The organism is uncultured Nonlabens sp. (assembly GCF_947495285.1).
GTDB lineage: Bacteria > Bacteroidota > Bacteroidia > Flavobacteriales > Flavobacteriaceae > Nonlabens.
Genome location: NZ_CANLXZ010000004.1, coordinates 1 through 57,671, shown reverse-complemented (window position 1 = coordinate 57,671; position 57,671 = coordinate 1). Strand labels below are relative to the sequence as shown.

At 35.9% G+C, this 57,671-nt stretch carries 37 protein-coding genes, 1 tRNA gene and 1 pseudogene (1 of these 39 running past the window's edge); 9 read left to right on the top strand and 30 right to left on the bottom strand.

Annotated features, from left to right (window positions below; all coding sequences use genetic code 11):
- The 18 genes from Q0838_RS02365 to Q0838_RS02280 all read right to left on the bottom strand — a co-directional run.
- Positions 1–1,912: the 5' portion of a hypothetical protein gene (locus Q0838_RS02365; protein ID WP_298950799.1), read on the bottom strand. It extends 203 nt beyond the left edge of the window; 1,912 of the gene's 2,115 nt are visible here — the first part of the coding sequence; its start codon is at positions 1,910–1,912; its stop codon lies off the left edge, out of view.
- 103 nt (positions 1,913–2,015) lie between these two features.
- A complete protein-coding gene (locus Q0838_RS02360) occupies positions 2,016–2,843 on the bottom strand; it encodes an energy transducer TonB (protein WP_298950797.1) in 828 nt (275 codons plus the stop codon).
- 103 nt (positions 2,844–2,946) lie between these two features.
- Positions 2,947–3,675, bottom strand: a complete 729-nt coding sequence (locus Q0838_RS02355) for an energy transducer TonB (protein WP_298950795.1) — start codon at positions 3,673–3,675, stop codon at positions 2,947–2,949.
- A 55-nt stretch (positions 3,676–3,730) separates the two neighbouring features.
- Positions 3,731–4,156 (bottom strand): VanZ family protein, encoded by a 426-nt coding sequence (locus tag Q0838_RS02350; protein ID WP_298950793.1) that lies wholly within the window; start codon positions 4,154–4,156, stop codon positions 3,731–3,733.
- Positions 4,156–4,533, bottom strand: coding sequence for a glycine cleavage system protein GcvH (gene gcvH, locus Q0838_RS02345; RefSeq protein ID WP_298950792.1), 378 nt, complete (start codon positions 4,531–4,533; stop codon positions 4,156–4,158). The genes Q0838_RS02350 and gcvH overlap by 1 nt, the downstream gene beginning before the upstream one ends.
- A gap of 86 nt (positions 4,534–4,619) precedes the next feature.
- Entirely contained in the window at positions 4,620–11,846 is a 7,227-nt protein-coding gene (sprA, locus tag Q0838_RS02340; protein WP_298950790.1) for a cell surface protein SprA, read from the bottom strand.
- Positions 11,847–11,891: 45 nt separating this feature from the next.
- Positions 11,892–12,473: a Holliday junction branch migration protein RuvA gene (gene ruvA / locus Q0838_RS02335; protein WP_298950789.1), complete on the bottom strand. Its 582-nt coding sequence runs from the start codon at positions 12,471–12,473 to the stop codon at positions 11,892–11,894.
- A 57-nt stretch (positions 12,474–12,530) separates the two neighbouring features.
- Positions 12,531–14,819, bottom strand: coding sequence for an NADP-dependent malic enzyme (locus Q0838_RS02330; protein ID WP_298950787.1), 2,289 nt, complete (start codon positions 14,817–14,819; stop codon positions 12,531–12,533).
- A gap of 165 nt (positions 14,820–14,984) precedes the next feature.
- Positions 14,985–16,337 (bottom strand): cytochrome P450, encoded by a 1,353-nt coding sequence (locus Q0838_RS02325; protein WP_298950785.1) that lies wholly within the window; start codon positions 16,335–16,337, stop codon positions 14,985–14,987.
- 3 nt (positions 16,338–16,340) lie between these two features.
- The gene (gene ruvB, locus Q0838_RS02320; RefSeq protein WP_298950784.1) at positions 16,341–17,366 is read right to left on the bottom strand and encodes a Holliday junction branch migration DNA helicase RuvB; all 1,026 of its coding nucleotides are present in this window, start codon (positions 17,364–17,366) and stop codon (positions 16,341–16,343) included.
- A gap of 592 nt (positions 17,367–17,958) precedes the next feature.
- Positions 17,959–19,779 carry a cbb3-type cytochrome c oxidase subunit I gene (locus Q0838_RS02315; RefSeq protein ID WP_298950782.1) on the bottom strand — a complete coding sequence of 607 codons (1,821 nt, stop codon included), beginning with the start codon at positions 19,777–19,779 and terminating at the stop codon, positions 17,959–17,961.
- Between the two features lie 4 nt (positions 19,780–19,783).
- Positions 19,784–20,860, bottom strand: a complete 1,077-nt coding sequence (locus Q0838_RS02310) for a cytochrome c oxidase subunit II (protein ID WP_298950780.1) — start codon at positions 20,858–20,860, stop codon at positions 19,784–19,786.
- Positions 20,861–20,881: 21 nt separating this feature from the next.
- Positions 20,882–22,279: a quinol:cytochrome C oxidoreductase gene (locus tag Q0838_RS02305; RefSeq protein ID WP_298950778.1), complete on the bottom strand. Its 1,398-nt coding sequence runs from the start codon at positions 22,277–22,279 to the stop codon at positions 20,882–20,884.
- 21 nt (positions 22,280–22,300) lie between these two features.
- Positions 22,301–23,005 (bottom strand): cytochrome c, encoded by a 705-nt coding sequence (locus Q0838_RS02300; protein WP_298950776.1) that lies wholly within the window; start codon positions 23,003–23,005, stop codon positions 22,301–22,303.
- Complete coding sequence (locus tag Q0838_RS02295) at positions 23,005–23,538, bottom strand: DUF3341 domain-containing protein (protein ID WP_104514480.1); 534 nt, start codon at positions 23,536–23,538, stop codon at positions 23,005–23,007. The genes Q0838_RS02300 and Q0838_RS02295 overlap by 1 nt, the downstream gene beginning before the upstream one ends.
- Positions 23,539–23,550: 12 nt before the next feature.
- Entirely contained in the window at positions 23,551–24,987 is a 1,437-nt protein-coding gene (gene nrfD, locus Q0838_RS02290; protein ID WP_298950771.1) for an NrfD/PsrC family molybdoenzyme membrane anchor subunit, read from the bottom strand.
- A gap of 27 nt (positions 24,988–25,014) precedes the next feature.
- On the bottom strand, positions 25,015–28,110 hold the full coding sequence (locus Q0838_RS02285; RefSeq protein ID WP_298950770.1) for a TAT-variant-translocated molybdopterin oxidoreductase: 3,096 nt from the start codon (positions 28,108–28,110) through the stop codon (positions 25,015–25,017).
- 20 nt (positions 28,111–28,130) lie between these two features.
- Positions 28,131–29,423, bottom strand: a complete 1,293-nt coding sequence (locus Q0838_RS02280; RefSeq protein WP_298950768.1) for a c-type cytochrome — start codon at positions 29,421–29,423, stop codon at positions 28,131–28,133.
- A 226-nt stretch (positions 29,424–29,649) separates the two neighbouring features.
- On the opposite strand from Q0838_RS02280, the gene Q0838_RS02275 reads away from it, so the two are divergent.
- Positions 29,650–30,024: a translation initiation factor IF-2 gene (locus Q0838_RS02275; RefSeq protein WP_298950766.1), complete on the top strand. Its 375-nt coding sequence runs from the start codon at positions 29,650–29,652 to the stop codon at positions 30,022–30,024.
- Positions 30,025–31,996: 1,972 nt separating this feature from the next.
- A complete protein-coding gene (locus Q0838_RS02270; RefSeq protein ID WP_298950765.1) occupies positions 31,997–32,275 on the top strand; it encodes a hypothetical protein in 279 nt (92 codons plus the stop codon).
- Positions 32,276–32,830: 555 nt separating this feature from the next.
- On the opposite strand, the gene infB is transcribed toward Q0838_RS02270, so the two are convergent.
- The 4 genes from infB to Q0838_RS02250 form a co-directional block, all read right to left on the bottom strand.
- Positions 32,831–35,740 carry a translation initiation factor IF-2 gene (gene infB / locus Q0838_RS02265; RefSeq protein WP_298950763.1) on the bottom strand — a complete coding sequence of 970 codons (2,910 nt, stop codon included), beginning with the start codon at positions 35,738–35,740 and terminating at the stop codon, positions 32,831–32,833.
- Between the two features lie 32 nt (positions 35,741–35,772).
- On the bottom strand, positions 35,773–37,005 hold the full coding sequence (gene nusA / locus Q0838_RS02260) for a transcription termination factor NusA (protein WP_298950761.1): 1,233 nt from the start codon (positions 37,003–37,005) through the stop codon (positions 35,773–35,775).
- Between the two features lie 8 nt (positions 37,006–37,013).
- On the bottom strand, positions 37,014–37,481 hold the full coding sequence (gene rimP, locus Q0838_RS02255) for a ribosome assembly cofactor RimP (RefSeq protein WP_298950759.1): 468 nt from the start codon (positions 37,479–37,481) through the stop codon (positions 37,014–37,016).
- A gap of 743 nt (positions 37,482–38,224) precedes the next feature.
- Positions 38,225–38,295 (bottom strand) — tRNA-Gln (locus tag Q0838_RS02250).
- A 238-nt stretch (positions 38,296–38,533) separates the two neighbouring features.
- On the opposite strand from Q0838_RS02250, the gene Q0838_RS02245 reads away from it, so the two are divergent.
- Positions 38,534–41,938, top strand: coding sequence for a DUF2723 domain-containing protein (locus tag Q0838_RS02245; protein WP_298950757.1), 3,405 nt, complete (start codon positions 38,534–38,536; stop codon positions 41,936–41,938).
- A gap of 37 nt (positions 41,939–41,975) precedes the next feature.
- A complete protein-coding gene (locus tag Q0838_RS02240) occupies positions 41,976–42,569 on the top strand; it encodes a polysaccharide deacetylase family protein (protein WP_298950755.1) in 594 nt (197 codons plus the stop codon).
- Here Q0838_RS02240 and Q0838_RS02235 read toward each other — a convergent pair.
- Together Q0838_RS02235 and Q0838_RS02230 are read right to left on the bottom strand one after the other, a co-directional pair.
- Positions 42,566–42,862: a thioredoxin family protein gene (locus Q0838_RS02235; RefSeq protein WP_298950753.1), complete on the bottom strand. Its 297-nt coding sequence runs from the start codon at positions 42,860–42,862 to the stop codon at positions 42,566–42,568. The genes Q0838_RS02240 and Q0838_RS02235 overlap by 4 nt on opposite strands.
- Before the next feature lie 105 nt (positions 42,863–42,967).
- A complete protein-coding gene (locus Q0838_RS02230) occupies positions 42,968–44,191 on the bottom strand; it encodes a metallophosphoesterase (protein WP_298950751.1) in 1,224 nt (407 codons plus the stop codon).
- Between the two features lie 167 nt (positions 44,192–44,358).
- Here Q0838_RS02230 and Q0838_RS02225 point away from each other — a divergent pair, with 167 nt between their 5' ends.
- Complete coding sequence (locus Q0838_RS02225) at positions 44,359–45,636, top strand: MFS transporter (protein WP_298950749.1); 1,278 nt, start codon at positions 44,359–44,361, stop codon at positions 45,634–45,636.
- A 172-nt stretch (positions 45,637–45,808) separates the two neighbouring features.
- On the top strand, positions 45,809–48,634 hold the full coding sequence (gene polA, locus Q0838_RS02220) for a DNA polymerase I (RefSeq protein WP_298950747.1): 2,826 nt from the start codon (positions 45,809–45,811) through the stop codon (positions 48,632–48,634).
- 73 nt (positions 48,635–48,707) lie between these two features.
- Here polA and Q0838_RS02215 read toward each other — a convergent pair whose 3' ends face one another.
- From Q0838_RS02215 to Q0838_RS02205, 3 genes are all read right to left on the bottom strand, one after another.
- Positions 48,708–49,517 (bottom strand): hypothetical protein, encoded by an 810-nt coding sequence (locus Q0838_RS02215; RefSeq protein WP_298950745.1) that lies wholly within the window; start codon positions 49,515–49,517, stop codon positions 48,708–48,710.
- A gap of 257 nt (positions 49,518–49,774) precedes the next feature.
- Positions 49,775–51,862 carry a T9SS type B sorting domain-containing protein gene (locus tag Q0838_RS02210; protein WP_298950743.1) on the bottom strand — a complete coding sequence of 696 codons (2,088 nt, stop codon included), beginning with the start codon at positions 51,860–51,862 and terminating at the stop codon, positions 49,775–49,777.
- Positions 51,863–51,879: 17 nt separating this feature from the next.
- Positions 51,880–52,944 carry an aminotransferase class V-fold PLP-dependent enzyme gene (locus Q0838_RS02205; protein ID WP_298950742.1) on the bottom strand — a complete coding sequence of 355 codons (1,065 nt, stop codon included), beginning with the start codon at positions 52,942–52,944 and terminating at the stop codon, positions 51,880–51,882.
- 44 nt (positions 52,945–52,988) lie between these two features.
- On the opposite strand from Q0838_RS02205, the gene Q0838_RS02200 reads away from it, so the two are divergent.
- From Q0838_RS02200 to fabD, 3 genes are all read left to right on the top strand, one after another.
- The gene (locus Q0838_RS02200; RefSeq protein WP_298950740.1) at positions 52,989–53,912 is read left to right on the top strand and encodes a dihydrofolate reductase; all 924 of its coding nucleotides are present in this window, start codon (positions 52,989–52,991) and stop codon (positions 53,910–53,912) included.
- A 139-nt stretch (positions 53,913–54,051) separates the two neighbouring features.
- A complete protein-coding gene (locus tag Q0838_RS02195; protein ID WP_298950739.1) occupies positions 54,052–54,423 on the top strand; it encodes a four helix bundle protein in 372 nt (123 codons plus the stop codon).
- Between the two features lie 155 nt (positions 54,424–54,578).
- Positions 54,579–55,466 (top strand): ACP S-malonyltransferase, encoded by an 888-nt coding sequence (gene fabD, locus Q0838_RS02190; RefSeq protein ID WP_298950737.1) that lies wholly within the window; start codon positions 54,579–54,581, stop codon positions 55,464–55,466.
- Between the two features lie 296 nt (positions 55,467–55,762).
- Here fabD and Q0838_RS02185 read toward each other — a convergent pair whose 3' ends face one another.
- The 3 genes and pseudogenes from Q0838_RS02185 to Q0838_RS02175 all read right to left on the bottom strand — a co-directional run.
- Complete coding sequence (locus Q0838_RS02185) at positions 55,763–56,263, bottom strand: hypothetical protein (RefSeq protein WP_298950735.1); 501 nt, start codon at positions 56,261–56,263, stop codon at positions 55,763–55,765.
- An 825-nt stretch (positions 56,264–57,088) separates the two neighbouring features.
- The gene (locus tag Q0838_RS02180) at positions 57,089–57,415 is read right to left on the bottom strand and encodes a hypothetical protein (RefSeq protein ID WP_298950733.1); all 327 of its coding nucleotides are present in this window, start codon (positions 57,413–57,415) and stop codon (positions 57,089–57,091) included.
- A 161-nt stretch (positions 57,416–57,576) separates the two neighbouring features.
- Positions 57,577–57,671, bottom strand: a pseudogene (locus tag Q0838_RS02175) (IS1595 family transposase); the annotation flags it as partial.

Sequence of the window (57,671 nt, the reverse complement as noted above, 5' to 3'; positions counted from 1 at the left end):
GTGTCGTTTCATTACCATTATCAGAGATGCGGTTATCTTCTGACCCATAAATATTACCTCCATAAAAAGCATTATCTCCATCTGTTAGTATGTCATAACCACGTTCTCCATAAATTGCCTTAGCTATTCCATACCAGCGGTCTTTAGTATAACGACCTATTAATATAGTTTCATAAAAATTTGCACCCCATGGATGGGCTAGTGCTTGATTACTATTACCATAATTAAGTACAACAGAGTTATGAGAATACGTGTATGGACGCACTCTGTTATATTCTAATTGCATCATTAAATTAGAAACTTTAAAAGCATTTTGCCATTTAAGTCCTAGTTGATAAGCACTTTTGTTTTGAAAACTACCATTTCCACTCACTACAGACGCTCTAGAGAACTCATCTAGCACTAGCTGTCCATAGGTTGTTATTCTATCACTCAATTTATACTTTGCCGTTATTCCTAGTAAAGCATTTCCACCTCTAGAACCGGTTTCTAATTCTACAGTTTGATAAAAGATTACAGGATTTAAGTAATTGAAATCAAAACCTCTCTGGTTATCATCTTGCCATAAAACACTTTCAAAGAAACCTAAGTTTAATCTCTTAGTGGCATTCCAACTTAGATAATGATGTGTCATGAACTTCGTACGGAAAGAATCGTCGGCGGTTACCTCAGGTCGCACATCTCTTAATGATGTGTATAACACCGTATAATCTAGTTTCCAGAACTTAGCATTGAGCTTAAAATAAGGAAAAGGCTGCGAGTTATCACTTAACACTAATGAGCGATACCCATCCCCTATAAAATGCTGCCCGTGCCCTAGTTGTAAATCAAAATATTTACTAGGCTTATAATTCACATAACCTGTAGCTACTGGATAATCAAATATTCTGTCGCCACCATCTTCGGCAATACCTCTACCTGGCACTATACCAGGATTACCACCATCTGGCGCTCTAGAAATAACATCTCTTTCAAAAAAGCCAGGGAATCTAGCCTGAGACTCTTGTATACTAGCGCCGAATGTGATTTGACTACCTATTCCACCACTCACATTAACTAATCTGGTGTTGTTATACGTAGTCACATCATCTCTAGAATCTTTACCTACTTGAAGGTCTACACCTGGATCTATAACCACCCAATAATCTTCTCCTGCGATTTCAAAGAAATGCTCGTTATGCCACTTGCGCCCCAACCACGTTTTGCGATCTTCGAGCAGCGACTCGCGGTCTGCTTCTAAATCAAAATACATGTCTACATAGTTAAACGTATAAGGCTTAACAGCAGTATGAGCATTATTTCCTACACGATTCATAGCTGCTTCATATCTATGATATCTTTGGTAAGAAAGAGGTATTACTGCATCAGACCTTAGTTGATGGTTATCATACTGGTCACTAATGATGGTGTTGTATTCTTGATTCGCTTTCGCGAAAGCGAGACTATCTTCCTTCCTTTTAACCTCATTTTGTTTTTCTATTTTAGACTGAGAGTTGCTATATACTTTAAAAGAACCAGACTCTTTCATAGGCACCGGCACATTAAGAATGAACTGCATGAAGGTAACATCTCCATTAAATGTAGGAGCCTCGATAACAGGTAATTTTGCAAACGCATTAATCATCTCTTCTTTTAAAGAAGATTTAAAAGCATCTGTTCTAATTAGAACAAATTTACCATCTCGATCCACTTCAAATCTTATAGTTACCGATTGATCTGTGAGAGTATCATTTTTAATAGGATGCTGATAATTATCCTTAAGCTTAGTATAAAGTGCACTATAAAAACAGTCTTCTAACTGCCTGCTAGTTTTACCTTTACAATTTTCAAAAACCGGAAACCGCTCTATATCAGACTGAGCAAATAATGCGCTTGAAAATGTAAGAAAGAGTAAAGTATATAAAAATTTCATAATTACTTGATAAGTGACAAATATACTTGTTTTACCTACTGTGCCAAAAATAGAAAAGCCATGAAAATTCATGGCTTTTAAAAATCATATAATAGTTAAGTTACTAATCGCGCAATTGAAATCTTATAGGTAATGCATAAGTCACATTTACCGCAGCATTATCTATCTTACCAGGAGTCATTTTAGGCAACCTAGAGATCACATTATACGCCTCTTCTTCTAGATCTTTATTAGGCGCTTTTACTAAAATATCTTTGGGCAATCCATCTACACCTATGGTAAACTGTACAGCTATTTTAACCATACCATCCTCGTTCAAGTCATTACCTAAACTAGTGTCAAATTTTCTTTGAATAAATCGACCCATTTTTTTATTGAGACATTCTATACGTTCCTTACTATCCATTCTCGAGCTACAACCAGGAAACAACGGTACTTCATGTAATGCTGCTATTATAGAAGGTCCAGATGGCTTGCTTACTGGCGTGTCATTAGTACCTGTCTTAGTAGCTGCAGTAGGAGTTTCTGTAGGATTGCTCACCATAGCATCTACAGGCTCTTTATTATGTTCTGGAACATCTGGTTGGTCATTCTCGATAACCTTAAGCGGCTTATTAGGGTCTACCTTAGGTATTTTTACTTTAGGCTCTTGCGCTTTTTCAACTACAGGCTTTGGAGGGTTATTAGGAATAATTCTAACTGCGTCCATGTTTGTTTCTCCATGTTCTATAGAAATAGTTGTTGCTATAGGATTTACAGCTAGAGGAACCTCAGTCGTTAATTCTATGATAAGAAACGCAGCTACTAATGCAGCTATGAGACCTATTTGAAAATTAACGATGGGATTGACCTTTGTGTTTGCCGCTTTTTTATCTTCACGGCGAGTGTTTTGAGATGTTGCAGCATCCCTCTTCTCATTTGAAATGTTCATAATCAATGGTTTTATGTTATTTCAGAGAGAAATCAAGAAACGTACCAAAAAAAAATCCCAACCTATAAAGGTTGAGATTTTACATATAAAAACGTATCTATAATTAGTCCTGCACTTGGAAAATAATAGGTAGTGCATAAATCACACCTACTGGTTTCCCTCTTTGCATTCCTGGTGTCATAGTAGGCAATTTATTAATCACCCTTGCTGCCTCACTCTGCAATTTAGGATGTTTTGCTTTAGATTGAATACCGACCACATTACCTTTAGAATCAATCTTAAATTGAACAGAAATTTTCTGTCTTCCTTCTAGACCTAAATCATTTGCAAGTCCAGTATTGAACTGTTTATTTACAAATTTTGTGATTTTTTCACTCATACATTTCTTACGATCTGCATTGTTCTTTTTACTCTCACAACCTGGATAAATAGGTACATTCTCGATAATCGCAAATGGAACATCTGCAATTACTTCTTCAACACCTACTTCTTCAGCAACTTCATCGATCTCAACGATCTCTTCTTGTTCATCAGTTTCTGTATCTTCAATAATAACCTCTTCTATTTCTACCTCATTCTCTACTACCTCGATAACTTCTGGCGCTGGTGGCGGTGGCGGTGGTGGCGGTGGAGTATCTAGCATTTGAGTAATCGGAATTTCCTCTTCAATAAAGAGTTCTTCAGGCTCATTAAACACCTCTTCTATTTCCACGGTTTTAGACTCATATTCAAGTCCTTGCCAAGATAATAACAACATAAACGCCAGCCCTGATAAGGCGTATAGCGTGATGTTCTTACGTAAATCTGCTTTTTCTGATTTTTTTACTTCCATTATGGTTGTATTTATAGAGGTTAAAAATAACTAATTCTTTGTGCTAACAAAAGAATTATGCAACTTTATGTTTGTTAAATAATTTATCAATGATCATCAAGGATAATATTGCAATAATAATGCCAGCAATATTTGCTAGTACATCCATTGTATCCATTGTTCTATTTACAGAAATAAATCCCTGTCCTAATTCTATTAAAACTCCTATAATTAAGGACAAAGCACTTGCTCCTATCGCAATAGTTCTAGACCAGTTTTTTAAAATTGTTTTAAGACCAAAGCTCAAAAGGCTTTGCTTTCCTAGAAAACGACTGTAAAAGAAAATATACCACAAGATCGCCATTATAAAATAGGCAGTAGCATGGTATATCTTATCTACGTTATCAATATTTACCGGCGGTGCTGGGTTTGCCATCATAGACGCTACTGTAATGAATACAGTAAACAATGGAGCTGCTAACCAGTAAATAACTTTTTTCATTATCCTACTAACTCTTTATAAGCGTCAGCACTTAATAATCCATCTACTTGAGATGCGTCTGTAAACTTCATTTTTATCATCCATCCGTCTCCATAAGGGTCAGAATTTACAAGTTCTGGATCATCTTCTAACTTTTCATTAAAGTCAGTGATCTCTCCAGTTAATGGAAGAAAAAGATCTGAAACAGTCTTAACAGCTTCTACCGTACCGAAAACCTCCTCTTGATCCAGAGTCTCATCTACGGTTTCTACCTCTACATAAACGATATCACCTAACTCACTCTGTGCAAAATCAGTAATACCTATGGTAGCAACGTCTCCTTCTATTTTGATCCACTCGTGATCTTTAGTATACTTTAATTCTGATGGAATATTCATTTTATATGATTTTTTAAAAACGTAAATTTAAGATAACTCTATCTATTAATTCTAACCTTAAAGTTGAATTATTTGTGATGCATTAATTAATTACCAAATGTATATCTTAAAGTAAACCCACTACGTATGGTAGCTTGTGGAAATGCCGTAGAAATAGCAAACTTTGAGAATGTATGATCGTAATAAAATATCGCTGTAAATGCCTGGCTCAAGTTATAGTCTGCAGTAAATTTAAGCCCATAAATGGTCTGTCCAGCAGTTGCCTGACTATTATCTAGATCTAGATACCTAACTATAGTAACATTATCTCTAACTGAGCCATCCATTCTTAAATTTAAGTCACTTTTGATGGTCTTACTCCTACCGCCGAAGTTAGTTTTAAACTTAAGATCTTTAAAACGATACCCTAATCCTAAAATCAACTCATTACCATTAATTTCAGTCAGTAAATTGTTATCAAAGCTTAAAGATACTGCCCTATCTCTTCGTACCTCGGCTGCAACCGAGAAAGCATTTTTAGTCTCAAAATCTAATTTAATTAAAGGACTGAATTGCTCTGCAAGATTGATATTAAAGAAAAGTCGTTCTGATTTAAAATCACCATTTTGATTTAAAGCATCTCCTTGATCAACATAGGCAAATGCGCTATCTCCTGCAGTAAAATCTAGGTTAGTCTGAAATTGATTAATCGTATAACTAGAGCGATATCCATGATTAATAGAGAATCTACGGAAATTCTTTTTAAACCACTTTAAATTCATCAAACCAGTATACTTAACGGTCCAGTTAGGCAATGGAATATTTCTAAAAGCATTAGAATCTTGTTTTTCTACATCTCTACCTTCATATGCTGCAAGAAATGCTGGTAGTAATACTTGTTGACTATTTCTAGAAAAACCTAATGGATACCCATCTCCATCACGCCCAAAGGTGCTATTTCCATAAAAACTAGTTGCCAGCCTGTCTGCCACAGTAAGTCTATTACTTCTAAAATTATCAAATGTTTCTGAATCTTCAATAGTACTTTTTTGGAAAGCAGTACCTATCATCAAGTTAGTAATATTAAAATTACCAAAGGTGTTATCAGTTAAAGATTGATAGGTAAGTTCTCCCGAATTAACGTTAGTATTGATCCTGTAATTCTCTGTATAATTTTCTTGATAAGCACGATTACCTACTATATCTATAGATAAGTCCTTTAATAGATCTACTTTAAAGTTAAATTCTAACTGACGCGTCTCTACTTCACTATACTGCTGGTTAAAATCTTGGTATAAAGTTAACCATCCACGTCTTGCGGCAAGGTCACGCACCTCTGCCTGACTACCGAATACAAAACCTGAAGTAGGTTTTAACGTACCGATAAACCCTATGTCTGGAGTATATCCTGGTAGAAATATACCGTTAGTTTCCTGATAATTTATTTGAGCACGTTTCACAGATGTAAGAACCCCTATAAGTGTGTTGTATGCTTTATTAGCAACATTCTTTTTTGGAGTCTTATTTTTCTTATCATTTTGAGCAACCTCGTTAGGTCTAGGGGTTCTCGATCTGGTTCTCGATCTAGCATTTTTATTTGCCTGTAAACCAAATTTCTTTTTTTCTAAACCTACGTATTTATATAATTTATCTAAATCGAGTGTTCCATTTATGCGATGTGTGTTAGCATTCTGAATAGAGTTCCCTAAATCAGGAATACCATCTAGCTGTGCAAACTGTTGCTGGTTACGTGTCCAGTTAAAGTTAGATGTGTATGTGTAGTTCGCTTTCGCGAAAGCGAGAAAAGGAAACTTATCAAATGGCAATTTATAAGTAAGTTGCAATTGTTGAGAGTGCGAGTTAGGAATACCCTCGTCAAAGAAATCGGTCCAAACAGTATAGTTCTCATCAATAGTTTCGTCTTCATTCACATAATCACGTATCAATCGATCACTATTTGCCGATAGATTAATTTGTAGTGATTTTGTTAAATCCCAATTGATAGCATACTGATGATTCATAGTAAAATTACGGTTAGTAAGCGGCGCAATAGTTATATTTTGCGCATCTGGCTCTCCATCGTTATTTAAATCTACCGGATTAGAATCTAATTGTAAATCTCTAAATTTCTGAGTATTGAACTGTCTCAAAACATTTAATCCTGTCGAAAAATTATTAGGCAGTGGATTAAAATTCAGATCCTTAATAAATTTTAAATAGGAATTATTTAACCATGCCGCGTTTTTAAATGGCTCTAACTCTGCCTTAGGAAAAGCATAATTATAAGTACCGCCTACATTAACCGATTGATCTTGAAATTTCTCTACTTCAAAATTGCGTTGATCTGTCTGATTGTAAGAACCAGAAAAAGTGAAATTCTCAATATCATAAGGCATAGGTTTTGAATCTCCAGTGCGTTCTTTACGTACTCCTATCAGGTTAATACTTTGCCTTTTTGTATAATCTTCTGACTGTTCTCTGATGGCATCTCGCTCTGCATCATTTACAGCATTATCCAGTCTGGTTTCTATTTCTATGTCTTCAAATTGTGGATCAAATTGTGGCGTTATAGTTTCCTCTCCCAGACTGTAAGAAAACGGTAAAGAAACGCCCCATTTAGGAGGTAATAGTTTACCTAGGCTTATGTTAGTGGTTACATCATATTGAGTAAGGTTTTCGCGACTACGTTCTTGTGGGCCTTGCTCAATAGATCCAAAACCAATGGTACTTCTTCTACCTGTCGCACTCACACTGGCAAAGTCGGCAATGTTTGCATCCACATTCATTACAGCCGCATAACCACCTTGATTTTTTAAACCAGAGAGACGCATTTCATTGAACCACACCTCTCCACTCACTAAATCTCCAGATGCATTTCTTACACCTATCATTAAAGATCTTATGTCTCCATAATTAGGGTTTCCTTTAATACCATAAGTATGCTCATTAGGTCCACTAACCGTATTACCTAAAGAAGATTCTGTAAATAAATTAAGATCACTTACTAATAATGAAGAATTACCTAAAACTCTAGATTTTATTTCTTGTAATAGCTCTAAGCTAATTTTAAAATTATTCTCCTCGGGCCATACTTGTTCTCTAGAAAGTCCAATACCTTGATCTGTAACCGTTAATGGCAATCTTACTTCATAATAGTTTTGAGTAAAATCTACCCCTAATCTTACAAAAGCTTCTAACTCTTGATCTTCTATCGTCCTATCAGGAAAATTACCATGGTCTACATGAACGAACATTTCTAAATCTTCGTACTGTCTCATATCAATCCTGATATTTTTAAATACAGCCCTTGCTCCTTGTGATTCTAGATCTCTAACTCTCAAAGCAAGAGATTGTTCATTTTGTCTAATATTTTGATTCTGAGTTCTTAACTCTTCACGAACTACTCCTGGTGGCAAATCATAACCTACGGGCTCTCGAGATTGATTGTTTTCAATGTTAACTCCTTGAACTTCAAAAACAGAATTAGGGTTTTGAGGTAGATTATCCTCGCTTAAATTTTGTGTGTATTGACGGTAATCACCTCTAACTAAATCCAGAGAACCAAACCTCATAATAATATCTTCTTCAAAATCAGAAAGATACATTCTCATAAAACGTATGGCTCTAAAGTCTGCGATACCACCTATTTCTTCACGATCTGGATCATTAAGTGGAACTCTTAATTGAACCCATCGTGTACTAAACGGACTTCCATCTGGATTTGTTCCATTTACTGGAACTTCATCATATATATATTCACTAACCAGTCGGTTACCTACATTTCTAAAATCGATATCATATTCATAATAACTATCGATGGTATTCATCGTGTTATCACGGTTAATGTCTTCTACATCTGGCAACGTAGTAGAACCTCTATCATCTTGAGAAACCGTGGTAGGTGAATTTCCTTCAGTTCCATTATAATTTCTATATCTATTAGGAATATCACCACTTGCGGCTACAAAAAACTCATAGTTATCTCCTGCAGGATCAATAGGTCCAAAGGTTGGGAAATCAGCAAGTTCTTCATTATCACTATAACCATCCAGTCCTATATCTTGATTATCTCTTTCGGCACCATCGGTATCAAAAGCATAAACTAAGGATTGATTTACTGGTGTTTTTCCATAAGCAGTACTGGTAGTAAGTGCTGTACCACCATCATCAGGTAATCCATTTTCAAACTGTTTTCTATTATCCTTTAAAATATCTTCAGAAATACTTCCTAAGTTAATTGAAATAGTTCCACTATTATCAGCAAATGGAGTCTGACCAGCATTTACTGCTGGATCTTGAGCATAGAATGGATCCATTACCCAAAACTGAATATACTCTACATTAGTTTGCTCAAAATCTGTACTAGAAAACTGACGCATAATACCACCCCAGTTATCTTCTGGATTAGGAAGTACATTAGTTCCAGCCGCCTGTGGATTGTAATTGTACTGTCCACGCTCACTAGGATAATAGGAAAGATCCAAAGTATTGATCACCTGCTGCTGACCTTGTTGCAAATCTGTATTAGGAAATATCTCATCTACAAAAACACGTCTTGACCTATAATCAGAAACATCTTGATCTGTTATACCTGCTGGACGCTGATTTCCATAAAAAATAGGGTCAATGGAATACCAAGCCATTTTTGCACGGCTGAAGTTGTATGCTAATTGATTTGCCGTACTTCCAGCTCCTTCAAAGGCTTGTGGAACACTGGCTAGTGACCATGCAAACGGACTTAAAATATCTATGGTAGTTTGAGATCCTTCAAAATCATCTACATAAGCTGCCGCTCTACCTCCAAAATTATCTCCAGCTGGAGAGCCCGGAAAAAGGTAAGCAACTTCTCCTCTCAATGATAAGTTTGAGGCAACGTCTGTATCTACGTTAGGAAGTTTATTAGCAAGTCTAGTTAAGAAAGGAACTTCAGTATTGTATAAGAAATTTGCTCCTATGATGGTATTATTAATAGGCTCAAATCCATAAGTAGACTTTTGGGTAATAGGGCGTTCTTTTAAGTTTAAGAAAGTACCACCTAAAATAAAGTCGTCACTAAATTTATGTTCTACATTAATACCTGTAAAACGTTTTGTTTGTTGATTAAAAACAGTATTACTCTCTGTAGAGACCTGAATAGGTGTATTAGAATTAAGCAATGCCTGGTCTAGAATAATCACACGACCTAGTTGATAATCTACCGTATAATCGATACCTTCTTGAAGTGTCCTACCGCCAGCAGTTACCGTTACAGAACCTCTAGGAACATTAAAACCACCTAACGGAATCCCTTCCTGACCAGTAGATTTGTATTCCCCTTTTATTAAGTATTTATTTTTATCGGCGCTTTGTAATGCTTGTGCTTTTGTACTTCGGTACATCTCACGATATACGTACTGTTCTTGATTTGCATTATAGGTGGATGGATCTGTATAATCTTCGTCTCCAGTCCCTGGAGTATTGTCTAGTTTATTAAATAAATGACTTCCAAAAGGTTCTACGGTTGTAAAAATAATCCGTCCATTCTCTGCATCTATAGTAATACCTGGTAAAAAATCAAAAAACCCATCTCCCTGCGGTTGTGGGTCACCTTGTTGATTTAATCTGTCCAGATTAAATACTCTGATTAAAGTAGTTTGATCTACATCATCTGGTAGAGCGACCGCTGGCCTTGCTGGGATACCGTTGATAGGGTCTGCCGGCACACTTTCTGCAGCGGTGATGTAATTTAACTCTGGCGGATATTGATAAAATATATTTAATTTAAAATCTTCTTGAGTTAATTGAAAACCACCCAAATTATAGATATTTTTCATCATTAAATCCCAAATAGGCTGACTGACGTTAGTCAGATTACTTTTGAGAAGTTTAACAACGAGACTTTGATTATTTACAGCTGGTTGATTAAGATTTGTATTTTGAACAACATCTGTGGCTACCACACCATCATTTGCAAATTCACCTACTTGATACACCTCTCCACCTACCGTATATTGAAAAGCAACTGCGAGAACCTCGTCATTATTTAAACGCTGTCTTAATGAAATATAACCCAGCTGGGTATTTAAAGTGTATTCTTGAGCGGTAAGTTTACGCGCATTTTCTAAGGTCACATAATCAAAACCTTCATTAACCGTAGCATTACCGAAACCTGATTGAGCGGTTGCAATTTCTCTAATTTGCGAATTTAAAATAGTCTGACCACCGCCATTAATACCTTCTGGATTAAAGTCGTTATTTTCATTATCAGGAAAACTATTTGTAGCTACATTGATAAAATTCCCTGGTCGTGTGCCTAGACCTATATTATCTGGATCTGCTTCTCCTATATCTTGTATAGCAACTAGGTTACGGACATCTTGAGTGCTATTACCTCTGTTTGTAATCCACACTTCAGCACGTGTAATCTGAATGTTATTATTTATGAAAGGGTAATTTTCTAAAGAAGAGTCGTAATTATCTCTAAAATAATGTGATAAAAAATAATGCCTGTTCTCATCATAATCTAGTGAGAAAAAGTCAAAATCATTAAGGGTTGCACCACCAGCAGCTTGTACTGTAGTGGATTCTGACTGCTGCTCTGAAAACACAGCTGTTATCCTAGTTTTACCGAACTGCAACTCTGTCTTGATACCGAATAGACTTTGTGCCCCACGTATCAATTGAGAGTTAAGTGGCATGGATACGTTACCTACTTCTATACTTTGTAGTATGTCATCTTCTGTAGGGGTGTAATCTAATTTTATTTGGTTCTGAAAATTAAACGTACTTTGTGTATCATAATTTGCGTTTACTTGTAATCTTGTACCTACTTTACCTAGAAGACTTAAATTAATACGTTGATTAAAATCAAAGGTTAAATTCTGTCTATTTCTAGGGGAAAAACTAGGATTATCAGACCTATTGAAAAGCAATCCTAAATCCACTTCTACAGATCCTTGTGGATCCACATCGATCTCTGTACCTCCAAAAATAGATGCAAATAATTCTGAATTTACATAAAAATTAGGTAATAAATCTTTTTGCTTTTCTTTATCCTCTTCTGTTCTTCCAGCTATCGCAGCCGCCTTTTCCTTAAAATAATCTGACATTTGCTCTTTGAGAACACGATCTAGATATTGCTCTCTGGTAAGTATAAAAGGAAAATCTATGTTATATCCATTAAAACTACTAGAATACACATAACGATCTAGATTTGCGTCATAAGTGTACAGAGTAACTATACTGGGTGGGTTAGGTAAACTCAACCTACCTATTCTTGCACCTGTTCTGACAGAATCTTGTGGAGTCGTTGTTGGTTGTTGCGCTTTCGCGAAAGCGAAAACAAATAAAGACAAAAGAAAGACAAAAGCCCTTAAGTGATTATTACTGTATCTCAAATCCTATAATTGTTTAAGTGCTTGTTTTATAAGTTGCTCTGTAGTAGCATCTGGCTGGTTTGATAAAATTTTATCCACCACTTTTTGTGCTTGTTTGCGCATATATCCTAAGGTTTCTAATGCAGATAACGCTTCTTCTCTTCCAGTATTGCTTGCCACAACTGTTAATTGTGGGTTATCGAGCACTTGTAGAATTTTATCTTTTAAATCTAGAATAACTCTCTGCGCTCCCTTTGCTCCTATTCCCTTAACACTTTGAATAGTTCTCACGTCACCAGAAGCTATAGCCTGCGCAATTTGATTAGGGTCCAGACTAGACAACATCGTCCTAGCGGTATTTGCTCCTATACCAGAAACAGAGAGTAATAATTTAAAAACTTCTCTCTCTGTTTTTTCTATAAAACCGAACAAACGGTGCGCATCTTCTCTAATTAGTTGATAAGTAAACAATTTAATTAGTTCTCCTTCTGGAATTAAAGAATAAGTGTGAAGAGATATCTCTACTAGATAACCTACACCACCACAATCTATAACCACATCGGTCATATTTTTTTCCACCAGTTTTCCTTGAAGTTGCGCAATCATTAATTAACAGTTTTTAAGAAATCAAATGTAATAAAATATACCCTACTAATTGGGGTATTACTCTTTCCTATTAGCGTGCTTTTCTTTTTGTTGTGCATCGATAACTGCGACCGCAGACATATTTACTATTTCATCTACACTTGCTCCTAACTGAAGTATATGAACTGGTTTTTGCATACCCATCATGATAGGACCTATCGAGTCGATATTATTGAGCTCTTTAAGCATTTTATAAGTACTATTAGCACTTTCTAGATTAGGAAAAATAAGTGTATTTACTTTTTTACCAGCTAGTTTTGAGAACGGAAACTTGCTTTGCAACAAATCTGCATTAAGGGCAAAATCTGTTTGCAATTCTCCATCTACAACTAGATCTGGATAGTACTGATGTAAGTACTTAACGGCGTCTGTAACCTTAGTCGCATGTGGGTGAGAAGAAGATCCAAAGTTAGCGTAAGAGGTCATCGCTATCACTGGCGAGACTCCGAACATGCTGGCCGTGCGACCAGTCATTTGCGCGATTTTTGCAAGCTCTGACGCATCTGGATTAATATTTATAGAAGTATCTGACACAAATAATGGGCCTCTTGCGGTAATCATTAAATTAGTCGTTGCTATTTTATCCACACCAGGTGCTTTTCCTATAATCTCCATCATAGGTCTTACAGAAATGGGATAAGATTGCGCTACACCAGTGATTAATGCATCTGCATCACCTAGTTTTACCATCATTGCAGCAAAGTAATTGCGCTGTCTAACGGTTTTACCAGCATCAAATTCTGTAATTCCTTTTCTTTTTCTTAGTTTCCAAAATTCCTGCGCATATCTATCTCTACGTGCTTTCTCCTCGTCAGACTTAGGGTCTATAATTAAACAATCTTGATCAAAGCCTATGTCTTCCATAAGTTCTTCAATCATATCGCGACGTCCTAAAAGAATAGGAATAGCGATACCTTCTTCTAACACGATTTGTGCAGCTTTAAGAACATCTATATTATCTGCCTCGGCAAATACGATTCTCTTAGGATTAATTCTAGCACGGTTAAGCAGTAGACGTACTAACTTATTATCAGATCCCATGCGGCTAAGCAATTGCTCCTCGTACTTATCCCAGTCAGTAATAGGTTCTTTTGCTACTCCACTTTCCATAGCTGCTCTAGCTACCGCTGGCGGGATAGTAGCTATCAATCTAGGGTCAAATGGTTTAGGAATAATATAATCTCTACCGAAAGCAATTTTCAACTCTCCATATGCGATATTCACTTGTTCTGGAACAGGCTCTTTAGCTAGTTGTGCGATAGCTTTAGTAGCTGCCATTTTCATCTCTTCATTAATTTTAGTAGCTCTAACATCTAGCGCACCTCTAAAAATGAACGGAAACCCTAGAACATTATTTACCTGGTTAGGATGGTCGCTCCTCCCAGTAGCCATAATGATATCTTCTCGAGAGGCCATAGCGAGGTCATAATCTATTTCTGGAGTAGGATTTGCCATTGCAAACACGATAGGCGACTCATTCATGGATTTTAACATATCTCCATCTACTATATTTCCTACAGAAAGACCTAGGAATACATCAGCATTTTTGAGAGCCGCTCTTAGATCTACCTTAGGCTTATCAGTAGCAAACTGCATTTGCTCGTTTCCTAGATTTACCCTATCCTTTGTAATAAGACCATCCACATCAAACATCATGATGTTTTCTTTTTTTGCACCTAGTGTTACATATAAACTAGTGCATGAGATGGCTGCGCTACCAGCACCAGAAATCACAATTTTTACCTCTTCGATTTTCTTACCAGCTAGTTCTAATGCATTTAAAAGCGCTGCACTAGATATGATAGCTGTACCATGCTGGTCATCATGCATTACCGGAATATCCAGCTCTTCTTTTAATCTTCTTTCTATTTCAAAAGCCTCTGGAGCTTTTATATCTTCTAGGTTTATCCCTCCGAAGGTAGGCGATATATTTTTAACCGTTTGAATAAATTCTTCTACATTCTTAGTATCTACCTCTATATCAAAACAATCCAGATCTGCAAATATTTTAAAAAGCAATCCTTTTCCTTCCATTACTGGCTTAGAGGCTTCTGGACCTATATCTCCTAGACCTAAAACAGCAGTACCATTAGAAATTACAGCGACTAGATTTCCCTTTGTCGTGTACTTGTAAACGTTTGCTTTATCCTTTGCAATTTCTAGACAAGGCTCTGCCACCCCAGGGCTATAAGCCAGTGCTAGATCTCTCTGACTGCTATATTTCTTAGTAGGTACTACTTTTATTTTTCCTGGTGTAGGCTTTGCATGATATATTAGCGCCTCTCTTCTTTTACTTTCTTCACTCATAAATCCGATAGAATTTTTCGTAAAACAAAGATAGCGCTTATGTTTCACTATGCATTTGAGAAGTGGCTAATATTGTACTTTCCTTACTAGACTTTAATTATATTGTAGTTATGGAAAGGTTCATTTTCTCGCTTTCGCGAAAGCGGAATCAAACAAAGCACCTTTTTAATTTCCAGATCTTTTACTAAATATAAGCTGTGCATTTTTAGGTTTTAATGTAATTAAAGGATGGTATTCAATAACATCGTTAACTGGTTTTATATCAAAACGTTCTAACATTCTCGCTAGGACCAGTATCATTTCAAACATGGCAAAATTATTCCCTACACACATGCGAGGTCCGGCACCGAAGGGGAAATAAAATTCTCTATACTTCTTTGCCTTATCAGACATAAAACGGTCTGGATCAAATTGATCTGGTGCGTCCCATAAATCTTTGCGGCGGTGCATTTCATAAAAAGAAATCAACCATATACTACCCTTTTCTATTACTATATCCTCACACCTATCTGACTCTAGCGCTACACGATCTGTCACATATGCCGGCGGATAAAGACGTAATGTTTCTTCTACACACTGTTTTAGGTACGGCATTTTCATAAGTCCAGGCAGGAGGTTTTCCACATCAAGATCTCCCAATTCTAGTCTTGCTTTTATTATAGTCTCTGGGTGATGGGCGAGCAATTGCGTAGCAAAGCTCAATGCATTTGCCGTAGTCTCATGACCAGCTATAAATAGCACGAGAATCTCGTCTACTAACTGATCGTCCTTCATATAAGAACCATCTTCATAGGTGCTATGAAGCAACATATCTAATAAATCTCCAGGTTCTTTATCGCTGAGACGTCTGTTTTTTATGATTGCTAGTAATAAATTGCGCGCTTCTTCTATTTCTGATAGCGCATGAGGAATACTGTTTTGCCCTGATAACCATTCTCTATCAAAATACCATTTCATCCATGGGATACGCAATTCTTTAATAAGCATTTTTTGTGCATGCTCTGTTATCTCCTGTAGCCGATTTATTTTTTTATCCAGATCATCAATATCATTTAAGTCAAAGAGACTACGTGCTACCACTTTAAAAGCAAGGTCATTACATATGGAGTACACATCAGTTATCTTATCTACTTCAATACGATCTAACTCTTCATTAATAACCGCATCCATAGTTTGCATAAGCAGGGCTATGGATTTTTTATAAAAGGCAGGCTGTATTAATTTTCTATTAGCTTTCCATTTCTCACCGTTTTCAGTTAGCAAACCGTGACCTATGTACTTACCTAAATCATCTGTTTGTAAAGAGGACTTATGAAAATTCTTTTGATTTTTTTGAAGTATGTGTTGGGTTAGCTTTTCATCACAAGTAAAATGGATCATAAGACCGGGCTTAGGACTTAACTTAAAGGTATTCCCATATTTATGAAAATTTTCTCTGTGAAATGGTAACGGATCCTTATAAATCTCCAGAGATTTAGAAAGAAAAGTAAGCGCCGGTATTTGTTCTATCTTTCTCATGGGTTATTCAAATAAACCACCTATACTATTCAACTTATTACGTCCTAAGTGCTTGTAGGCATTTTCTGTGACTTCTCGACCTCTAGGAGTCCTAATAATAAAGCCTTGTTGTATTAAAAAAGGTTCATAAACTTCTTCAATGGTTTCAGCACTTTCTGATACAGCGGTTGATAAAGTAGTAATACCAACAGGACCACCCTTAAATTTATCGATTATAGTGGTTAGAATCTTATTATCCATTTCATCTAGACCATGAGCGTCTACATTAAGCGCTTCTAGAGCATATTTAGAAATTTTCATGTCTATTCTCCCATCGCCCTTAATTTGCGCAAAATCACGAACTCTACGTAACAAGGCATTTGCAATACGAGGAGTACCACGACTACGCCCAGCAATCTCAATAGCAGCATCATGATCTATGGGCATTTTAAGGATTTCGGCACTACGTATAACGATAGTAGATAAAAGCTCAGTAGTATAATATTGTAATCTGGAGGCAATCCCAAATCTAGCCCTCATAGGCGCAGTAAGAAGTCCTGACCTAGTTGTAGCACCTATTAATGTAAATGGAGCAAGGTTTATCTGTACAGTACGAGCATTAGGACCTGTCTCGATCATAATATCAATCTTATAGTCCTCCATAGCACTATAAAGATATTCCTCTACAATAGGGCTTAATCTATGAATCTCATCAATAAACAAAACATCTCTCTCATCTAGATTAGTAAGTAAACCAGCAAGATCTCCTGGCTTATCTAAAACAGGACCAGAGGTTACTTTAATTCCTACACCGAGCTCATTTGCTAAAATATGGGCTAGTGTTGTTTTACCTAATCCTGGAGGACCATGAAAAAGAGTATGGTCCAGTGCTTCTACACGACCATTTGCAGCTGCAACAAATATTTTTAAATTTTCCAACACCTGATCTTGGCCTGCAAAATCGTCAAAGGATAAAGGACGTAGTGCTCTATCTACGTCATGCTCTTCGTTAGAAAAATGACTTCCGTTAGGATCTAGATTTTCATTCATATACCAAAGATACTACTCATAGAGCAGCCCTTATGAATGTAATACGAATAATAATAAAACAAATTCAACGAGTTACCATTTTACCAAAACAAAATAATGTAAACCTAAAAATAAGCTAGCTAATAAAACCATGCGACATGAAAAAATAAGTAACAAAAATAAATGATTAAAAGCATCAAATAAACCATTAATAGACCTAGTACCATCCATGTTAACGAGTGTTTACAGCATAGCAACGATGCAAAAAGAAAAGCAAAAACTCTGTAGTAGCGAACTTGTACTAATAAACTCAATAAGTAACCTCTACAAATAAGTAAAGTACGTACAAATTAAGTAGTAAAAGAGAATACGAAATAAGGTCTTAAAATGAAAAAAGAATCAAGAAAACTACCATCAAAACTGAGCCTATATTTTAACATCATAAGATGGTATTATACAGCAAATAAATACGGGCAAAAAGCAGTTAACTGTATCTCAAGTAGATATAACTACGGAAAACTATAAGAACTAGAAAACAACTTATAGCGATAAGAATTAAACTATAGAAACAAAAATGCCGCCCTTTAGGCAGCATTTTTACTTCTATGTTATTTTAATGATTCATCTCTTCTTCACCTTCCTGTAAAGGAATATGCTGGGGAGCATAATCTTGACCTGCAATGACATACTCTCCATCTTCATTTACCTTACTGTAATCGTAAGACCATCTGTACACGGTAGGAATAGGCCCAGCCCAGTTACCATGAATATGAGTATCTCCCGTAGTCCATTCTAGAGTATTAGATTTCCATGGATTAGCAGGCGCCTTCTTACCATAAAATATAGACTTTACAAAATTGTAAACGAAGAACAATTGCGCTAATGCCGTTGCTATTGCAAAATAAGTAATCAACTTATTAGTATCTGCAAGGTCATCAAAGTAAGGGAAATTAGTGTTTGTATAATAACGTCTAGGTAAACCAGCCATACCTACAAAGTGCATTGGGAAAAACACACCGTAAGCTCCTATTGCAGTAAGCCAGAAGTGTACATAACCTAAATTCTTATTCATCATACGGTTGAACATCTTAGGGAACCAATGGTAAACCCCAGCAAACAAACCATATAATGCTGATATACCCATTACCAAGTGGAAGTGAGCAACAACGAAATATGTATCATGAACATTAATATCAAGCGTACTGTCTCCTAATATGATACCTGTAAGACCTCCAGTGATAAAAGTAGATACAAGACCTATTGAAAACAACATACCTGGATTCATTTGCAAATTACCTTTCCATAAAGTGGTTATGTAATTAAAGGATTTAACAGCCGAAGGAATGGCAATAAGTAATGTCGTAAATGTAAATACAGAACCTAAGAAAGGATTCATACCAGAAACAAACATATGGTGACCCCATACAATCGTGGAAAGGAAAGCAATAGCGAGTATAGATGCTATCATCGCTCTATAACCAAAGATAGGCTTACGCGAATTAGTTGCAATAATTTCAGATGTAATACCCAAAGCTGGAAGCAATACAATGTAAACCTCTGGGTGACCTAAGAACCAGAACAAGTGTTCAAATAATACTGGAGAACCACCTTGATGAGCTAAAACTTCACCTTTAATGTAGATATCTGATAAAAAGAATGAAGTACCAAAACTCCTATCCATTATAAGTAGTAATGCAGCTGCAAATAAAACTGGGAATGAAACCACACCAATAATTGCAGTAACAAAAAATGCCCAAATAGTTAAAGGAAGACGTGTCATAGACATTCCCTTTGTTCTAAGATTTATAACTGTAACTATATAATTAAGAGAACCTAAAAGAGAAGACGCAATAAAGATAGCCATAGAAACTAACCATAATGTCATACCTAAACCAGAACCTCCCATAGCCTCAGGTAACGCACTTAAAGGTGGATAAATAGTCCAACCAGCAGCAGCAGGCCCAAGCTCTACAAAAAGAGAACCAATCATAATCACAGCTGAAAGGAAAAATAACCAGTAAGAAACCATGTTAAGGAACCCAGAAGCCATATCTCTTGCTCCGATCTGTAATGGAATCAAAAAGTTTGAGAACGTACCACTCAGACCGGCAGTAAGAACAAAAAAGACCATTATAGTACCATGAATAGTAACTAATGCAAGGTACATATTAGGATCCATGACACCATCTGGTGCCCATTTTCCTAAAAGAGCTTCAAAAATTAAATTAGGTTCGCCAGGATTAGCAAGCTGCATTCTCATTAACACAGACATAGCGATACCGATCACACCCATTAGGAGACCAGTTATAAGATATTGCTTAGCAATCATCTTATGATCTGTGGAGAATATGTATTTAGTTACAAAAGTTTGCTTATGATGGTGGTGTTCCTCATCATGTCCCTGATCTGCAGTAACAGCTATTGATTGTGCCATATTTCTAGTTTTCAGCGTTAGCTAAAGTTGTTTCAAAAGTTTGTTGTGTTTCTAACCATTTATTGTAGTCTTCTTCACTTTCTACTACAATCTTAATTTGCATATTATAATGAGAAGCGCCACAAATTTTATTACAAAGAAGATAGTACTCAAAATCATATGGATCCAGTGCCACATCTCCTTCATCTACTAACTCTTTACTTTTTTGTCGTCTTATTTCATTAATCTTACGAACTTTTTTAGTCATAAATTCAGTTGCCTTATAATCCTCAGAAGTTACTGTTGGAGTAAATTTAAACTGAGTGACCATACCAGGAACCACATTCATTTGTGCTCTGAAATGAGGCATGTATGCAGAATGTAATACGTCTTGACTTCTAAATTTAAAAATCACAGGTCTGTTAACAGGTAAGTGCAGTTCAGAACTCACCTTATCATCCATACCATCTTTATCTGTAGGGTCGATACCGATAACATTCTGACCCTCTTTAAAACGTACATTTGCATCTCCTAAAGTATTATCCTCACCGCTGTATCTTACTTTCCAGCCGAACTGATATGCATAAACTTCAACGATTAATGGGTCGTCGTCCGTATTAGCATCCATAATATCATTCCATGAAAAAAGACCCCAAAGAATTAAACCTGCCAATACAACAACCGGAATTGCAGTCCAGATGAACTCAAGTCTATCATTATCCGCATAAAATAAAGCCTTCTGACCTTTTCTACCATAGTATTTATAAGAAAAATAATGAAGAAGACCCTGAGTTAAAACTTGTACTACCATAATAACCACAGTTGTAAGTAGTAATAAGTTATCATAATCTGCTCCATGTTCAGATGCCGCATCTGGCAAGAAGTAATCTTGATATCCCACGAAACATGCAATCATCATAACATACATGGCGATTACAAACAAAAGCATCATTTGCCCTTGACGTTTATTATCAGCGTCGTTTGCTACTTCTGCTGCCTCAACATCGTGTAAAGGTGATTTACCTAAATTAACAATTTTTGTAATTTGCCATACCGAGATCGCAAAAAGGGCTGCTATAAATATGATAAGAAATGCTGTCATTACAGTAGTTTTCTATGGGTTTTAATAATGGAAATGTTTACTCTCTCCTACGTAAGGATCACCTTTAACTAATAAAGGAGCTTTAGATATCGTATGGAATATATAAAAGATAAATAGACCAGCAAAAAATAAGAAAGAACCTATTTCAGGGAAACCTATAAACCAAGACTCACCTACCGTAGAAGGCATCACCATAACATAAATATCTAGATAGTGACCGATAATAATAAATAAACCGGCAGTTACTACAAACCAATTGATACGTTTAAAGTCAGAATTCATAAGGATCAATAATGGGAACAAGAAGTTGATAGCAACCATACCGAAGAAAACAATATTGTAATCTTCAATACGAGTAACGAAGTAAGTTACTTCTTCAGGAATGTTAGAATACCAAATCAACATGAATTGTGAGAACCACAAATAAGTCCAAAAGATACTAATACCAAACATGAATTTAGCTAAATCATGAATATGAGAATCGTTTACAAATTCTAAGTAACCTTTAGATTTTAAGAAAATAGTAACCAGAGCAATCGTAGTAATAGCTGAAACGAACATACTTGCGAAAACATACCAACCAAATAAAGTTGAGAACCAGTGAGGATCAAAACTCATAATCCAGTCCCAAGACATAATAGATTCCGTAACGATAAAGAATACAAGGAACATAGCACTGTGCTTAAAGCCTTTTTTGTACCAAGAAATGTCACCATCAACAGCCTCATCTTGCTTTAAACCAAATTTTCTAATGTTCCATCTATAAATATTCCAACCTACAATAAAAGCACCAGCCCTGAATAACCAGAAAGGAACATTTAAGAAGCCTGTTTTACCTGCAACAATTGCATCATAATTTTCATGACCTACAACATCTACACCTTCATTCATCCATATAAAAATATGATTAGCTCCTAAACCAGTAGCTAGAAGAAGGAGAAACATAATAATTCCACCTGGTAGAATATAACTACTTACACCTTCCATTACTCTAAATAAAACTGGTGACCAGCCTGCTTGTGCTGCTTTCTGAATAGCATGAAAAGCAAGAGCCCCTAGACCTATCATAAAGAAAAAGAAAGCTGCAACATAAACAGCAGACCAAGGTCTATTTTTTAATTGATGATACACATGCTCTGCATGTTCATCTTCGTGACTTACACCATGATTAGCTTCCCCATGATGTTCTTCTGAAACAGAAGACTTATGAATAGCATCATCATGAGATGCCATTGCAACCTCATGACGATCATTACTTTCTACAGCATGCCCGCCTCCGTGCGCTGCTTCATTTGCAAGCATTTCTTTAACTGCATCTTGAGAAGTTGGTACCTGCCAAAATCCTACCGCAGTTAGCAGTGCTCCTAAAATAATAAGAGAGAATGCTACAATCTTTAATTTGCTTGTTACCTTATACATATATACAATATCTACTAGGGCTTAATGCCCATCCGTTGTTGGTTCATTTTCTGTAGCGTGATCATCAACACTATGAGCTTCCTCAACGTGGTGAACATCCATCATCGCCTTTTCATCTTTGTTAGAAACTTCTGGAATAAACTCTTGACGAGCCTGACCTTTCAAATCTCTAGTTAAAGCATCTACATGATGAGCTATTTGCCATCTCTCCTCTATAGAAGTTTGAGCGGCATAAGAACCCATATAATTTATACCATAATACATAACATGATAAATAGAACCTTGTGAAATATCTCGAGCATCATAACTAGGTACACCTAATATCTTTTCAGATTTAACTAAAGCACCTTGACCATCACCTTTTTTACCGTGACATATAGCACAATAAATTCCAAAAAGAGCCTCACCATTAGTTAAATTAGCCTCCGTATATGGAAGTGGATTTTTTAAGTTGGCTTTCGCGGAAGCGTAACCTTCATTAGTATCCTCATAATCATATGGCATCCACCCTCGAGAAACAGTACCTTCAACAGGTAATTGAGCTTCTACATTTCCAGGAAATACTTCTCCCTCTTGGTAAGTCTCGTAACCTACAGACTCATACATATTAGGAAAATACTGAACACTTCTATTCGAATCAGTTGCTGTCGACTTATCATCTCCTCCACAGGAAACAACAAGAATTGAAGCAAATGCAAACAAGAACGTTTTTACAGATCTATTCATTAGTGCGCTTCTTTGTCAATTAATTTTATCTCTACTGCACCAGTGTCATAAAGAAACTTTGTCGCCTCTTCAACATCAGCACCATGTGTATCAATTTCCATAAGGAAATGATCATCAGTCGTTCTTACATCAGGATTTTCAGCTTTCTTAAATGGCCACAACCTACTTCTCATATAAAAAGTAATAACCATTAAGTGAGCTGCAAAAAATACTGTTAACTCAAACATGATAGGTACAAAAGCAGGCAAGTTTTCCAAATAAGAAAAACTAGGCTTACCACCTATATTCTGTGGCCAGTCTTCTATCATTATATAATTCATCATAGCAGTTGCTACACACAAACCTACTATTCCATATAAGAAAGCATTAATCGCAAGGCGAGTATCTGCAATTCCCATAGCTTTTTCTAGACCATGCACCGGGAACGGTGTGAATATTTCATCAATATGGTAGTGCTTATCTCTAACCTGTTTTACCGCTTGCAGTAAAACATCATCGTCAGTATATAAAGCGTGTATAATTTTTGTTGACATAATATCTTAGTTCTACTCGCCTGGGTGAGCGATAGGATCTCCTGAAGAATTTCCTGCGTTAGACGTCATTTTATTTTCTCTTAAGGTCTTGTACTTACTTCCACTGACTTTAAGTATAGATTTCACTTCTGCTTGTGCTATTACTGGGAATGTTCTAGAGTACAATAAGAAAAGTACAAAGAAGAATCCGATAGTACCTATAAAGATACCTATATCAACAAACGTAGGAGAGAACATAGTCCATGAAGATGGAAGGTAATCCCTATGCAGAGAGGTCACAATAATCACAAAACGCTCAAACCACATCCCTATGTTTACCACTATAGAAATAGCAAAAGAAAACATGATACTCGTTCTTAATTTCTTGAACCACATGAACTGAGGAGAAAACACATTACAAGTCATCATAGCCCAATAAGCCCAAGCGTAAGGACCGGTCGCTCTGTTCAAGAAAGCATATTGTTCATACTCAACACCTGAGTACCAAGCTACAAATAATTCAGTAATATAAGCTACACCAACTATAGAACCAGTAATCATTATTACTATGTTCATCAGTTCGATGTGCTGTATTGTTATATAGTTTTCTAGATGACAAACCTTTCTCATGATAATAAGAAGAGTATTTACCATTGCAAAACCAGAAAATATAGCCCCAGCAACAAAGTAAGGAGGGAAAATCGTTGTATGCCATCCAGGTATAACCGAAGTTGCAAAGTCAAAAGATACTATCGTATGAACTGAAAGAACCAAAGGAGTTGCAAGCCCTGCTAAAACTAAGGACACCTCTTCAAAACGTTGCCAGTCTTTTGCACGACCAGACCAACCGAAAGAAAGTATTCCGTATATCTTTTTATTAAAAGGCGTTATAGCTCTATCACGAATCATTGCAAAATCAGGTAACAAACCAGTCCACCAGAAAACTAACGACACAGATAGGTAGGTTGAGATAGCAAATACATCCCAAAGTAATGGCGAGTTAAAGTTAACCCATAAAGAACCAAATTGATTAGGAATAGGTAATACCCAATAAGCTAACCAAGGACGTCCCATGTGGATTATAGGGAATAAACCTGCTTGAATTACAGAGAAGATAGTCATGGCCTCTGCAGAGCGGTTAATAGCCATTCTCCATTTCTGGCGAAATAATAATAGAACTGCCGAAATTAACGTTCCAGCATGACCGATTCCTACCCACCATACAAAGTTAGTAATATCCCAAGCCCATCCTATAGTCTTGTTCAATCCCCAAACTCCAATACCAGTCGAGATCGTATAAGTAATACATCCTAATCCATAAAGAAATGCAATAAGAGCGATTGTAAACACAATCCACCATTGCTTATTTGCAACACCTTCTACTGGTGCAGCGATGTCTCTTGTTACATCAGAATATGTTTTATCTCCTGTAACAAGAGGTCTTCTTATGGACGCTTCATAATGAGCCATAATATCTTGATTAGTTTTGCTAGTTAATTATACGTTTCTCACTTTAACCTGATACATCACATTAGGTTCAGTTCCCACTTCTTCTAATAGGTGATACATACGGTCTTGTTGCTTTACTTTAAAAATCTCAGATTCCTTGTCGTTAATATCTCCGAAAGTAATCGCACCATTTGAACAAGCATTAGAACATGCCGTAGCAAATTCACCATCTTTAATCATGCGACCGTCTTTCTTAGCTTCAAGAATAGTCATTTGAGTCATTTGCATACATAGAGAACATTTCTCCATTACTCCACGACTTCTTACCGTAACATCTGGATTAATAACCATACGACCTAAGTCGTTGTTCATATGGTAATCAAACTCATCGTTACCATTATATAGGAACCAGTTAAATCTACGAACCTTATAAGGACAGTTGTTTGCACAGTAACGAGTACCTACACAACGGTTGTAAGCCATGTGATTTTGACCCTGACGACCGTGAGAAGATGCAGCCACTGGACATACAGTTTCACAAGGTGCGTGATTACAGTGCTGACACATTACTGGCTGGAAAGCTACTTGTGGATTATCAGATGGATTTTCTAACCTTCCAAAAGAAGAAAGAGCACCATCACCTTGACCATCACCGAATAGATAATCACCCATTCCTAAACCATCAACGTTATCCTTTGTTTCTTCATCTGCCTTAAAACTATCTTCAGAAGAATAATATCTATCAATACGCAACCAGTGCATATCACGAGATTTTCTAACCTCCGTCTTACCTACAACAGGAACATTGTTCTCTGCGTGACAAGCAATAACACATGCACCACAACCAGTACAAGCATTTAAGTCAATAGACATATTGAAATGATGACCCACAGATCTATCAAAACTTTCCCAAAGATCAACATCTGGAGAAGTAACCGGAGTTTCAACATGGTTTAAAGAAACCTCAGGCATAGGATTGAAATTATCCTTACTAACAGTTCTATATGTTTCTAGATCGGTCTCACGTATAATATCGCGACCCATCATCGTATTTTGTAATTGAGTGCAAGCAAACTCATGTGTCCCACCTGCATCCTTAACAGAAACAGTTTGTACCGCAACGCCATTCTTATAGAAAGGATATGCGTTTACTCCTGTCTGCATCTCTTCTTGAATAGCAGCTGTCTGTCCATAACCTAAAGCTATACCGATAGTTCCAGCAGCCTGTCCAGGCTGGATAAGAGCAGGAAGCTTTCTTTGTACACCATCTAACGTTACCGTTACATAAGATCCATCAAGAGCACCGTTAGCTACATTTTCATTAATAACACCTACCTTCTCAGCATCTGCTTGAGAAATAGTTACGTAATTATCCCAAGTCGTTCTAGTAATAGGATCTGGTAATTCTTGTAACCATGGATTATTTGCCATAGCACCATCACCTAAACCAGTTTTAGTATATAAAGTAAGCTCATAACCAGAAGGCTTTTTTGCACTAGCCATAGCACTTAAAGCAGCAGAGTTACTGATCACTTCACGTACAACTTGCGCTTCAGAATCGTTAACTACAACAGACGTTTTATAAAAACCATCCTGTAATGATTGATTCCAGCTAGCACCTGCAGCAGTAGAAGTTTCTTTTAAGAAATCTTTGAAAGATTGAGAACTACCAGACCATTTTAGTAATGTATCTTGTAATTGTCTTGTCTTAAATATTGGGTTAATAGTAGGCTGCGTTAAATACACACGACCTTTCTTAATTTCAGTATCACCCCAAGACTCAAGGAAATGAGGAGTAGTAGCAACATAATTACACTTTTCAGCTGTAGCATTCATTGAAGATGCAAAAGATACTCTAAGAGACACTTTTTCTAACGCTTTCGCGAAAGCGTCACTATCATCATAGCTATAAACAGGATCAACACCTGCTATAAAAATAGCACCTACCTTACCTGCGCTCATATCTTTAACCAAAGTATCAACAGACTTACGATTACCTTGACGAGTCATGATAGGAGAATCTGTATCAACAAGAGTTGATCTTAACGCTTCATTTATCGCAATGGTTAATTGATGTGCTGCTTGATCAGGAACACCACAAAGAACAACAGCTTTACTACCTGCACGCTTAAGGCTAATAGCCGTTTGCTCGACAGATTTAGCAACTTTATCAGACAGAGAAACATTTGCTCCTCCACCTACTATTTTACTGTATAACGCAGCAATAATATTTTTTTGCTCAGTAGGCGTTACAGGATAACGTCTATCTGCATTAGAACCAGATAAAGATAAATTTGCCTCATATTGTATATGTTGAGACATTTTACCATTCTTAGGAACACGAGACTTTGCATATCCTTTATCAAAACCGCCACCTTGCCAGTCACCTACAAAATCAGCCCCTATAGAAACAATAGTTTCTGCATCGGTAAAATCATAATCGGCTAAAGCTCTAGAGCCATATCTAGCCTCAAAGGCAGCAAGAGCAGCATCTTCACCTACGGAGTCATAAGTAACGACACGCACATTAGAATATTTCTCTTTTAACTGTGCAAAAATCTTATTTACTGATGGACTAGCAAACGTTTGTGATAACACAACTAGCTCTTTTCCATTCAAAGAAGACAATTGATTTGCAACTTGCTTATCAAACTCTTCCCAATTAGATTCAACTCCTTTAATCATAGGAGTTTTCAATCTGTTGTTGTCATATAAAGATAGTACAGAGGCGTGAACACGAGCATTAGCATGACCGCGATACATTGCATCTTTATTACTCTCTATCTTGATAGGACGACCTTCACGAGTTTTAACCAAAACACTAGCAAAATCATAACCATTTGCGATGGTAGTCGCATAATAGTTAGCCATTCCAGGAATGATTTGCTCTGGTTGATTAACGTAAGGCACAGAGTATATAACCGGTCCTTCACATGCCGCAAGCGATGCTGCCGCAGTACTAAAACCGACATACTTTAGAAAATCACGTCGTGAAGTGCTAGAAGACTCCATCGTCTCATCATTTCCTAAAAACTCATCAGAAGGAATAGGACTCGCAAACTCATTCTGCTCAAGATTTTTTACAATCTCATTGCTATCATCAAGTTGCGCAGTGCTTTTCCAGTATTTCTTAGTAGTAGCCATAAATATCTAAAACTATATTATTAATAGTGGCATTTACCACATTCAAGTCCTCCTAAATCTGCGATAGTCAATTGACGACCACCACGAGCCTCAGAAAGTTCTTTGTGAATTTGTTCATAATATCCGTTACCCTGAAGATCTACATTAGTCTCACGGTGACAGTTGATACACCATCCCATAGTTAATGGTGAATATTGATACATCACTTCCATTTCTTCAACAGGACCGTGACAAGTCTGACAAGCAATCTTACCAGCAGTAACGTGTTGTGCGTGATTAAAATAAGCAAGATCCGGTAAGTTATGAATACGAACCCATCTTACAGGACTCTCTTCACCCACAAACTTCTGCTCATCACTATCCCAACCTGTAGCTGCATACAGTTTCTGAATCTCCTTATTATAATCAATTCCATACTCATCGATACCTTCTTGATATGTAGCGTCTGCTACCTCACCGATAGACTTATGACAGTTCATACAAACATTTAGAGAAGGGATACCAGAATGTTTAGATTCACGGGCGCTAGAGTGACAATACTTACAATCTATCTGATTAGAACCAGCATGTATTCTATGAGAATAATGAATAGGCTGCACTGGAGCATAGCCTTGATCAACACCTACACTCATTAGCGCGCCGTATGCAAAATAGGCACTCGCTAACAACAAAAACACAGAAGTAACCAACACTAAAAACTGATTTTGAACGAACGCTTTCCAAATAGGAGTACGCTCTTCCTTTTCAAACTCTGTTTGAATACCATTAGCCTCAGCAAATCTTTTCAATGTCTTATTTACAACTATCAACAATACTACTAACAGCAATAAAACTACCGCTAGCGCACCTAAAATAATATTATTAGAGACTGAAGAATCACTAGGAACAGATGAAGAACTCTTATCTACAGTAGTTGAGGCAGCCACTGGCTTTTCAGTATCTGTATAAGCAATGATGTTATCAATATCAGTATTAGAAAGCTGCGGAAAAGCATTCATATTAGACTGATTGTACTCATTATAAATAGCAACCGCCTCTGCGTCTCCAGTAGCTATTAACGCCGCTGAATTTTTAATCCAACTATAAAGCCACTCCCTATCGTGACGCTGACTTACCTGAAAAAGGGCCGGACCGACCGCTTTTTTGTACAATTTGTGACACGATGCACAATTAGCTTTAAAAAGAGCCTCTCCTAAAGCAGCGTCTCCACCGCTAGTAGCTTCTACAGGCGCCGCTGGCTCACCATCTGAGGTGGTAGCATCCTGTCCATAAACACTAATAGAACATAGTGTTACGAAAACAAACGCTAGCATAAACTGCCATGCGGAAAAATGTAATTTCCTATTTATCATCTCGCTTAATGAATATTACTATAACTTTGGCACAATAATTACAGTATTTTACCGTATCGTAAATGCTTCTGCAAAAATAGGTCATAAATCGTTTATTTTTGCCAGTGAGTAAAATGAAGAAAATAATTTAAAATCATTCTAAATAGATTCGCTTTCGCGAAAGCTAACAGAAACAGAACAAAGAACTATGTTAAAAAATAAAATACAAATATTACTAGTAAGTTTTATTATGTTGAACATTGCCTTTCAAGGTATTGCACAAGAACCAATGCAAATAGACAAGCAAAAAGTAGATGCATTAGTTTCTACAAAAATTTCAATGGACAAATCTGGCGACTTTAAAGAATACTACACCATACAAATTTTTTACGGTGAACGGAATAAAGCGATAGCAACAAAAAGTCAATATGATGCCCTAAATCATAAATGGAAATCAGAATTATTATGGGAACATCCTTATCATAAAATATGTGTTGGAACCTATAGAAGTAGGCTAAAAGCAGAAAGAGCTTTAATGGTAATAAAGGAAGAGTACCCTAATGCACTTATTCTAAAACCTTAACTCCATCAATATAGCAACTTCTATTATTCTCTATAACATTAAAAAATTAAATATATACAGAAAGCTTAATGACTAGAAGATCATTAAGCTTTTTTTTATTTCATAAACATAACCATAAAATAAACAAGATGTTAAAACTTCAAAAATCGAAAAAAGAAGAAAAGCAGAACTAAAAAGACACCACCCATTACAAATAGACACAACGTCTGCATCATTCTTAACCACTACTTCTTTATAAGGCAGGCGCAAAAAATCAAAAATTTAAGTAGATTAAACCATCCATTCCACCTTGTAACAAAAAAATATCCTACTAAAAGCTGCGTTTATCTATTGAATTAAAAAAGTTAATGAAAGGAAAAACGAATGTCAGAAAGGGTTTGCTTTACACTAGTGTTTTGCCCACTTACTATTAGATAAAACACTTTGGGGTATCAGGAAATAATTAAAATCCTCTAATGTTACTCACAATCATTTAAGAATAAACAAAGCATACCCTATATCTTCTCTAAACTATCAAAGCGAGAACAAGAAATAGACCTTCTTTAAAAATCACTATTACTGGTTCACTTCTAATTTAGAACAGCAGAAGACCTATCCCAAGACTAGGTTTAAAATTAAAGTAAACATATCGTTACCAGATGCCACTACAACAAACCTATATTAAAGTCTTGCTAATGGAGCTAAGTACAAGATTAAAAAATAGCGGTCAAATTGTACGCCATATTCAACTAAGAAATTCCTTTACAGCATAAGTGATCATAACAGATAGTAAAACAGATGATATTAACAGTATCTATGACTTACCAATACTCAAGAACAACCTAAATAGATACTAAAGTGTTTTAAGTTTATGACAAGTAAGGGAAAGCAGCGGAGTATTAGTTGTACTTAGGAATAAGGATACAGATCTATCTACCTCCATAAAAGAAAAAAGATCATTCTACTGTTAAAAGAAATCAACAGATACAGAATGGGAAGATAATCAAATTTGAAAAACAACCGTTCTACTCAAAAGACCAAAAAATTTAAGACGTGTAGCGATAACAACAAAGAACCAACAAGAAATAGAACTCGTAACCGATTAAAGGACTAATTCAACAAATACCATTATAGATCTATATAAAACAAGATAGGATATTGAAATCTTTTTTAGAGACATAAAAGAACAGCTACACATCAAATCATGTATGGAGACAAATGCAAATGCAATAATGACACATATAGGACCTGTGTTAAATTTGACACTTCTTTCACCAGTTTTAAAGTCGATAGCAAAGCATAAACCGAATATATCAACTCTAGTAGCTATTATAACAGCGAACTTATCTGTAAAATTGATTTGTAGCAATTTCTGAATCATATTTATGCAGAGAGATCAACAGCACAAGCCAATATACACTAGGGCTTCCAATAAATAATTCTTAAAAAAACATCTGAAAGAACACTGAAACAGATCTATATTCTATCCCGTAAATTTATTTAAGATCGGAATAGAACGACGACAACAATAACATATTTAAACCAATCTAGTTACTGGAACAAACCCACATAATTATAAGATAGGTAACACTACTAAAACTTGACTAAAAAACATACTTGACTTCATAACAGATTTAGAAATCAACAGCTAACTGATCATTTTGAAAGTTACCACAAACAGCTATTTAAGGATATTTTGGAGAGTCGAAATTTACTAGAATTCACTGATCACTTCAAAATTGATTTAGAAAGCAAAGAATACCTATCATTAATAAAATCAAAAAAAGGATTATAAATATCTCCAATGAGACAATTAAAGATATCAGTCGCACAAACATTTTGGTAGGCCATGTAATATTTATGGCGTTACTGAAGCAACTACCATAAACACAATTTTCACAATATCAAGTTTGATTTCACAAAGACATCGTCATTTGTTTTGAAATAACAACGACAACCAAGAGTCTTTCACCCTGCTACATAAATACACGTGGTGGCTTCACCAAAAAAACTACAAAACTTATATAATAAAGATTCATTAAGCTATGCCCTCAAAGACAATAACCCTATAGACGGAGAACTTCGCGCAGATGAATATAGAATAAGTGGTACGGAACCAAGCAAAACAAAAAAAATAATTCGGGAGAGGAAAAAGAATGCTATAACCACTGTTGAGCATACAGAGGAAGGAAACAAAAGAAAGATGTGCACTATAAACGTAGAAGGACAAACCAACACTGCCTCTACAGAATATTTTTATAAACCATATTAGTGTAGATGCTAAAATAGTTACAGGTCAGTGACGTGGATGTCGATCTACTTAAAAAGAAAGCGAAGTCAATTAAATAATAGCAATGAAGGATAAAATTACAAAGCATTACACACCATAATTCAACATGTTTAATTATGGATCAGAAACACATATTTATGAGTGAACAACCATAATCTAAATAGATATTTCAATAAATTTTGATATAGAATCAACAGGTTACCAACTAAATCAACTGTATTTAATGACCTTGTTACAAAAATGATCAATTCATATATAAATCATCTAGTAGACTTAATGCAAAACTAGCCACCAACCTCCGAAGTGTTATTAAAATAATTCCCTGCACACAAATACACATCAAAGTACAATCATTACGATACCATTGATGATAAACTAATTGCTAGTACAGAAGAAAAGAATCAGATAATTATTATGTGATAAGAAGTGATTATAGGAAGAAATACAACTCTAAAAACGAAATTAAAGAGAAAGTAGGCATAAAAAAAGCGTCTTCAATAAATTGAAGACGCTACTTATATAAAAACGAAATACCTGTTATTTCAAGGTTTTCTTAACCTCAACCTCATGGAAAGATTCTAAAACATCACCTTCTTGCAAGTCATTATAGTTTTTGATTTGCATACCGCATTCATAACCCTTTGCAACCTCTTTAACATCGTCCTTGAAACGCTTAAGAGCGACCAATTCTCCTGTATAAACAACAACACCATCTCTTATCAATCTTACACCACCATTTCTAAATATCTTACCATCTGTAACCATACATCCCGCAATAGTACCAACTTTAGATATTTTGAAAGTTTGTCTAACTTCAGCGTTACCTGTAATCTCTTCTTTTAGCTCAGGAGAAAGCATTCCTTCCATCGCATCCTTAAGATCATTAATTGCATCATAAATTATTGAGTAAGTACGAATATCTACTTCTTCTCTATCTGCAACAACTCTAGCATTACCTTGTGGACGGACATTAAATCCGATTATTATCGCATCAGATGCAGTCGCAAGTAATACATCACTTTCAGTAATTGCACCTACTGCCTTGTGTATGATATTCACCTGAATTTCTTCAGTTGATAATTTCTGGAATGAATCAGTTAACGCCTCTACAGATCCATCAACATCACCTTTAAGGATCAAATTAAGCTCCTTAAAGTCTCCTAATGCAATACGACGACCGATTTCATCAAGAGATAATGTCTTCTGAGTACGAACAGATTGCTCACGTTGCAATTGTGTACGTTTTGCCGCTATAGACTTTGCTTCACGCTCATCTTGGAAAACATTAAACTTGTCTCCAGCTTGAGGTGCTCCATCCAGACCTAATATAGAAACAGGAGTAGAAGGACCAGCTTCTTGAACATCATTACCACGTTCATCTTGCATTGCTTTAATCTTACCATGTCTAGGACCAGCGAGAACATAATCTCCAACTTTTAAAGTACCTGCTTGAACAAGTATAGTAGAAACATATCCACGACCTTTATCAAGGAACGCCTCAACTACTGTACCTATTGCTGCCTTGCTAGGATTTGCTTTTAAATCAAGTAATTCTGCTTCGAGTAATACTTTCTCAAGTAACTCTTTAACACCTGTACCAACTTTAGCAGAGATATCGTGAGATTGAATTTTACCGCCCCAATCTTCAACAAGTAAATTCATCTGCGCAAGACCTTCCTTTATCTTTTCAGGATTTGCATGCGGTTTATCAATCTTGTTTATAGCAAAAACTATAGGCACTCCTGCAGCCTGCGCATGAGAAATAGCCTCCTTAGTTTGCGGCATGATGTCATCATCAGCAGCAGCAACAATAATTGCAATATCGGTAACCTGTGCACCACGAGCACGCATCGCTGTAAACGCTTCGTGACCAGGTGTATCTAAAAAGGCAATTTTCTGACCGTTATCAAGCTCAACACCATAAGCACCGATGTGCTGTGTAATACCTCCACTCTCACCAGCGATAACATTTTCTTTTCTAATATAATCAAGAAGAGACGTTTTACCATGATCTACGTGACCCATAACCGTAACAATAGGTGCACGAGAAACTAGATCTTCTTCATTATCTAAAACTTCTGCAACACTCTCTTCAATATCAGCATTAACAAACTCAACATCAAAGCCAAACTCTTCTGCCACGATAGACATCGTTTCTGCATCAAGTCTTTGATTCATCGTTACCATCATACCAAGAGACATACAAGCACCTATAACTTTATTTACAGGAACATCCATCATAATAGACAAATCACTAACTGTAACGAATTCCGTTACTTGCAATGATTTATCCTCAGCTTGAGCTTGCTCTGCTGCATCAACTTTATCACGATGACTCTCTCTTTTATCCCTACGGTATCTCGCAGCTTTAGACTTAGAAGACTTACCCTGTAATTTTTCAAGAGTCTCTCTAACCTGCTTCTGGATTTCTTCATCAGTAGGCTCTTCTTTAACAATATTTTTACGTCCTGGACCATTATTATTGCCTCCACGTCTATTGTTAGCGCGATTACCACCGCCAGAACCACCTGACCCACCAGGCTTAGAAATACGCTTACGCTTACCTCGGTTGGTATCCGCAGCTTTTTTCTTGGGTTTAGCAAATTGAGAAAGATCGATTTTCTTACCAGTAACCTTAAGACCTCCTAATTTCTTATACTCGGTCTTTATAACCTCTGGCTCAGAATTTACAACAGGCTGATTTGCTTCTGTGTTAGATCCTTCAGTAGACTTATTTGCCGGTTTCGGCTGCTTAGCCTCTTGAGCTACTTGTTCCACCTTAGAATTAGCTTTAGGCGTTACAGAGTCTACCTTTTTAGATACTACTTTCTTACTAGAAACATCAACCTTTTTAGAACTTTCTGGCTTCTTCTTAGGTTTAGGTTTCTTCTTATTTGCATCTAAATCGATTTTACCCTTTAAGGTTGTCCCCATTGCTTTAGGTCTATTAGAAACCTGTGTAATTTCTTTAGAATCTTCAGAAACGGTTTTTTCTTTAGGAGGAGCCACAGTAGCTTTCTCAACCTTAGGAGACACCTCCTTAACAACGGCATCAATAACCTTTTCAGGCTCTTTAGTTGTCTTTCTAGCTTTTTTACCAGCATCTAGATCAACTTTACCTACTTGTTTAGGACCACCTATAGAAGCCTTAGCTTTTATAACCTCTTGTTGTTTTTTTTGTTTTTCCTCAAGTTCTTTTTCTCGCTGCAATCGCAATTCTTCTTGTTCTTTGCGACGTTCAGCACCTACTTCCTTTGAGGCTACTTTTTTGCTCTTGTCAGTTTGAAACTCATCAGCAAGTGCTTTATAGACGCTAGCATCTATTTTTGTGGTAGGGCGAGCCTCTATCTCAATTCCTTTAGAATTAAGATACTCCACAGCACGGTCTAGAGAAATATTAAATTCTCTTAGAACTTTGTTGAGTCTCATGTTTTTTACTTCGGCCATAAAATGGTTCAGGATTGACTTTAATTTCTAATCTAATCTTCAAATTCTGCTCTTAGGATTCTAACAACGTCTAAGACGGTTTCATCCTCAAGATCTGTACGTTTTATTAAATCGGCAACGTCTTGCTCTAGAACACTTTTGGCAGTGTCCAATCCTATTTTACTCAACTCTTCAATAACCCATCCATCGATAACATCAGTGAATTCAGTTAATTCAACATCTTCTTCTGCACCTTCTCTAATCACGTCTATATCGTAACCAGTTAGTTTACCAGCAAGTCTAATATTGTGACCTCTTCGACCTATAGCTTTAGAGACTTCTTCAGGACTTAACCGCACCTCTGCCTTCTTCGTCTCTTCATTGATCATCATAGAAACGATCTTTGCTGGACTCAAAGCTCTAGCGATATAAAGCTGTGTATTTGTTGTAAAATTGATAACATCAATATTCTCATTTCCTAACTCACGAACTATACCGTGAATACGAGAACCTTTCACACCTACACAAGCACCTACTGGATCTATGCGATCATCATAACTATCTACAGCGACCTTAGCTTTCTCACCTGGCTCCCTCACAACAGCCTTAACAGATATAACACCATCAAAAACCTCAGGAATCTCTTGTTCAAAAAGCTTCTCTAAAAACTTAGGAGATGTTCTGGACAAAATAATATTAGGCTTATTACCTCTTAATTCCACGCTTTCTATGACACCACGCACGTTTTCACCCTTTCTAAAAAAGTCAGATGGAATCTGTCTATCTTTAGGCATGATAATCTCATTACCGTCATCATCTAACAATATGATTGCTCTATGTCTTATATGATGCACCTCGGCACTATAAAGCTGACCTTCCAATTCTTTAAACTGCTTAAAGAGATTAGTATTATCATGCTCATGGATCTTAGCAATCAGATTCTGCCTTAAAGCAAGAATAGCTCTACGGCCTAATTGAATAAGCTTAACTTCTTCAGCAACGTCCTCACCTACCTCGTAATCAGGCTCAATTTTCTGAGCCTCTGTTAATGAAATCTCAGAATTATCATCTTCAACTTCGTCATCAGCTACAACAACACGATTACGCCATATCTCTAAATCCCCTTTATCAGGATTGATAATAATATCAAAGTTATCGTCTTCACCATACTTTCTTTTCAAAGCGGCTCTAAACACGTCTTCTAAGATCGCCATCAAAGTGACACGATCTATCATTTTATCATCTTTAAACTCAGAAAAAGACTCGATCAATGCGAGATTTTCCATACTACTTTTTAATTAAATTTTATAACAACTTTTGCCTGCTTCACGTCCTCATAGCTCAAAGTCCACTCTTTCTCAACAGTAACCTTGCCTTTACCTATAGGTTTTGGCTCACGAGCTTTCCATACAATAGTCACTTTTTCTTCATCTGCTTTTTTCAAAAGTCCAGTTTCAATCCTCTTTTCCCTATCCATAATCTGAATATCTCTACCCACATTTTTAACAAACTGCCTAGGAGAAGTTAAAGGAGAATTTGCACCTGCACTAAGAACCTCTATAGAAAAATCATATTCATCTCTATCCAGATTATGCTCTACAGCCCTGGAAAAAAACATACAATCAGAAAGCTTCACACCATCATCACCATCTATAACAACCTTAATCTCATTTCCAGCACCCATTTTGAAATCAATCAAAAAGAGATCTGGACGCTCTTCAAACGCCTCGTTTAATAATTTTTCTACTTTATCTTTCAACATATTTATAAAAAGAGGGGACTTTAGTCCCCTCATACTTGTTCAAATACTTTGCAAATATACTGCTTTTTTAAGCATTTCCAAAGTCTTAAAAAACAGAGTGGTAAACATACTATTATTTTACACCTTTAAGAAGGTAAAAAGACCTGTAAACAAGAGAGGCTATTCTAGAAAATTATACCAACTTAAACATACCCAAAGCCACAACTGGCATAATCTAAGCAAAAGATAGCGGAAGATATTTATTTAGCATAATAGACCTGGCATAATCAACTAAAAATAAGAATACATACAAACCCCACAGAGCGAATATTCAAATTAAAATCTACCGGTTACAAATTTAATAAACCATTAATAACACAATTCTAACAAATAATTAAGTTTTATTGCCGCATCCATTTAAGAAGGTTGCGCCAGCGAAATAATGAAAACAAAAAAAATAATGCAAACCTACCGCACCATAAGTGTCCGGTCCAATTAAAAAACACCGCTTATACAGTATTCCGTTTATTTCTCTTCAACGTCATGCTTGGCTAATTCAAAATAAGATACAAGCACTTCTGGAAGTAATAATTTAGCTATCGATAATAAGGTCACAGATGATATAGAAACATTTAAAGCAAAGTTTAATCCTTTTTACATAATCCACAAGTTTTTGTGTTGAACCCATAATACTTCGCTTTCGCGAAAGCGAAACTTTTAAAAATAAAAAATCCTGACTCTGTTAAAGAATCAGGATTTAATTGTTGTCCCACAAGGACTCGAACCTTGAATGACGGTACCAAAAACCGGAGTGTTACCATTACACCATGGGACAAAATCGGTTGCAAATTTATAACATTTCTTAAATCTCGCAAAATAAAATCGTAAAAATTTAAATTAATATGTAAACAAAAACTATAAAAACCCTTGAACATCCCGTCATTATTAGAAAAACAGAGATTAAAATAATTAAAAAAAAACTTTTAGTTTTTAATATACTGTAATTTTCTATTAGACGTTTATATGGTTGATACGGTGATAAAATCTTATTTTCGCCACAGTTAACCGTCATTATGAAATTAAAATACGCACAATTAAATAAAATTGTAGGCTGGACAGTATTTGCAACAGCACTATTTATATTCTGGAGCACTGTAGAACCTACAGTAAGTTACTGGGATGCTGGAGAATACATCGCCACATCTTCTAAGCTTGAGGTAGGTCACCCACCAGGAGCGCCCCTATACCAGATGATGGGAGCTGCCTTCTCTGTATTTGCTCTAGACGTAACAGATATAGCGTACACGGTTAATTTACTAGCAGTTTTCTCTAGTGCATTCACGATTTTATTTATGTTCTGGTCTCTTACTTTACTTTTAAAGAGACATATATTAAAAGATCGTGCAAGCGATGTGATGATTCTAGGAGCAGCAGCCATAGGCTCATTAACCTTTGCAGTATCTGACAGTTTCTGGTTTAACGCTGTAGAGGCAGAGGTTTATGCGCCAGCGACTTTACTCATGAGTGCTATGTTTTACATAGGCCTATTGTGGGAACGTGACATGCTATTACCACGCGGTAACCGCTGGTTAATACTTATTTCTTTTATAGTAGGACTATCATTTGGCGTTCACTTTATGGGTATCCTTACCATACCTGCTATAGGAATGTTATGGTATTTTAAACATTATAAAAACATAACCGCACTCAACTTTATTGTTGCTAACATATCTGTAGTGGCCGTATTGCTATTTGTTTTTAAACTATTATTACCTTACACATTAAGTATATTTGGGTACTTAGAAGTATTCTTTGTAAACGATATAGGTTTGCCGTTCAACTCTGGTACAGTAATCGTTCTCTTTCTTATAATTGGATTATTTGCTTTTTTAATCTCGCTTTCGCGAAAGCGTAACTTACCTCTATTAAATACGATTACTTTATGCATCATGTTTGTATTAGTAGGTTTTTCTTCTTGGACTATGCTACCTATAAGGGCAAATGCAGGTACTCCTATTAATGAAAATGCACCAGAGGACGCTCGTTCTTTATTAGCATATTACAATCGTGAACAATACCCATCACCAGGACTATTCTTTGGTGAATCTTTTACAGACATGTACGCTGGGTATAATGAAGACGATCCCACTACAGAGGATAATGAAGCCTTTAAGGACGAAAAACCTAAATATGAGAAAGACTATAAATTAGGTAAATACGTAATTGTTAATAATTACAAGGACGCAATACCTAATACTCATGATAGTCATAAAGGATTTTTTCCTCGTATGACAGACCCATCTAGAGCATCCAATTATATAGAATTTATGGGCGGCCTAGACTATACGATAAAAGAGAGTTTTGAAAACAATCAAGAACTACTTTCTGTTCTGGACGATTATGAACGTAGGCTGCAACGAGGCACAATTGATACAGAAGAATACATAGACGTATTAATATCTTTAAGAGAAGCTGTAGAGATAGATAAACCTAGTTTTGCTAACAACATGAAGTACATGGCAAACTATCAGATAAGCTATATGTACATGCGTTATTTCATGTGGAACTTTGTGGGTAAACAAAATGACGTACAAGGAGAATGGGATTCTTATGACGGCAACTGGTTAAGCGGCATTAGTTTTATAGATGAAGCACACCTAGGTACACAAGATGAATTAAGTAATGACATGCTGAATAACAAAGGACGTAACACTTACTTTTTCTTACCATTGATTTTAGGAATATTAGGCGCTGTTTTCCATGCGCGAAAAGATCTCAAATCCTTTTATGTTACCCTGGTACTATTCCTTTTTACAGGACTAGCCATCCTTGTATACCTTAATCAATCTATGTTTCAAGTACGAGAGCGTGACTATGCATATGTAGGATCTTTTCTGGTATTCAGCATGTGGGTAGGAATGGGAGTTTATGCCATTTATGAAATGTTGCGCGATCTCATGAAGTCTAGGATTGCACAAATAATATCTTTGACAGCATGTTTTGCAGCTGCACCATTACTTATGGGATATCAAAACTGGGACGACCATGATAGGTCAGATAAATACACAGCTCTAGCAAGTGCAAAAAAGTACCTAGACAGCTGTTTACCTAATGCATTAATATTTACCATAGGAGATAACGACACATTCCCTTTATGGTACGCACAAGAGGTAGAAGGCTACCGTACTGATGTACGTGTCGTATGTACTTCTCTACTTAGTACAGACTGGTATATGGATGATATGAAAAAGAAAGCATGGGATAGCGAGCCTGTACCTAGCACTTTAACTCATAGCAAATATAAATACGGTACTCGTGATGCTCTGTATTATTCAGATAAAGAACGTATTCAACAACGCATGCAGGATTTAAATCAAGATCCAAATTATGTTTTTCCTGATACGATGCAATTAGATCAATGGATGAAATGGGTAGCTAGCGATAATAAAGTCACTCAAGAACAGATGAGAAACGAGCACTTTGAGCACACATTTCCTACTAAGTTTATTTCTATTCCTGTAAATAAAGAGGCTGTTCTTAAAAACGGTGTTGTACCTCAAAAAGATGCTGATAAAATTGTAGATGAGATAGTCATCAACATAAAAAGTAATGTAGTTTATAAAAACAGAATGTTTATGCTAGACATTATCAATGCAAATAACTGGGAACGTCCTATTTATTTCTCTGGTGGCGCTTTTAGTGACGAAGATTATATCTGGATGAAGGACTACCTTCAACTAGATGGTTGCGCCTACAGATTACTACCTATTAAAACTACACCAGAAGATCCACGCGATCCATTTGACATGGGTAGAGTAGATCCTGATTATACTTATGAGGTCATCAAAAAATGGGATTGGGGCAATGGCGGCTCTTCAGACATATATCATGATGTAGAGACCAGACGTAACAGTGTAGGTTACAGAAGCAACATTACTCGCGCTGCAGAAGCCCTTATGAAAGATGGACAGTACGCAAAAGCAGAAGAAATTTTAGACTTAGGAATGAACCACATGCCTTTAGAACATTACGGCAATTACTCGATGCTAGAACCTTTTATTTCTGGATATTATGAACTTAACAAACAAGAGAAAGCAAGGGGTTTATTAAATAAAGTCATTGCAAAATACCAAGATGAATTGGATCATTACAACCAATTGAGTTTAGAGGAACAAGACAATAATTATCTAAGAATTGCAACAGCGATTTCTAGATATAATTCTATTGCTGAGGTTCCAGTATTTTATGAAGATCAAGAAATGATCGATAAACATGTAGATACGTATAATGGATACTTCGAGCCGTTTATAAGATTTATGAATGACGCTTATTACATCAGAAAAAAAGGAGAAAGCCCAGAAGAATCATTCTCAGACTCTGCTGAAGCGATGGAATTAAGAGAACTTCTAGACAACTCTGTAGATAACGTTACCACTTCTCAACAAGAGACTGTAGTAGATACATTCAATCAAGATTAAATTATATCCAGATAACATACCAGACAAGTTCTCTAACTTGTTTAAAAACTATTATTGGCACGGTAACCGTGGAGAAAAAACAGTTTATCTAACTTTTGATGACGGTCCTACCCCACTGGTTACCGACTTTGTCACAGACCTTTTATCTCAATACGGTTTTAAGGCAACTTTCTTCTGTATAGGAGATAAAGTAGATCGGTATCCAGCAACCTATAAGCTTCTAGAAAACCAAGGCCATCAAGTAGGTAACCACACTTACCACCATCTCAATGCCTGGACTACTAAAAAAAACAGGTATCTCGATAATATTGACGAGTGCAGCAAAGTTGTAGATACAAAATTATTCAGACCACCATATGGTCGTATAACTAGTACAGTTACTAAAAGACTCATTAATAAAGGGTATCAAATTGTACTTTGGGATGTATTATCAGGCGATTTTGATCAAAAAAGAACCGCGGCTTCTTGCCTAAAAAATTTAAAGAAAAATACGCGCAACGGTAGCGTAATCGTTTTTCACGACAGTGATAAATCTTTTGAAAAATTAAAGATCATACTACCTAAATATCTCAAATTTTTAAAAGAAAAAGGATGGGATAGTAAATCTATTTCAAAACCTGCATCTATTTAAAGTATGCGTTTTAAATGATGTATTAAGGTATTCTCATCTAGAACACTACTTTGTCTCCACTTCATTACTCCTTCTTTAAATATAATAAACGTAGGGACACTTTTAATACGTAGAGCTTCAGAAAGTTCTGGATTCTTTTCTATGTCTATTTTTATGACCGCAGCTTTATCGCCTAGTGCCGCAGCTACATTACGCAATACCTCATTCATCACAACAGTATCCTCATTCCAGATCGTATAAAAGTTAAACAATACTGGAACATTAACACTAATAAGCTCTCCGAACTTTGACATAATCAAAAATTTTTATTTTAAAATTTACGCAAAAACGATAATACAAACACTAAACTATACTTAACAAGAGAGTAACAGCTATATAAACACTGACAAACAGATCATTTAACCTTTTTTCAATGTGATCACAGTAATCTCTGGCCAGATACCTGCGCGTCCAGAGTAACCTAAGAAGCCAAAACCTCTATTCACATTCAAAAACTGACCTGCTTCTTTATAGATACCAGCCCATTTTTTATAAATAAACCACGCTGGGCTCAATTTAATAAAACCTGGAATTTCTATACCAAATTGCATTCCATGAGTATGACCGCTTAAAGTCAGATGATACATCTTATCGTCGTCTTTTACTTGTAAATCCCAATGCGTAGGATCATGACTTAAAAGAATTTTAAACTCCTCCTTACTTAACCCATGAGACGCTTTTTCTAAGTTGCCATATTTAGGAAACCTGCCGCCACCCCAATTTTGCACACCTACTAGAGAGATAGAGTCCGTACCGCGAGTGATCTTCTCATTTTCATCGAGCATTAATCTCCACCCCATATCTTTCTGGATTTTATAAAGTCGCTGCATATTATCTTTCTTAGCCTCGTCCGTATCCCATTGTACATAATCTCCATAATCATGGTTACCCAGAACAGAATAAACTCCATCCTTTGCTTTTAAAGAACCGAATATACCTTCCCAACCATGCATCTCTTTTGCCTCATTATTTACTAAATCCCCAGTAAATAAGATCAAATCACTTTGTTGTTCATTTGCTAGATTAATGGCATACCTCACCTCTTCCTTATCATCAAAACTCCCAACATGAATATCGCTTAATTGGGTTATTTTATAACCATCAAACGCATCTGGCAAGTCGTTAAAGGTTAACTCATATTCTCTAACCTGATAATCATATTTACCGCGCCATGCACCATATAATATAGCACCGAATGGTAATGCCGCGACAGCAAGACCTACTTTGGCAAGAAAATCTCTTCTACTAGGTAAGAAAGGTTGATCTTGTTCTCGCTTTCGCGAAAGCGTACTTATCAAACCCTTTATACTTCTATAAATATCCTCACCGAACATAAATAATAAGAACACTAATTTTAAAGTAAAAAACGCTAACGCAACGGTGATAGCAACATCTCTAGAAGCAGATATCTGACTGCGGTCTGGATTCAAATAAAACTGTAAAAACACATTGAGAATAACTAAAACAGAGACTGCTAGGTAGACCCATTTCCACCAGTGACCTCTAGATAAGGTGCGTATTAACTGAAAGGAATAAAACTCAAAAACGATAAAAACCGCGATAACAATAAATAGTCTAATCATAATGCTAAATTACTGCCTTTTGAGTTTTAAAATGTTCAAATATCGTTAAAGACAGAAAATGGAAATGCTCCTGAAATTTTTACCTCTCTATATTTTACCTAATAAGTAAAATATATACCGTAAACATCCATTAATTTTACACGATATTAATACTTCATTCTATTATTTTGACAAAAAACGATCCCTACGCAGCATTAAGAATTAAGGAGTTCAACATATTTTTGTTGATGCGATTTCTCCTTGTATTCGGTTGGTCCATGCAGTTTATTGTTATCGAGTGGCAAGTATATTCTTTAACTAAAGATCCATGGTCACTGGCATTAATAGGTTTAATGGAATTTGTACCAGCGTTTTCCATGGCATTATTTGCAGGTCATATAGTAGATCAAAAAGAAAAACGCAATCTCCTAGCGCTATGCATTGCAGCATTTTCTCTAATTAGCTTGGGATTATTTTTATTAACCTGGCCAGAAATAGTAAGCGACTGGTCCACTAGCACTATTCTTTATAGTATTTATGCCTTAGTATTTTTTGGCGGTTTTCTAAGATCGTTTTTTGGTCCTATATTATTTTCTTTAATTGCTCTTATCGTACCTAAAAAAGTCTACCCTAACGCAGCCACTTGGAGCAGTTCTGCCTGGCAAATAGCCTCTGTAGTAGGGCTAGCCTTTTCAGGATTTGCAATTAACTGGTTCGGTGTTCACTGGTCGTTATGCATTGTTTACAGCCTAGTCCTGTTATCCTTTTTTACCGTTTTTTTAATTTCTAAAAAGCCTATTTTAAATAGTAAAGTCAACGAGCCTATTTTGAAAAGTTTAAAAGAAGGCTTAAGTTTTGTCTTTAATACCAAAGCTATTTTAGGCGCATTAACACTAGATATGGTCTCTGTCCTATTCGGCGGCGCAGTAATTTTGTTACCTATTTTTGCTCAAGATATTTTATGTGTAGGTAGTGAGGGTTTTGGTATATTAAGAGCCGCGCCTTCTATAGGTGCCATATTAACCATGATTGCTACAGCATACATACCGATAAGTAAAAATGCAGGGATGAAGTTACTTACAGCCATTTTTGGGTTTGGAATTTGCATTATCGTTTTCGGTTTATCCACTTCCTTTTGGGTGTCTGTAGTCGCATTATTCTTCAGCGGTGTGACAGACGGTGTTTCTATGGTCATACGCCAGACCATTTTACAACTTAAAACACCAGATCATATGCGCGGTCGCGTTGCTTCTGTGAACTCTATGTTTGTAGGCTCATCAAACGAGTTGGGTGCTTTTGAAAGTGGTATTACAGCAAAATTAATGGGAACCGTTACAGCAGTAGTTTTCGGTGGTACGATGACATTAATAACCGTAATTACCACAGCGGTAGCCTCTCCTACTTTTAGAAGATTAGATCTGAGAGAGGACTTTAAGGACAGCACTATCGATGAGCCATTATTATAGAAAATAATTGTTTTTATCCCGCTTACGCAAAAGCGAAACACCTATCCATCCATTCTTACAGAAATAGATTTTTACACAGGTAATTGTTGTGTATAAAAAGTATGTTTTATGTAAATAGAACACCGATTAAGTCTTTTGAGATTTTTATCTTTAACGTCCACAAAATTTTACGATGACTAACGACGGTACAAACGATAAAAGATTATTTCTACTAGATGCTTATGCCTTGATTTTTAGAGGTTACTATGCGCTCATTAAAAACCCTAGAATTAATAGTGCAGGTATGGATACCAGTGCAATTATGGGGTTTACAAATTCGCTTTTTGATGTTATAAGACGTGAAAAACCAGAATATCTAGCCGTTGCATTTGATAAAGGTGGTAGTACAGACCGTGTGGAGATGTACGAAGATTATAAAGCAAATCGAGATGAAACGCCTGAGGCTATTAAAATAGCAGTTCCTTACATTATGCGTATTTTAAAAGCGATGCACATTCCTATAGAGGTAGTAGAAGGAATTGAAGCAGATGATCTCATAGGAACACTTGCAAAACAAGCCGAAAAAGAAGGTTTTACTACATACATGGTAACACCAGATAAGGATTATGCACAACTCGTGTCTGAAAATATTTTTATGTACAAACCTGCCCGCATGGGTAATGGTATTGAGATATGGGGAATCCCTGAAGTACAAAAGAAATTTGAAGTAGAGCGACCAGAACAAGTAATCGATTACCTAGGTATGATGGGTGATGCCAGTGATAACATACCTGGATTACCTGGTGTAGGTGATAAAACTGCTAAGAAATTTATCGCTACCTATGGTTCTATGGAAGGTTTACTAGAAAACACCGACCAGCTTAAAGGTAAAATGAAGGAAAAAGTAATCGCTAATGCAGAATTAGGTCTTCTTTCTAAAAAACTGGCTACTATAAGACTAGACTGCCCAGTAACCTTTGATGCAAAAAAATACGAACTAGACGACCCTAACGTAGAAGAGGTTCACGACATTTTTGACGAGTTAGAATTTCGTCGTGCAAAGGAAACGCTAGCCAAAATATTTTCTAAAGACTTACCTGAAACTAAAACCAAAAGCACTAAGACTGACGAGGCTGGCGCTGGGCAGTTCTCTTTATTTGAAACCCCAGGAACTGGTTCTACTAGCGATGGACCATCTACAGGGCGCAACACTCTTGCTAGCAGTAATCATTTATACCAGCTCGTAGAAGAAGGAATGGGAACTAAATTTTTCTTACAGTCCTTAATGAAACAATCTAGTGTTTGTTTTGACACAGAAACAACCGGTCTGGATGCACTTACTGCCCAGTTAGTAGGAATTGCTTTTTCATGGGAACAAGGAAAAGGTTTTTACTTACCCATTCCTGAAGATCGTGAGGCAGCACAAGCCGTCATAGATCTGTTAAAACCATTTTTTGAAAGTAAAAGTATCGAAAAAATAGGTCAGAATTTAAAGTACGATATCAAAGTACTGGATAAATATGGAGTAGATGTAAAAGGACCGATGTTCGATACCATGCTGGCACATTACCTTATTAATCCCGATATGCGTCACAATATGGACGTGCTCGCAGAGACCTACCTTAATTATACACCGCAATCTATAGTAGAACTAATAGGTAAGAAAGGGAAAAACCAACTTTCTATGCGCGATGTAGATCTAGAAAAACAAAAAGAATATGCGGTAGAAGATGCCGATATCACTTTGCAGCTTAAAGAACATTTCACACCAGAACTTGCAAGTGCTGGAACAGATAAACTTTTTAAAGATATAGAAATGCCTTTACTTGATGTACTCGCTGCTATGGAAATAGAAGGAATCAATCTAGATGAAGAGTTTTTAAACTCGCTTTCTGGAGATCTAGAAACCGATATTGCACAACTAGAAAAGGACATTTATGAAGTAGCAGGAGAAAAGTTTAACATAGGCTCTCCTAAACAGTTAGGAATCATTCTTTTTGAAAAATTAAACCTAGTTGAAAAACCTAAAAAAACTAAAACCGGTCAATACTCTACTGCCGAAGATGTGCTGAGTTACCTCGCAAAGGATCATGCCATCATTCAAAACGTTCTTGATTATAGAGGTTTAAGTAAATTAAAATCTACTTATGTAGATGCATTACCGTTACAAGTAAATACTCAAACAAAGCGCATACACACTAATTATATGCAAACCGTTGCGGCAACTGGTCGTTTAAGTTCTACAGATCCTAACTTACAGAATATACCTATACGCACAGAGCGTGGCCGCCAGGTACGTAAAGCTTTTATACCTAGAGATGAAAATTACACACTACTAGCTGCCGATTACTCTCAAATAGAATTGAGAATTATTGCCGCCTTAAGTGAAGAAGAAAACATGATCGCTGCGTTCCAAAGCGGTGAAGACATTCATGCCTCTACAGCTGCCAAGGTTTTTAATGTAGCACTAGAAGATGTCACTCGAGAACAACGTAGCAATGCAAAGACGGTGAATTTTGGTATTATATATGGTGTAAGTGCTTTTGGTCTAAGTAATCAGACCGATCTTACTCGTGCAGAGGCAAAAGAATTGATAGACACCTACTACGCAACTTATCCTAAGCTCAAATCTTACATGCAAGATCAGGTAGACTTTGCTCGAGAAAACGGTTATGTAGAAACTATTTTAGGACGTCGCAGATATTTAAATAATATCAATAGTTCTAACGGCATCGTACGTGGCGCAGCAGAGCGTAATGCGGTGAACGCACCTATACAAGGTAGCGCAGCAGACATTATTAAAATTGCAATGATCAACATTTATAAGAAGTTTAAAGATATGAACTGTAAGTCTAAAATGTTGTTACAAGTTCATGATGAACTGGTTTTTGACATACATAACGACGAGTTAGAAGATATGAAAAAACTGATTCAAGACGAGATGCAAAATGCTTATAAAATGAGTGTCCCTCTAGATGTAGAAGTAGGTCTGGGCCAGAATTGGTTAGAGGCGCATTAGACTATAAACATAAAAAAGAGACCTGCTACCGCAGGTCTCTTTTTTATGGTACTTTTTATTGTGCCTTTATAAATCATTTATATGCTTTATAAATAACAACTATCTGGTTCGTTCTTACACCTGTAGAAGAATCGCCTAGATAATTATCTACATTAAGAGTAAAACCAGAGCTATCAAAAGATTGTAACGATGCAGATATTAATCCACTTTCAGTATCTGATCCACCACCTGCAGTTCCATTATCATGTATAGGCTCACCATTATTATTTACAAAAAACGCTGCTATACAGTGGCCACTAGAAGAGAATGTCCCTATGTTGTTGATACTAGAACCATTTGCACCACTAGAGATCACTTGTTGATCTATAAAAGCTCCTACTGCCTGAGCATAACCTACCGTCTGCCCACCAGCCATTCTTATATCGTTTGAATTATTACTTCCAGATCTATAAGTCTCATCATAATTTTGAACTCTATTAACAGCCAGAAACTCTATAGATGCTGGTGTAAAAGGTAAACCAGTAATACTTAATGGTCCTCTGGCATTTATAATAAATTTACCGAAAAACACTTGTGGTGTTGTACCTCTAGCTACTTCATACCACACTCCATCTTTATAAAAGTAATATCCCGCCGGTGTTAAACCTGCATCTCCTGTATTCCATATCATAGTACCATTTACCAGCGTGCCACCGTCTGGATTAACAACAGTAATTACGTCTGTTGCAGAGAGTAAACCTATCCTAGGCAGCAGCACACCAGTGTCGGTTGAGTTAATATCTAATGCTGCCTCAGGATGCGCGGTACCTATTCCTACCTGCGCAGACGTTAAAGTAACGCTTAATAGGAAAGTTAAAGCTATAATTATATTTGCAGACTTCATAATAGTATTTTGTATAGACAAGATAAAAGTATAAGGCTAAAATACGATTTTAATAGATTAAAAAATAATTAAAATAGATTAAATACATAAATTAAGGGTGAATACACATAATACCCATATTGGAACGCAAAAAATACTCACATGTAAGGTGTTGAAATTTATTTTGATAAGTAAAATCTTATAAAAGAAACTTTGTGATAAGGAATTAAGTTGAGATGTTTATATCGCTTTCGCGAAAGCGAAACAACCATCTAGCTTCATCTCTTTAAAGCAAAATAACCTTTAACTAATGGTTTATTAGGAATTTCTAGCGTAAACCAGTAAGAGCTAGACGGTAATGGAGAACCTGAAAAAGTGCCGTTCCAGCCAGGTCCTTGAGGTGCCATCTGGTGCAATAGCTTTCCATAGCGATCAAAAATATAAATTACAGCATCTGGAAATTCTGTAAGCCCATCAAAGGTCCACGTATCATGAAAACCATCTCCATTAGGAGTGAAAAATCGCTGGAAATCCAATACTGCAAATTCTCGTGTAAGCGTACCACAACCATTTTTATCACGTATTCTAACCGTATGAAACCCTTTATAAAGTCCAGAAAAGAAATTAGAATCTTGAAAAGCTCCATCGTCCACAGAAAACTCATAATCACCTGGTCCAGATACAATAAATTGAGCTGTATTATCTCCGTCTCTAAAATCCTGTGTAATAATGTCATTAATCACAGCGATGTCAGACGGTAAAGCGTTAATAGTTAAGAAACTCTGACAGCCCACATTATTTGTTACTGTCACAGTGTAATCTCCTGGTTGATCTATCTCGATACTGTTTAAGGCAGCACCCATCTCTCCTGTACTCCACTCATAAAAATCAAAACCTGTCTCTACCCTTATTCTAGTTGGGTTTACAGCATCTACACAAACAGTAATAGTATCTTGGGCAGCAAGCACAGGTAGCGGATTAATGAGTAAATCAAATTCAACATCTGCAAAACATAATGTACTGGTTTCTATAACACGTACATAAATAGGTTGCCGATTTTGGGTTGTGGTTATCGTATTACCTAATGCGTTTTGCTGCAGAGCACGATCGATAGCTGTCTCATAAAATAGTACCTGATGTAAAGCTGGGTCTAGACCATTTAAAATATCATCATTTTGACTACTTAAGGTGACATTTAAAAAACCATCAAAATCATCATCACATAATACAAATTCGGAAGGAGTAGCGATCAATGGTGGATTTGCAACAAAAAGAGACGTAATTAAAATGTATTCACACGCACGCCCTGTAGGATCGATTATTTTAATGAAATAAAACTCTTCGGTAGTGGTTGCTGTAAATACAGACCCTTGTGGATTACTATCACTACTAGCGTCTGCAAAACTAAGATGGTAAGAAATGTTTAAGTTAGCATTATTAGGGACTAGAGTATCAATTACCGTATTGTAATCAAAAACCTCAGTAGCATTATCAGAACATATAATAAAAGGATCTATATCTGTATCCACGCCCGTATCTTCTACCTCTACAGTAAACTTTGTAAAATCGGCACAGTTAGAATCATTTCTTATAACACGCACAAATATCTCCTGCGGATTTGAAACATTAGCATAAGGAAAAGTAAGTGCGTTAATACCTAGGTTAGCATCATTAAGAGATTCATGATAAGTCACTGTGGTATTAGCTTGCCCGAGTAGCACATCTGCATCGAGTGATGTGAAATCAAATTCTCTAAAACCATCCTGTGCTCCTAGATTATCACAAACATCTAGATTTGCAACAGCGTGTGCCGTAGGAGAAGGTGGCAACGCAGCACTACCGCTAGTGGACAGAGAAAAACCACCATTTCCTGCTGCTAGACCTATTATGATATAATAAACATCTCCTGCCGTAACAGTTATTTCTCGTAAAAAACCGTTTCCATTTGCACCAGGACCTTCTGTAAGGTCGGTTTCTGTGTCGTTAAGACCTGTATCACCTGTAACACCAGCTTCAGATGGACTTGTGCTAGAGCAACGTATGGCAGGCCCGAGATTATCGCAATTTATTACCGGTCCGAAAACCGCAAAATCATAATCGGCCTGAGGTGTGTCTGGTGTTAATACAAAACTAAAAGTTCCTGTAGTCTCTATATCTACCCTAAACCAGGCTTGATCTGTCTGAAAATTAAAACAACTGGGCACTGGATTACCAGATTGTGCAAACTCATTGCTTCCTACACCAGAGGGTATTATTCCTAGTTCTGTATCGCCACAAAGTAAGATGGAGTCTATACAGTCATTACTATTTTGGGCAAAACATAACGGTGCAAATAAAATGAGGCAAAGTGCAAAGACATTTTTCATAAATTGTGATTATAGCCCTACAAATCTAAGACATTCAATAACTTAATTAGATCCTCTTCTGTATTAAAATAAGAGAAACTTATTCTAAGCCCATCGCCTCGCAAGGAGGTAACAATTTTATGTTCTAGTAATTTGTCATATAGCTCTTGATCTCCTTTTATATTAAAAATAGAAGAGTGATTTTTTCTAGCACAAACCACGGTAGAAAGTAATTCTCTTTCTTGAAAAGCTAGTTTTGCTTTAAGCGCTAGCTTCTTTACAGGTTCACTCATTGTTTTCCATCCCAATTCGTGTACCTTAATAATAGCTTGTTGCAGCGTGCCAAAAGCCATCATATCTTGGTGCCCAGGTTCAAAAGTGCTTATAAAATTTACGTTAGACTTTATCCCGCTATTTGCATTACCATGTAGATTCTTAATAGGAAAAATAACTTCCTGTACCTCTTCTTTCATGCATATAAAACCATTCCCATCTCCTGCATGCAACCATTTATAACAGGACGCGATGATGGTGTCTATTCCGCTTTCGCGAAAGCGGAACTCTTCAAAACCTACATACTGAGTAAAATCTGCAATGAGAATTATCTTAGGAAATCGTTTTTTTAGATCGTTCAAGAAATCTAAGTCCATCTTAATACCAGATATGTATTGTACCATAGAAAAACAGAAAAAATCTGGCTGCTCCTTCTCACACACTGCCCTAATATTTTGCTCCATTTGCTCATCAATACCTACATGATGCGTTTTAAATCCACGAGCCTCTACTGGATTATTAATTGATGGATAGTCCTCTTTTAAAAGTAAAAAACTACTTGTGGCGTCTATACTGTTAATTAAGGTATTAAAAGCAGTAGAAAAATTAGGAATCACTGCTGTAAAATCAGCATCGGCGTCCATAAAATTTGCTATCGTGTGTCTAACTTCATCTATAAACACATTGCGATTATTAGTAAAAAGAGAAGCCTGATCTCGCATTTTTAAATCTAGAGAAGCGCGATAGTCTACTATATCTTGAGACAGTAAGCCATGATTTGCCGTATTGAGATAAGTGTATTCTTTAAGAATAGGAAATTGATCGATCATTTTATACAATTGCTAAGAACGTCTATGTGGATAATAGCGTAAATTTGAGTATAAAAATAACTAGAATGTTCGGTAGAAAGAAAAAAGATATACCTGGAATTGATTTAGAGCAAAAAGAGATGATCGAGAATGCGCAAAAACGCATTAAGCAAAAACGTGGTCTCTTTACACATTTTATTGTTTTTCTGGTAGGCGCAGTGGGACTAATCATAATTAGTCAGGTGCTCATGAAAGTAGAACCTGTACGTATTCTAGATATAGAATGGTGGATATGGGTGATTTTTGCATGGCTACTCTTACTTTGTTACCACACATTTAATGTGTTTATTACTAAAAGACTGCTAGGTCCTGACTGGGAGAAAAGACAATATGCAACACTGGTGCAGAAACAAAAAGAACGCATCACACAATTAGAAAAGAAAGTACAAAAGGAATACGTAGCTCCTAAAACCACGTTATCTATAGATAATCCTAATGCAAATCGTAAAATTACTATGATCGCAGCTGCAGGAATGAATAATGAGCTGGGTAAAGATGGTGATCTGGTATGGCATTTACCAGATGATTTTAAAAGATTTAAATCACTTACCACAGGACATCACATCATTATGGGACGTAAAACTTTTGAAAGTTTCCCTAAGCCATTACCTAATCGCACTCATGTAATACTAACTAGAGATAAAAATTACAGAGCAGACGGCGGTATAGTAGTTCACGATATAGAAACTGCTCTTGCCACTACGACTGGTGATAGTAATCCCTTTATTATAGGTGGCGGCGAGATTTACAAACTAGCCATGTCTATATCTAATGAGATAGAGCTAACGAGGGTTCACGGCACATTTGACGTAGATACATATTTCCCAAAAATAGATACTACAAAATGGGAGATAAAAACATCACTACACCATCCTGCAGATGAGAAACATGCTTATAGTTTTGATTATGAGACTTGGGTGAGGAAGTAGATTTTTAGTCGCAGTCGCAGGTTTCAGTCACAGGTTTAATTAGTTATGGAGATTTAGTAACAGAGTTAATTAGTTGTGAATAATGTGATCTCCTATCTAATTTGAAATATTGAATCTAGCAATTAATAAAATAGACGCAATGGATTTTGAAGATTTATTAGCTTACAAAAAGGCTTTTGAAAATGCAATGGAAATTTTTAAATTAAGTAAGTCGTTTCCAAATGAAGAAAAATACAGTCTAACCGATCAAATTAGAAGATCTTCTAGGAGTGTTAATGCTAATATTGCTGAAGCTTATAGAAAAAGACGGTATCCAAAACATTTTATAAGTAAACTAACAGATGCAGATGGAGAAAATTCAGAAACTTTGGTTTGGTTAAAATATGCTCTAGCTTGTCAGTACATTACCGAATCTCAGCAAGAGCCTTTGCTTGCAAAATCTAAAGAAGTTGGGAAACTAATTAATTATATGATCAACAATCCAGAGAAATTTGGAGTAGGAAAAGAGTAACACACTACTACTGGTCATATTTTTTTTTAACGAAGTGAAAAATAAAACTGATACTAAGATTGCAAACTGCAACTGAAAACTGAGACTTCTATACAGTTCTTTTAGTAATTAATAGTTATTACATTATTTTTACCGCTTTAACTAACGAAAATAAAATGAAGGCATACGTTTTTCCAGGTCAAGGAGCTCAATTTACAGGAATGGGTAAAGACTTATACGATACTTATCCAGCAGCAAAAGAATTATTCTTAAAAGCAGATGAAATTCTAGGTTTTGAGATTTCAAAAATCATGTTTGAAGGAACGGCTGAAGAATTAAAAGAAACTAAAGTTACCCAACCGGCTATATTCATTCACTCTGTTGTTCTTGCAAAAATGATGGGTGATGATTTTGCACCAGATATGGTAGCAGGACACTCACTAGGTGAATTAAGTGCGCTTACTGCAGCAGGTGCATTAACCTTTGAAGATGGGTTAAAAATAGTTTCAAAACGCGCTCTTGCCATGCAAGCAGCTTGTGAGCACCAGGCTAGTACTATGGCAGCCATTATAGGTATGGCAGACGAAGACGTGGAGAAAGTTTGTAAAGATGTAGAAGGTGTTGTAGTAGCAGCAAATTATAACTGTCCTGGACAGTTAGTAATTTCAGGAGCTATTCCTGCAGTAGAAAAAGCTTGCGAAATCTTAAAAGAAAAAGGAGCAAAAAGAGCTTTAATTTTACCAGTAGGTGGGGCTTTTCACTCTCCTTTAATGGAGCCAGCGAGAGAAGAACTTGCTAAAGCAATAGAAAGTACAGAATTCAATAAGCCTATGTGTCCTATTTATCAAAATGTAACCACATTTGCCGTTGAAAACACAGATGATATTAAGACCAATCTTATCTACCAGCTTACTGCACCTGTAAAATGGACACAGTCTATTCAAGAAATGATCAAAGATGGCGCTACAGAATTTATAGAAGTAGGTCCAGGAAAAGCATTACAAGGCTTGATTAAAAAAATAGATCGCTCTACCACGGTAATTCAAGGTAGTGTTGCCGAGTAAGATATTAGATTAAAGAGAATAAACTCTATTGCATTCTCAGAATTCAAAAACCTCCCATGAAAAACTACGTTTTTCATGGGAGGTTTTTATATAAAAATAAGTTAGCGTATTCGATACTTCTTAAATAAGTATATCAAATGTTAAAGAATTATAAAGCTTTAAATAAAATTTCTAAACTTAACAAAAATGACTAGTCGTTTTAATCGCAAAGAAAGAAATAGAAACAATACTGACTTGACATCATCTAAAATATTTAGAAATTATTGTCCAATTAACTGAAACCAGGGAAAATCCCTCTATGGTATTGAAAAATAACTAATTGATCTGATCAAATAGGTATCACTTGAATATGCTATTTCAACGTTTGTGTCAGATATTTGTGTATTTCCTTGATCATCAATATAAGATATTACAAATAACAAATAGTGCTCGCCATTGGCAGAAATTCTTAAAGCATTAGGATAGCTAATTATCATTGAACTTATTGAACTTCCTAGTGAAAAGGAATTAGACTCTATTTCGAAAATTGATGTAGGGTTTTCAACCTCAATAGTATTTAACACAGAATAATCGTCAAATGTGAAATAATTTGAATTAGCAGTACATGAAAAAAAGTTATTATGTAATTCTCCTTGAGTCTCACAATTAGTTGTTGCTCCAAATAGTTGACTTAATGCACTTCTCTGAATTTGAGTTATCTGCACACCGTCTAGTGATATGTCGTTTATATCAATAGTAACCTGACCTCTACAAAGGGAAGAGATAAGTATCAACGTGAAAAAAATAAATGTTTTCATAATTATTAGTTTAAAAATATTATTGACAATCTTCAGATTCAATAACGGTTCCGTTATTGTCAAACTTAGTTTAAATATAGTCCACCGGATTAACGTATGAGCAAGAACCATTAGTTTGTTTTTTCAAAACATCTATGTGTACGTACGTGCGCAGTAACGATTTTCCCCTTTGCATTACCGGTTTTTCCGGAATTGCCAGCGAAATCACCAGCGGTTACTGTCGCACCCATGAAAAACTACGTTTTTCGTTCGGTGGTTTTTTTATATAATCAAACGACTTGCAACTTCATTCTTTGAGAATATGTTCATTTCTACCTTTATAAATAAAAATAAAATGTAAAACTATTAAAATTGTAAAATGGGCTAAAATATATCTTGATGACACCAAATTTTGAACACTTTCAAAAAAATAGCCTCCGCCAGATTGTCTCCATATAAATAGCAATATAGAAAACATAAAGCCAATAAATATAGTCCAATAATTTAATTTAAAAATAAACTTATAGAATAAAAAATTCCCCATGGGATAGATAAAAAATATAATCATATCAAACAATCGTCCTCTATTTGAATCTGTTGTACTAAAATAGTCATGATATAATTTCAATAAAAATAACGATAAAAAGAAGATACTAATACCAGAAAAAAGACATAATAAATGTTTACCTATTACTCTCATCATATTATTTATTCTACAATGACAGTATTGCGTGAAAAATAATAGAATAAGAGTAAATGGAAGCAAGCTTACAGTAAATACTTTTATATAAGACATCAGTATAAAGCCTATAAAAACAACAGCTGTAGTTAGTAACATCTTTCTCATTAGTTATCCGTTAATTGGTCTAAGGTTATATTTTCCTCAAGATAATCTGTTAATTCGTCTCTATCAATATGATGTTGAAAATTATCTCGTGATAAATTAGCTACACCACCATTATCATAAATCCACTGTATTATCTCATTGACCATATTTTTCCAAGTTGCATCGGCAATATAATAATCTATTTCTTGATCTTTATTTATATTTATTAGATATGAATTAGTAATAATTGTGTCTCGAAAATTAATAGTTTGAGGTAATATATCAAATTCTAAATCACTACTACTTCCTTCATATTTAATGATGTAATTAACTCTGCGACTTATCATTCATCTCATAATTGAGGATAACCTGTCATAGTTATGTATCTGTAATCTTTTTGTTCTTTATGGAATAGTGACGCCAATTGAATAGTTCCTCCATGATTTGTTACAATAATTACAAAATCATCTTAAAATAAAATCCCTTTAATTTGAATTATTTTACTGAGTTATACGCTTAGGCTCTGTTTAATTTGATTTTGATAAACTGGTTTAGCTTCTACCATTCTGGTAATTGTTTTATGAAAAATACTGTTCTTGAATT

Bases quoted from the DNA above. Each gene is read 5' to 3' on its own strand.
- Q0838_RS02360 (WP_298950797.1), bottom strand. From the start codon at position 2,843: ATGAACATTTCAAATGAGAAGAGGGATGCTGCAACATCTCAAAACACT.
- Q0838_RS02355 (WP_298950795.1), bottom strand. From the start codon at position 3,675: ATGGAAGTAAAAAAATCAGAAAAAGCAGATTTACGTAAGAACATCACG.
- Q0838_RS02350 (WP_298950793.1), bottom strand. From the start codon at position 4,156: ATGAAAAAAGTTATTTACTGGTTAGCAGCTCCATTGTTTACTGTATTC.
- gcvH (WP_298950792.1), bottom strand. From the start codon at position 4,533: ATGAATATTCCATCAGAATTAAAGTATACTAAAGATCACGAGTGGATC.
- ruvA (WP_298950789.1), bottom strand. From the start codon at position 12,473: ATGATTGCGCAACTTCAAGGAAAACTGGTGGAAAAAAATATGACCGAT.
- Q0838_RS02330 (WP_298950787.1), bottom strand. From the start codon at position 14,819: ATGAGTGAAGAAAGTAAAAGAAGAGAGGCGCTAATATATCATGCAAAG.
- Q0838_RS02325 (WP_298950785.1), bottom strand. From the start codon at position 16,337: ATGAGAAAGATAGAACAAATACCGGCGCTTACTTTTCTTTCTAAATCT.
- ruvB (WP_298950784.1), bottom strand. From the start codon at position 17,366: ATGAATGAAAATCTAGATCCTAACGGAAGTCATTTTTCTAACGAAGAG.
- Q0838_RS02315 (WP_298950782.1), bottom strand. From the start codon at position 19,779: ATGGCACAATCAATAGCTGTTACTGCAGATCAGGGACATGATGAGGAA.
- Q0838_RS02310 (WP_298950780.1), bottom strand. From the start codon at position 20,860: ATGACAGCATTTCTTATCATATTTATAGCAGCCCTTTTTGCGATCTCG.
- Q0838_RS02305 (WP_298950778.1), bottom strand. From the start codon at position 22,279: ATGTATAAGGTAACAAGCAAATTAAAGATTGTAGCATTCTCTCTTATT.
- Q0838_RS02300 (WP_298950776.1), bottom strand. From the start codon at position 23,005: ATGAATAGATCTGTAAAAACGTTCTTGTTTGCATTTGCTTCAATTCTT.
- Q0838_RS02295 (WP_104514480.1), bottom strand. From the start codon at position 23,538: ATGTCAACAAAAATTATACACGCTTTATATACTGACGATGATGTTTTA.
- nrfD (WP_298950771.1), bottom strand. From the start codon at position 24,987: ATGGCTCATTATGAAGCGTCCATAAGAAGACCTCTTGTTACAGGAGAT.
- Q0838_RS02285 (WP_298950770.1), bottom strand. From the start codon at position 28,110: ATGGCTACTACTAAGAAATACTGGAAAAGCACTGCGCAACTTGATGAT.
- Q0838_RS02280 (WP_298950768.1), bottom strand. From the start codon at position 29,423: ATGCTAGCGTTTGTTTTCGTAACACTATGTTCTATTAGTGTTTATGGA.
- Q0838_RS02275 (WP_298950766.1), top strand. From the start codon at position 29,650: ATGTTAAAAAATAAAATACAAATATTACTAGTAAGTTTTATTATGTTG.
- infB (WP_298950763.1), bottom strand. From the start codon at position 35,740: ATGGCCGAAGTAAAAAACATGAGACTCAACAAAGTTCTAAGAGAATTT.
- nusA (WP_298950761.1), bottom strand. From the start codon at position 37,005: ATGGAAAATCTCGCATTGATCGAGTCTTTTTCTGAGTTTAAAGATGAT.
- rimP (WP_298950759.1), bottom strand. From the start codon at position 37,481: ATGTTGAAAGATAAAGTAGAAAAATTATTAAACGAGGCGTTTGAAGAG.
- Q0838_RS02245 (WP_298950757.1), top strand. From the start codon at position 38,534: ATGAAATTAAAATACGCACAATTAAATAAAATTGTAGGCTGGACAGTA.
- Q0838_RS02235 (WP_298950753.1), bottom strand. From the start codon at position 42,862: ATGTCAAAGTTCGGAGAGCTTATTAGTGTTAATGTTCCAGTATTGTTT.
- Q0838_RS02230 (WP_298950751.1), bottom strand. From the start codon at position 44,191: ATGATTAGACTATTTATTGTTATCGCGGTTTTTATCGTTTTTGAGTTT.
- polA (WP_298950747.1), top strand. From the start codon at position 45,809: ATGACTAACGACGGTACAAACGATAAAAGATTATTTCTACTAGATGCT.
- Q0838_RS02215 (WP_298950745.1), bottom strand. From the start codon at position 49,517: ATGAAGTCTGCAAATATAATTATAGCTTTAACTTTCCTATTAAGCGTT.
- Q0838_RS02210 (WP_298950743.1), bottom strand. From the start codon at position 51,862: ATGAAAAATGTCTTTGCACTTTGCCTCATTTTATTTGCACCGTTATGT.
- Q0838_RS02205 (WP_298950742.1), bottom strand. From the start codon at position 52,944: ATGATCGATCAATTTCCTATTCTTAAAGAATACACTTATCTCAATACG.
- Q0838_RS02195 (WP_298950739.1), top strand. From the start codon at position 54,052: ATGGATTTTGAAGATTTATTAGCTTACAAAAAGGCTTTTGAAAATGCA.
- fabD (WP_298950737.1), top strand. From the start codon at position 54,579: ATGAAGGCATACGTTTTTCCAGGTCAAGGAGCTCAATTTACAGGAATG.
- Q0838_RS02185 (WP_298950735.1), bottom strand. From the start codon at position 56,263: ATGAAAACATTTATTTTTTTCACGTTGATACTTATCTCTTCCCTTTGT.
- Q0838_RS02180 (WP_298950733.1), bottom strand. From the start codon at position 57,415: ATGATAAGTCGCAGAGTTAATTACATCATTAAATATGAAGGAAGTAGT.